Below are 54798 nucleotides of genomic sequence, written 5' to 3'. Positions count from 1 at the left end.
GCGCGCGTGGACATTCCCGCCAAGGCCACGGGCGAACTGAGCTTTGTCCACGATGTGCGCGTGCCCGGCATGCGCCATGGCCGGGTCATCCGCCCGCCGCACCCGGGCCGCGACGGCGGCGGCTTCATCGGCCGCTGCCTGGTGGCCGTGGACCGTGAGTCCGTGGCCCACCTGCCCGGCAAGGTACAGGTCGTCGTGGAAGGCGACTTCATCGGCGTGGTCGCCGACCGCGAGGAGCAGGCCATTGCCGCCATGCGCGCGCTGCGCGTGCAATGGCAGGCCGTACCGCCTGCGCCGAACCTGTCCGACCTTGCCTCGGCCATTCGCGCGAACCCGGCCGTGCACCGCCCGCTGGTGGATCAGGGCGATGTGGACGGCGCCTTCGCCGGCGCCGCCACCGAGCTGCGCCGCAGCTATGTCTGGCCCTACCAGATGCATGCCTCCATCGGCCCGTCCTGCGCCGTGGCCGATTTCAGCCAGGGCCGTCTCAAGCTCTGGGCCGGCACGCAAAACCCCCACATGCTGCGCACCGACCTGGACCGCCTGCTGCAACTGGGCGAGGAGCGCATCGAGATCGTGCGCCTGGAGGCGGCCGGCTGCTATGGCCGCAACTGCGCCGACGATGTCTGCGCCGACGCCGCCCTGCTGTCCATGGCCGTGGGCGCGCCCGTGCGCGTGCAGCTCACGCGCGAGCAGGAGCACCAGTGGGAGCCCAAGGGCACGGCCCAGCTCATGGATGTGAGCGCGGCCATCGACGCCAGTGGCGAGCTGCTGGCCTATGACTTTGCCGTGCGCTACCCCTCCAACGATGCGCCGCTGCTGGCCCTGCTGCTCACGGGCCGCATCCCCGGCGAGCCGCGCACGCTGGAGATGGGCGACCGCACGGCCGTGCCGCCCTACCGCTATGCCAGCCAGCGCATCACCTGCCACGACATGGCGCCCATCGTGCGCTCGTCCTGGCTGCGCGGCGTCTCGGCCCTGCCCAATTCCTTCGCCCACGACTGCATGATCGACGAGCTGGCCCATGCGGCCGGCGCCGATCCCGTGGACTACCGTGTTCGTCATCTGGACGACCCGCGCGCCGTCGAGCTGATCGAGGCCACGGCACGCCACGCAGGCTGGCAGCCAAATCAAGCAGGAAGCCGGGGCCGCCCCGGCGCAGACGGCCTGCTGCACGGGCGCGGCGTGGCCTATGCGCGCTATGTGCACAGCCGATTCCCCGGCTTCGGCGCAGCCTGGGCCGCCTGGGTCATCGACATCACCGTGGACCCCGCCAGCGGCCGCATCACGGTGCGCCGCGTGGTGGTGGGCCAGGACACGGGCATGGTGGTCAACCCCGACGGCGTGCGCCACCAGCTCCACGGCAATGTCATACAGACCTTGAGCCGCAGCCTGGTGGAGAAGGTCGCCTTCAACCACCAGGGCGTGGCCAGCCGCGAATGGGGCAGCTACCCCATCATCGGCTTCCGCGACCTGCCGCCCATCGAGGTGGTGCTGATGCCGCGCCAGGACGAGCCCCCCATGGGCGCGGGCGAATCGGCCTCGGTGCCCGGCCCGGCCGCGCTGGCCAATGCCCTGTTCGATGCCACGGGCCGGCGCTTCTACGCCGCGCCGTTCACGCCGGATGTGGTGCGCGCTGCGCTGCGGGCGCCGTGACCCGCGCTCTGCGCTGCAGCACATGCAGTCCCGCCTGCATGGTGCGGAAATGCGGATAGCAGGGGAGAGCACCATGTACCTCGGCGCGCGAGAGGTTCAGCGCGTTGGCGATGCGCGGCTCCGCGACCTCGGGGATATGGCCCAGCCTGTCCTGCAGCGCGTGCAGCAATTCGATCAAAGGGGTCCGGGCCTATAGCGTGCAGCACAATGGCCTGGCACACCGCTTCGGCCTGGCGGATATCCAGGGCCGTGCAATCCATCAATGGATTGCCGCAATACAGCCACCAAACCATGGCAACTTGATCTCCAATGCATATACTGAATATACAAGTTGAAAGGTATATTTCATGCTGTGCATCTGCGTCGTCAAAGGCCGCAACTCACGGATAGACAACATCTTGGCATTGCGATCCATGTGAAGCAATTCCTGGCCAGCCTGCCGGCGATTTGTACCTCATCCATGGCCGCCGGTGCGCGGAGCGCACAAGCAGGCCAGAAGTGATTGGAACTGAGTGTAGCTGCCATGCCGTATCTGCTCCATTACAACGTTTGCAGCCATCCCGCCCGGCGCCAGTGCGGCAGGTGCCGTTCTGATTTTTCGCGTGCCATGCACCCTGCTGAAGAAGTGTGAAGCACGAAACTCTCAATACAGCCATGGAGCCAACCCATGAGACTTACGCAACTGAAGGTACAGAATTTTTGCTGCTTTGAACAGGCGACTTTTGATTTCTCGCCTCAATTCAATCTCTACGCTGGCGTCAATGGCAGCGGCAAATCATCTCTGCTGAAGGCTGTTGCTGCCAGCTTGGCCACGCCTCTCAATGCTCTTGGCCAGGGCGTTGTTTGGCTGCATGAACAAGAGGCCAATGCTAGGCTGGCTTTGGTGGAATTGAAAGGTCGCGTGCGATACGAACGTTGCTATCCGGTGCGCCTGGAGGCAACCGGAAAAGTCAATGGTGAACTACGTGAGTGGTGGATGGAGCAGTCGGGCCCAGGGAACATGCAAAACCACTGGGAACACACCATATATTCCGCTTTGACGGATACAGTTGCAAGCGTTGCCCAAGGCGGGGCGGGTATCTTGCCCGTCGTGGTGTTTTACACCGCTGAACGCCAATGGAAGCTGGTGGGCGTGGACGCAGATGCCGCCGTACGCCAACAGGATTCACGGCTGGCCGGATACGCCGCCTGGGAAAACGCGGCATTGGATATGAAGGGATTGGAAAGTTGGGTGGTTGCCAAGTCGCTCGAGCGGTTGGAAGCTACGGCCCATGCCGGCCAAGCGTCCAGCGCTGCCCCACTAGATGAACTGGATTTGGTCAATCGGGCGGTAGTGGAGGCTGTGCCCGGCGCCAAAGGCTTGCGCTATGACATTAAATACCGCCGCCTGGTGCTCGACTGGAAAAACACTAAACCGTCCCCTTTCGAGACGCTGAGCGATGGACAACGCAGCATGGTTGCTTTGGTAGTTGATATTGCACGGCGCATGTGCTTGCTGAACCCACAGCTGGATGACGCCGTGTTGTCGAAGACGCCAGGCATCGTGCTGATTGATGAGCTGGACATGCACTTACACCCTGCATGGCAGCGACATCTACCGGGCCTGTTGAAAAAGGTTTTCCCAAGTGTGCAATTCATTGCCGCCAGTCACTCGCCACAAATCATCGGTGAATTGAAGGCATCTGAAGTCTGGCTCATGCGTGATTCCAAGATTCTCGGAAACCCAGAGCGCGCGTTGGGCTTGAGCAGCAGCGAAGTGCTGGAGGAATTGATGGAGGGTAAGGCCCGCAATGTGGAGGTTGCGTCCCAACTCGACGCCATTCGCGCCTTGCTCGATCAGGATGACATCGTTAGTGCCCAAAGTAAGCTGGCGGAACTGCGCCAAAAGGTAGGTGATATTCCCGATGTACTTGAACTGCAAGCAGCTGTCCACAGCTTGCAATGGCTCGAGGATGACCAGGTATGAAAGCCATCCTCAAGGGGAAGCAGCCAGAGGCACTGATTCGCTGGAGGGCCGAGAACGTGGCGTCACCTCAAAACCTGACCTACAGCGGTGGCGGCTTTCCAGGTGAGGCTGTGCGTAAGAGTCTGTTGGCTGAACAGTTTCATTTGTGCGCCTATACGATGCGGCAACTTCCAACAGCGGCGCATTGCCAAGCACAGAATTCAGACACACGGGCATCTTGCCATATTGAGCACATCTTGCCGCAGTGCCGCCAAGTGGCTGGCGAGGACATTGACTACCAGAACATGCTGGCCTGCTACCCGTCCAGCCAGGCCAAGACAGTGTGTAAATTTGGCGCCCACGCAAAGGCAGACTTTGACCCCAGCACAGGCGGATTCGTGTCACCGCTGGCGCCCAATGCACAAGACCACTTCCTATTGGATGAGCGCGGCCGCGTCCATGGCCTTACGACAGATGGCGTTTCTACTGCTAAGATTTTGAATCTGAACCATCCTGCCTTGATCGACGACCGTGCTGCGGTCATCCGTGGCTCGTTGCAGCCAAAGGGGAAGAAGCTAACGGCACAAGCAGCTCGCCGTCTAGCTCTGCAGGTACTGAAACCCGACGGACAGCTACGTTTACCAGCCTACTGCATAGCCGTTGCGCAAGCCGCTTTGCAACATGCCGAACGCGAAGAACGCAGAACCGCCAGGATGAAGAAAAAAGGAGATCGCGCATAACCACCTCCAGTGGTACAGGTCGCCTGCTCAAGCCCTCTTCCCAAGCTAACCCGCCAGCGCTCCCGCATGCCGCAGGCACTGCGCACGCCACTCGGCGTCCTCCTGCAACCGCAGCGCGGCCTGCAGCGCGCGTGTGGGCGCCACGCCCTGCTGGGCCATGAAGCCTATGGGCGTGACCAGCTCGGGCGAGCGCAGCGGCCGGGCCACCAGGCCCGGCATATGGCGCACCGTGGCCACCATGGCGCCGGGCAGCACGGTGGCCATGCCATCACCGCCTTCGGCCACGGCCATCACCAGGGTCAGCACCGAGTTGGTTTCCAGGGCGGGCTGCACCGCCGCCTGCACCGCGGCGAAGGCCTCGTCGATCACCGTGCGGTTGTGCATGTCGGGCGTGAGCAGGCACAGCGGCATGGCCGCCACCTCGCGCCAGGCCATGTCGGCGCCAAAGGCGAAAGGCCGGCCCTTGCCCTGCCCATCGCGGCACTCGCGGCGCAGCAGGTAATAGTGCTCCTGGTACTGGGGCCAGGACTGCAGGCGCGGGCCGCGCGCCGGCATGCGCTCGCTGTAGCCCAGGGCCAGGTCCAGCGACAGGTCTTCGAGCCCGCTCTCGATCTCGGCCGAGCTCATGGACAGCACCACGGGCGTGATGCCCGGGTGCCGCCCGCGCAGCAGGGCCGCGAAGCGCGTGAGCATGGGCATGGCGGTGGGCACGGCCGCCATGCGCAGCCGGCCCTTGAGCCGGCCGGCGCTGGCGCTCAGGTCCTGGCGCAGGCCTTCCTCGGCGCGCAGCATCGCCAGCGCGGTGGCCAGCACCTGCTCGCCCTCGGGCGTGAAGCCCGCGAACGCGCGGCCCCGGCGCACGATGACCGTGCCGAACTCCTCTTCCAGCGCGCGCAGCGCATTGGACAGCGCGGGCTGGGTGATATGGCAGGCCAGCGCCGCGCGGCCAAAGTGGCGGTGCTCGTTGAGCGCCGCCAGGTAGCGCAGCGAGGTCAGCAGGTTCATGCCCGGGGCGCCGCCAGGATCAGGTGTCCTGGCTGACGGTGATCGTCGGGAACTTGCTCGTGAAGTCCTTGGCCTTGAGCGCCACCTTCACGGCCACCTCGCGCGCCACGCGCTTGTAGATCTGCGCGGCCTCGCTGTCGGGCTCGGCCACCACGGTGGGCGTGCCGCTGTCGGCCTGCTCGCGGATCGCCAGCGACAGCGGCAGCGAGCCCAGGTAGTCCATCCGGTATTCCTCGGCCATGCGCTTGCCGCCGCCGGCGCCGAAGATGTGCTCCACATGGCCACACTGGCTGCACACGTGCACCGCCATGTTCTCGACGATACCCAGCACGGGCACGCCGACCTTCTCGAACATCTTGATGCCCTTCTTCGCGTCCAGCAGCGCGATGTCCTGCGGCGTGGTGACGATCACCGCGCCGGTGATGGGCACCCGCTGCGACAGCGTGAGCTGGATGTCGCCGGTGCCGGGCGGCATGTCCACCAGCAGGTAGTCCAGCTCCTGCCAGTTAGTCTGGCGCAGCATCTGCTCCAGCGCCTGCGTGGCCATGGGGCCGCGCCAGATCATGGCCTGGTCGGGCTCCACCAGCAGGCCGATGGACATCACCTGCAGGCCATGGCTGAGGACCGGCTCCATCGACTTGCCGTCGCTGCTCTCGGGCTTGTGGTTGGCGCCCAGCATCATGGGCTGGCTGGGGCCGTAGATGTCGGCATCCAGCACGCCCACGCGGGCGCCTTCGGCCGCCAGCGCCAGCGCCAGGTTGGCGCAGGTGGTGCTCTTGCCCACGCCACCCTTGCCCGAGGCCACCGCGATGATGTTCTTCACGCCCGGCAGCAGCTGCACGCCGCGCTGCACCGCGTGGGCCGCCACCTTGGTATGGATGGAGACCGACACGTTGTGCACGCCGTCCACCGTGCGCGCGGCGGCCACCAGCTGGCTGCGCAGCTGCGGCTCCAGGCTGCGGGCCGGGTAGCCCAGCTCCACGTCGAAGGAGACGTCGCCGCCGGCGATCTGCATGTTGCGCACGGCGCGCGTGCTCACGAAATCCTTGCCCGTGTGCGGGTCTTGTACGCTTGCCAGCGCGGCCAGCACGCTCTGTTCTGTCACTGCCATTCGATAACACTCCTGTGGGTGGAATAGTCTAGCGCCGCCATGTAGCCCCTGCGAAGCAACGACAATCGGGGGTTGTTCTCGCCAGCCCCGTCCGCCCGTGAAATTCAGAATCCCCCCCAACTCGCTCTTCGCCATCCTGCTGCGCTCCGCCTGGTGGATCAGCTTCGCCATCGCCGGCGCGATCATCGCGGTGTGCCTGGCGCTGCTGCCCAAGGACATCAAGATCGTCAGCGCCATGGGCAGCCTGCCCTTCATCGTGACCGGTGTGGTCGCGCTCAGGCGCCAGTGGCGCGAGCCCAGCGCGGCGCGCACCGAGCAGCTGCTGGCCGAGGCCGCGGCGCTGGGCAGCCGCGAATTCGGCCAGCGGCTGGCCGCCGCCTGGCGCGCCGAGGGCTACGAGGTGCAAGCCCTGGGCCAGGCCGCCACAGCGGGCGCGGACTGGGCGCTCACCCGGCAGGGCAGCACCACCTGGGTGCTGACCCGGCGCTACAAGGCCGGCACGCACGGCATCGAGCCGCTGCGCGCGCTGCAGCGGGCGGCGCAGGCCGCCGATGCCGGCAGCGCCTATGTGCTGCTGCAAGGCTCGCTGAGCGAGCAGGCCGAGCAGTTCGCCCGGCAGCAGGGCATCGTGCTGCTGCAGGACAAGGCGCTGGCGATGCTGCTGGCCAAGGCGGCCTAAGCCGCCCCTCATCCAGTTTCGCCCAAGTTCGGCTATTGTTGCGGCTATGGATTCGCTGCCGCACCACCATCCGACCACCGCGCGTACCGCCATCGTGCTCTCGGGCGGCGGCGCCCGCGCCGCCTACCAGGTGGGGGTGCTGCAGGCGCTGTCGCGGCTGCGCCGGGATGCCGGCGCGGGGCACCAGCCCACGCCGTTTCCCATTGCGGTGGGCACCTCGGCGGGCGCGATCAATGCCGCGGCGCTGGCCTGCGGCGCCGACCATTTCGGCACCGCGGTGCAGCGCCTGTCCAAGGTGTGGCGCAATTTCTCCACCCAGCAGGTCTACCGCGCCGATCCGTTCGGCGTGATGCGCAGCGGCGCGCGCTGGCTCACGCTGCTCACGCTGGGCTGGGCAATCACCCGCTGGCGCCGCACCCAGCCGCGTTCGCTGCTCGACAATGCGCCGCTGCACGAGCTGCTGCGCGAGGCGCTGCCGCTGGACAAGATCCCGCAGCTGCTGCACAGCGGCCAGCTGGCGGCGCTGGCGGTGACCGCGTCGAGCTACACCACCGGCGAGCACATCACCTTCTACGAGACCGGCCCGCACCTGCACCCCTGGTCGCGCTCGCAGCGCCGCGCGGTACAAGACCGCATCCGGCACGAGCACCTGATCGCCTCGTCGTCGATACCGTTCATCTTCCCGCCGACCGAGCTTTCCATCCATGGCGAGTTCGGCTACTTTGGCGACGGCGCGATGCGCCAGACCGCGCCGCTGGCGCCCGCGGTGCACCTGGGCGCGGAGCGCATCGTGGTCGTGGGCGTGGGCCGCTCGCACGAGATCAGCGCCTTGCCGCCGGGGCAGCGCGCGCCCTACCCTTCGCTGGCCCAGGTGGCGGGGCATGCGCTGTCCACCATCTTCCTGGATGCGCTGTCGGTGGACATAGAGCGCGCCCAGCGCATCAACCACACGCTGTCGCTGTTCACGCCCGAGCAGCAGCAGCGCAGCGCCCTGCACCCGGTGGACCTGCTGGTGTTCACCCCGTCGCGCTCGCTGGACCAGCTGGCGCTCAAGCACCTGAACGAGCTGCCGCTGCCGGTGCGCACCATGCTGGGCGCCGCCGGCGTGTCGGAGCACGGCAGCGCCAGCAGCGCCGCGCTGGCCAGCTACCTGCTGTTCGAGCCCGGCTATACCCGCGCGCTGATGGCGCTGGGCCGCGCGGATACGCTGGCGCGCAAGGACGAGGTGTGCCGCTTCTTCGGCTGGTGAACGCCGTGCGCGCCAGTTGTGCGCCAGCCACGCATGCCGCCCAGCCCGGCGGATATTGCAACCCGTTCTAGAATCACCGTTTCGCGGCGGCTCGGTGCCTGGTTCACCCCGGCCGCCCCACTCCAGCCGATTTCGCGCTTGCCTCGACCCTAGCCACCCATGTCCCAACGCCAGCTTTTCGTCACCACCGCGCTGCCATATGCCAATGGCAACTTCCACATCGGCCACATCCTCGAATACATCCAGGCCGACACCTGGGTGCGTTTCCAGCGCATGCAGGGCCATGTGGTGAACTTCGTGGGCGCGGACGACGCCCACGGCGCGCCGATCATGATCGCCGCCGAGAAGGCCGGCAAGACGCCGCAGCAGTTCGTGGCCGACATCGCCGCCGGGCGGCCGCAGTACCTCAAGGGCTTTCACATCGAGTTCGACAACTGGAGCAACACCGACAGCCCCGAGAACCACGAGCTGTCCAAGCAGATCTACCTCGATCTGAAGGCCGCCGGCCTGATCGAGACCCGCTCGATCGAGCAGTTCTTCGACCCCGAGAAGAACATGTTCCTGCCCGACCGCTTCATCAAGGGCGAATGCCCCAAGTGCCACGCCAAGGACCAGTACGGCGACAACTGCGAGGTCTGCGGCGCGGTGTATGCGCCCACCGAGCTGATCAACCCCTACTCGGCGCTGTCCGGCGCCAAGCCGGTGCTCAAGTCGTCGGAGCATTTCTTCTTCACGCTGTCCGATCCGCGCTGCGTGGAGTTCCTGCAGGAGTGGACGCAGAACGGCGAGCACGTGCAGCCCGAGGTGGCCAACAAGGTCAAGGAATGGTTCAGCGTGCGCACCAACCCCGACGGCACGACCAGCGAGGGCCTGGGCGACTGGGACATCTCGCGCGATGCGCCGTATTTCGGCATCGAGATTCCCGATGCGCCGGGCAAGTACTTCTACGTGTGGCTGGACGCGCCCATCGGCTACCTGGCCTCGCTGAAGAACCTGCTGGACAGGCGCGGCGAGGACTATGCCGCCTACATGGCCCGGCCCGACCTGGAGCAGTACCACTTCATCGGCAAGGACATCGTCACTTTCCACACGCTGTTCTGGCCGGCGATGCTCAAGTTCAGCGGCCGCAAGACGCCGACCCGGGTCTGCGTGCACGGCCACCTGACGGTGAACGGCGAGAAGATGAGCAAGAGCCGCGGCACGGGCCTTGATCCGCTCAAGTACCTGAGCCTGCAGATGAACCCCGAATGGCTGCGCTACTACCTGGCGGCCAAGCTCAACGGCAGGAACGAGGACATCGACTTCAACGCCGACGACTTCCTGCAGCGCGTGAACGCCGACCTGGTGGGCAAGTACATCAACATCGCCAGCCGCGCGGCGGGCTTCATCGCCAAGCGCTTCGAGGGCAGGCTCGGCACCATCAGTGCCGACGGGCAGACGCTGCTGCAGCATTTGCGCGGCCAGGGCGGCGCCATCGCCGACGCCTTCGAGGCGCGCGACACCGCCCGCGTGGTGCGCGAGGTGATGCTGCTGTGCGACCGCGTGAACGCCTATGTGGATGCCAACAAGCCCTGGGAGCTGGCCAAGCAGGAGGGCATGGATGCGCGCCTGCAGGACGTGTGCAGCACCTGCATCGAGGCCTTCCGCATCCTCACCCTCTACCTCAAGCCGGTGCTGCCGGCGCTGGCCGCGCAGGTGGAAGCCTTCCTGAAGGTGCCGCCGCAAAGCCTGGCCGATGCCCAGCAGCCGCTGGGCGCGGGCCACGCCATCGGCAAGTACGAGCACCTGATGCAGCGCGTCGATGCCAAGCAGCTCGAAGCCCTGTTCGAGGCCCCCGAGCCCGTGGCCGAGAAGGTCCTGCCCGGTGGCGAGGAGATTGCCGAAACCATCGGCATCGACGACTTCGCCAAGGTGGACCTGCGCATCGCCAAGATCGTGGAATGCGAGCCGGTCGAGGGTTCGACCAAGCTGCTGCGCCTGACGCTGGACGTGGGCGAAGGCAAGACACGCAATGTATTCAGCGGCATCGCCAGCATGTACCGGCCCGAGCAACTGAAAGGCAAGCTCACCGTGCTGGTGGCCAACCTCGCCCCGCGCAAGATGAAGTTCGGCGTGAGCGAAGGCATGGTGCTGGCCGCCAGCCATGCCGACGAGAAGGCCCAGCCCGGCATCTATGTGCTGGAGCCCTTCCCGGGTGCGCAGCCGGGCATGCGCATCCACTGATCCTGATGGCGCCCTCCTCCGTCCGCAAGCCTCTGCGCCTCCTGGCCGCAGGGGCTTTTTTCTGCGCGCTGCCGGGCTGCACGGTCGTCAGCGTCACGGCCGCGGCGGTGGGGGTAGCCGCCGATGTGGCGGTGGGCACGGTCAAGGTTGTCGGCAAGGGCGTGGGCAAGGCCTATGACGCCGTGACCGATGACAAGCCGGACAACAGCGGCATCTCCATCAAATACCGCGAAAGCGATCCCAACCATCCCTGGACGCCGCCCGAGCCGGCGCAAGAGCCTTGAAGGCAGCCAGGCATCGGCCTATAAATACATAGCTGCCAGCGCCGATATACAGGGGGTTTCAGATATATTTATATCTAAAACAACCATGTACAGTATGCAATAAGCTCCCTTTTTGATAGCCTGCATAGGCAGTGCGGCATATGCGGTGTACACTGCCCGGGCCATGCCACACGCGCCCATCCTGCCGCTGTCGCGCCGCAGGCGTTTCATCACCCGGCTGCACCATTGCGGCCCTCCGGCGAAGCACTGAATCCGTCCGAAGGCGTTTCAGTTTCACTTCTCCGGAGTCGATGGTGGACACCCTTTTCTCCTTTCGCCCGCGCCTGTTCGCGGCGCTACGCGGCTACGATCACACCCGCTTCCTGCAAGACCTGGGTGCCGGCCTCACCGTGGCGGTGGTCGCCCTGCCGCTGGCCATGGCCTTCGCCATCGCCTCGGGCCTCAAGCCCGAGGCGGGCCTGTTCACCGCCATCATCGCCGGCTTTGTGATCGCGCTGCTCGGCGGCAGCCGGGTGCAGATCGGCGGGCCGGCCGGCGCCTTCATCGTCATCGTCTACGACATCGTGCAGCAGTACGGCGTGGCCAACCTGATCATCGCCACCGCGCTGTCGGGCGTGCTGCTGTTCGCGATGGGCCTGTTCCGGCTGGGCACGCTGGTGCGCTTCATACCGGTGTCGGTCATCATCGGCTTCACCAACGGCATCGCGGTGCTGATCGCGCTGTCGCAGGTCAAGGACTTCCTGGGCCTCTCTATTGCCAAGATGCCGGGCGATTTCTTCGGCATCCTGGGCGCGCTGGGCAGCCATCTGTCCACGCTCAACCCCTGGGCCGCCGGCGTGGCCCTGGCCTCGCTGGCATTGGTGGTGGGCTGGCAGCACTGGCTGCCGGCATGGGGCCGCAGGCATGGCGGCGCAGAGCACTGGGCCATCCGGCTGGCGCGCGTGCCCGGCTCCATCGTCGCGCTGGTGCTGGCCACCGCGGCGGTGGCCGTGTTCGGGCTGCCGCTGGAGACCATAGGCAGCCGCTTCGGCGGCATACCGGCGGCACTGCCCGATTTGACGCTGCCGGCCTTCAGTTGGGAGTCGGCCCGCTTTCTGCTGATGCCCACCATCACGCTGGCGCTGCTGGGCGCCATCGAATCGCTGCTGTGCGCCCGCGTGGCCGACGGCATGATCGGCGACCGGCACGACCCCAACCAGGAGCTGATGGCGCAGGGCATCGCCAACTTCATCACACCCTTCTTCGGCGGCATGCCCGCCACCGGCACCATCGCGCGCACGGTGACCAATGTGAAAAGCGGCGCCACCAGCCCGGTCGCGGGCATGGTGCATGCGCTGGTGCTGCTGCTGGTGATTCTGGTGGCGGCGCCGCTGGCGGCCTCGATACCGCTGGCCACGCTGGCCGCCATCCTGATGTTCGTGGCCTGGAACATGGGCGAATGGCGCGAGTTCGCGCGGCTCAGGACCTACCGGCTGCCCTACCGCATCACGCTGGTGTCGGTGTTCCTGCTGACGGTGATCTTCGACCTGACGATCGCGGTGGAGTTCGGCATCTTCGCCGCCTGCGTGACCTTCATCTACCGCATCTCCAGCCTCTCGCGCGCCGAGCGCATCACCGCCGCCGAGCAGCCGGTGCTGGCCGGCCAGGAGGCGCAGGTGGCCGTCTGGCAGCTGTATGGCGCGGTATTCTTCGGCTCCACCAAGCTGCTGGAGTCGCTGGAAGACCGCCTGCCCGCCCGCGCCCTGGTGCTGGACCTGAAGCACGTGATCTACGTGGACTCGACCGGCGCCGAGGCGCTCGAAGGCCTGAGCCGGGTCTGCGACGCGCACCAGGTGCGGCTCGTCATCTCGGGCCTGAGCGGACAGCCGCTCGACATCGCGCGCCGCACCGGCCTGTACGCAAGGCTGCAGGCCGAGCTGCAGCCCGACGTGGCCAGCGCCTGCGCCGCCGCGGTGGCGGCCGCGCAGGCGGATCGCAGCGATGCGTGATCAGTGGTTCGACATGGGCTGGGTGCTGCCCTTGCGCACCACCTTGCCCTGGGCATCGAACACCACGGTGAAGAGCATCTTGGTGTTGGGCGGATCAATGTAGTTCCAGTCCCATTCGGCCTCGTTCTTGAGCGGGTAGCTCATGCGCTTGGCGGGCTGGCCCAGCAGCTTGCGGATCTGCTGCTGGTCCATGCCGGGCGCCACCTGCGCGAAGTACTCGGGCGCCAGCACCTGGCGCAGCCGGCTCATCTTGCCGTCCTTGCCGATGGTGATCATGTAGTTCTGCGCGCCGGCCGGCTGGCGGGTGTACTCCAGCGTATGCGAGCCATCGCCCTCGTCCCAGACCTGGTTGGGCTGGCCGAAGCGGTCGCGCACATCCTGCTCGGTGGAGACGAATTCCTCCAGCTCCTTGATGCGCTGCTGGTCGCAGCCAGCCAGAAACAGCAGCCCGGCGGCAGCCACAGCGGTCAATGCAAGCTTGGAAACAAAGGACATGGTAGGAATCGTTAAAATCACGGCCAAATCCAACTATACCTGCCTATGTCCTTCTTCCGCCGCCCCGACTACCAATCCGATGTAACGCAATTCATCAACCAGATGAAGGAGCAAAAGCCCACCGTGGAAGCCGGCCAGCGCTATGGCCGTTCGCTGCTGTGGGACAAGAACGTTGACCGCGACCTGCAGGGCGAATTCCGCGCCGCCCGCGTGCCGCAAAAGCCCTACGTCTACCAGACCGGCAACGAATAACGCCCCGGCGCTTGCCAGGCAAGCGCTGACTGGCACTTTCTTGAAAGCACGCCCCTGCCCATGCCCTCCGCAGCCGACACCGACGTGAGTGCGGCGGCGCTCGGCTGCGAGGGCGCGCCCATGCCCGAGGTGGTCGACCAGGTGGCGCTCGCGCGCCTGTACGGCGAGCCGCTGTTCGCGCTGCCGCAAGACCTGTACATTCCGCCGGATGCGCTGGAGGTCTTCCTCGAAGCCTTCGAGGGGCCGCTGGACCTGCTGCTGTACCTGATCCGCAAGCAGAACTTCAACATCCTCGACATCCCGATGCTCAGCGTCACGCGCCAGTACCTGGTGTACGTGGACGAGATCCGCAGCCGCAACCTGGAGCTGGCGGCCGAATACCTGCTGATGGCGGCGATGCTGATCGAGATCAAGTCGCGCATGCTGCTGCCGCCCAAGAAGCAGGAAGGCGGCGAAGAGGCCGAGGACCCGCGCGCCGAGCTGGTGCGGCGCCTGCTGGAATACGAGCAGATGAAGCTCGCCGCGCTGCAGCTGGGCAACCTGCCGCAGTACGGGCGCGATTTCGTCAAGGCGCAGGTGTTCATCGAACAGGCGCTGGCGCCGCGCTTTCCCGACGTGGCCATTGGCGACCTGCAGGAGGCCTGGCGCGACATCCTCAAGCGCGCCAAGCTGGTGCAGAACCACAAGATCACGCGCGAGGAGCTGTCGGTGCGCGAGTACATGAGCTCCATCCTCAAGCGGCTGCATGGCCGCCGCTTCGTGGAGTTCGAGGACATCTTCGACCCCAGCAAGGGCAGCACCGTGCTGGTGGTCACCTTCATCGCCCTGCTGGAGCTGGCCAAGGAAACGCTGATCGAGATCACCCAGGCCGAGGCCTTTGCGCCGATCTATGTGCGGCTGGCGTATACCCCGGCATAGGGCATGGAACCAGCTCAACTCGCCGGTTCGGATTGCGGCCCGCGCACCAAGCCGCCGGGCAAGGCTCCGGTGGGCTCGCCACCTTGCATGATGAGCTGGCCCGACTTCAGCGTGGCGATATAGCCTTCTGCGCGCTGGTTCAAGCGCCGCCCGCCAGCAGGCAAGTCGAAGGCCACATAGGGCGGTGGCAGGCGTAGATTCTCGAAGTCAATCAGGTTCACATCGGCCAGGTAGCCGGGCCGCAGTTGCCCACGGTCCCGCATGCCATAGATGCGTGCGGTTTCCATGGTCTGCTTCTTCACGATATGCTCCAGTGGCAGGCGGGGGCCGCGCCGGCGGTCCCGAACCCAGTGTGTGAGCAGATAGGTGGGCACACTCACATCGCAGATATAGCCGCAGTGTGCGCCGCCATCGGCCAGGCTCATCATGGTCTGCGGGTGCTGCAGCTGCGTGTACAGCTGGCTCAGGTCGTTGTAAGCGTAGTTGAAGCTGGGGAAGTAGATGATGCCCTTTCCGTGCTGCTCCATCAGCATGTCATAGGCGACCTCCAGCGGATTGCGCCCCTCGCGGCCGGCGATCGAAGCAATGCTCCGCTCCTGCTCAGGCTCATAGTCAGGCTCCGCCCCCAGCGCATACATTTTCTGAAAACTCTGTGTGAGATAGGCTAGGCGCGAATCAAACTCTGCCGACGCCATCAGGGCCTGCATGTCGGTAAGCTGCGCGCGCATCTGCGGATCGCGCAGGCGCTGCAGCTTCTCTTCCCACGGCAACGGCGCTATCTGCTTCCACAGATCGTGTGCCATGAATGGATGGATGGAGCCCTGCCAAGCCATCAGAATACCGGCCGGGCGCCCGCCTATGGCGCCATAGATGGGTACGCCGTCGCGGTGCGCCTGGTCCAGCTGAAGCAGCAGGCGGCGCCAGTTTTCCGCAGTCTGATCAGTCTGTACCAGTGCAAATGCCACGGGCAGCCGGCTCTCCTCGGCGATCTGGCGCAGCCACGGGAACTCCGTCTCCATCTGGTAGTGGTTGGACGTCATCTGGAACACCCCGTGCCCCACTTCCTTCATCGCACCGGCAATGCCCAGGATCTCATCCGGTGTGGCAAACGTACCGGGTGGAAATTTGCGCGTCTCGTACTTATGGATGAAGGTGCGCGAGGTGGAAAAGCCCAGGGCGCCCGCCTGCAGGCCCTGCCTGACCACCCGGATCATCTCGCGGATGTCGTTCGGCGTGGCCTCGTCGTGCGTGATGCCGCGCTCGCCCATCACATAGGTACGCAGGGCCGAATGCGGAATCTGCGCCCCCACGTCCAAGGCGCGCGGCATGCGCGCAAGCGTATCCAAGTACTCAGGAAAAGTCTCCCAATCCCAGCGGATGCCTTCTGACAGAACCGTGCCCGGAATATCTTCCACGCCCTCCATCACGCGAATCAGCCAGTCGCGCCGATCGGCCTTCACCGGCGCGAAACCCACGCCACAGTTGCCCATTACTACGCTGGTCACTCCATGGTTGGTGGAAGGGCTGAGGTAGGGATCCCAGGTGGCTTGGCCGTCAAAATGTGTGTGTACATCCACCCAGCCAGGTGCCACCAGCGCGCCATCGGCGTCAATTTCCTGTTTCGCAAGCCCAAGCTTGCCGCCCACGGCCGCGATCCTTCCGTCGCGTATTCCCACATCGCCGTGAAAGGCCGGCTGGCCCGTGCCATCCACGATTCGGCCGCCGCGAATTACCGTATCCAACATAGTGCTTGCACCTTTGATTGCCATGAAAGATAAGAGCTGCAGCCTATTCCAGATGGATGCCCGCAGTCTTGATGACTTCGCCCCACTTCGCGCTGTCGCTGGCCACGACGCGCGCAAACGCCGCCGCACCCGCGCCAGAGGCTTCATTGCCCTGCACTTCAATCAGCGAGAGCATTTCCCTGGAGCGCGACGCCTTGCTGAGCACCATGCTGACTTTCTCCACCAAGGCCGGCGACATCCGTCCCGGCCCGAAGACTCCCTGCCAACCCATGATGTTGATACCGTCGACGCCCTGCTCCTGGATCGTGGGCAGATCGGGTAGCACTGGGACACGCGTAGGCGTTGCCGCGCCTATGCCCTTGGCCTTACCGGCCTTGATGAGCCCTACTGCGCTGGCCGTGCCGTCGAAGTAGAGCTGCACCTCACCGGCCACCAGTGCGCGCGAAGCATCGGTCGCGCCTTTGTAGGGCACATGCAGCATCCGGGTGCCGGTGCGCATTTGCAAGAGCTCGGCATTCAGGTGAGAAGTGGAACCTGGCGAATAGCTGGCGTAGTTCAGCTTGCCCGGATTCGCCTTGGCATACGCGACAAGTTCCGCGAGATTGCTGAACGGAGCCTCGGGCGCTGCAATCAATACCGTGGCCGACTTCATCACCTGTGCCAGCGGTGTGAAATCCTTCACCGCGTCGTACGGCAGCTTGGCATAGAGATGCGGGTTCTGCGTATGCGTGATGACGATGGTGTAGAGCAACGTATGCCCGTCCGCCGCCGACCGCGCCACTTCCTGCGCTCCGATGATGGTGGAGGCGCCGGGCTTGTTCTCGATGATGACCGGGTGCCCCTTGAGCTCATCGCTCATCAGCTTGCCCAGCAGCCGCGCGGACACATCCGAGCCTGAGCCTGCAGGCAATGGCACCACGATGCGGATGGGCTTGCCGGGCTGCGGCCAGACCTCTTGCGCCCAGACGGACTCGTCGCCGTATAGGCCCAGCGCACACACGCCCAAGGCCAGGCAAGAGCGTCTTGAGAACTTTTGAACCATGCTTGTCTCCATTGGTTTTGACGGATGAACTGTCTTGATCCAGTTCAATGCAAGCGCTTGCATTGAATAATAAAGACATCCTCGCAGATATGATTCAGTAGTTACCATGAAGCCGCCGCCACATCCGTGGGCCACGCAGATCCGCGCCTATGAAAAAGATTGCCCCGTCGCAGCCTGCCAAGGCCGCCTCTCTTGCCGATGTAGCCGCCTTGGCAGGCGTCTCCACAGGCACCGTGTCACGTACCTTGAGCCGCCCGCAAATGATCAGCGAGGAGACCAAGGAGCGCGTCATGCAGGCAGTGCGCCAGTTGGGCTATGTTGTCAACGGCGCCGCGCGCACACTGGCGATGCGCCGCAGCAAGACCATAGGCGCGGTGATTTTGAAGCTGGGCAGCTCCAATTTCGCGCAGGTGGTCGAAGGCCTGGAGAGTGTGACTACGCAAAAGGGCTACACCCTGCTATTGTCCGCGCCGGTGCCCGACGGCACCACTGAGTTCTCGGCGCTGGCCGCCATGCTGGCGCGCGGCGTGGATGCCATTGCGCTGCTCGGATTCGAGGGTAGCCCAACCACGCAGGAAATCCTTGCACGCTACCCGATCCCCTTTGCGCATCTGTGGGGCAACCCCAAAGGCGGATGCCACTGCATCGGCCTTGATGAAACCTACAACGGCAGCATCGCTCTGAACCATGCGGCCGACCTGGGCCATTGGAACATCGGTCTCATCTGGGGCCATGTGCGCGGCCCGGCCCGGTTTCGCTCCCGCAGCCGCCTGCAGGGCGTGAGAAAGGCCGCACGGCAACGCGAGGTCAATATCATTGACGCGGCTTGCATCTTCACCGAGCACGGCTTCGAGCAGGGGTACATCGCGGCAGAGCGCATTCTCGATGCTCAAACCGGCATTTCGGCGTTGCTGTGCGCGAGCGACTACCTGGCTGTCGGCGCCATGCGCTGCCTGCTCCGGCGTGGGCTGCGCATTGGCCAGGACCTATCGGTGGTGAGCTTCAACGACAATGATTTTTCGGCCTACGTTACGCCGTCGCTCACCACCGTGCACCTGCCAATACGCGAGGTAGGCATGAAGGCTGGCCACTACCTACTCACCTCCCTGGGTGAAGACATGGGCGAGGACCGCTATGCACTGGAGGTACAGTTGCAGATCCGCGAGAGCAGTGGGCTCGCGGCCAAGGCAGCAGCTACAGGTAAAAAATAGCCACGGGCGCTGCACCCATTCGTACCTTGCCACTGGCACTTGCCGCCTGAAAAACCGCGCGAGAGAATGGCCTTGTCAGACCAGCCCTCCGGAGTCCAGAGCTTGCCCCACGCCTTCCCTGCCCAGCCCATTCCCCTGACCGTCATCGGCGGCTTTCTCGGCGCCGGCAAGACCTCGCTGCTCAACCACCTGCTGCGCACGCCCGCCATGCCGCGCTGCGCGGTGCTGGTGAACGATTTCGGCGCGATCAACATCGATGCCGGCCTGCTGGCCGAGGTGCAGGGCGACACGCTTGCGTTGACCAACGGCTGCGTGTGCTGCTCGATCGGCGACGACCTGTCGAATGCGCTGATCCAGGTACTGGCGGCCGAGCCGCCGTTCCAGAGCATCGTGATCGAGGCCAGCGGCATCTCGGACCCGTGGCGCATCGCCCAGATCGGCCTGGTCGATCCCGAGCTGCGGCTGGAGAGCGTGGTGGTGGTGGTGGACAGCGACAGCATCCTGCTGCAGGCCGCGGACCCGCTGCTGCGCGACGGCCTGCACCAGCAGCTGGCCCATGCCGACCTGCTGGTGCTCAACAAGGCCGATCTCGCCACGCCGGCGCAGATGGCCGCGGTGCTGGCCTGGTGCCAGGCGGCCTGCCCGCAGGCGGTGAGCGTGCAGGCCGTGCAGGGCGCGGTAGATCCGGCCTTGCTCGGATCGGGTTTCGGCCATGCAGGCCGCTGCAGCGGCGCCGCGGTGCCCGCGGATGCGGGGCGCTTCGCCAACCGGCCCCTGCAGCCGCCGCGCCAGCATGCGCAGGCCTTTGAAACCTGGTCCACCGCTACCGGGGCAATACCGGCGCTGCACAGCGAAACGCTGCGCGCCGGCCTGGCGCCGCTGGCCGGCCGGCTGCTGCGCCTCAAGGGCTGTGTGCAGACCCAGGAACACGGCTGGGCCGAGCTTCAGTTCGCGGGCCGGCGCGTCAACCTGCGCCGCCTCGCACAGGCGCCAGGCCCGGCCCTGCGGCATGTCGTGGCGATTGGCCTGGCCGGGCAACTGCCGCGCGAGCCGCTGGCCGAGCTGTTTTCCGCCTAACCCACCGGGTGCCGCATGCCCGCGGCCTCGAAGACCCGTCCCGACAGCATGGTGCCCCATACCCGTACATCCTTGAGCGCCATCGGCTGCACGGCCAGCGGGTCGTCCTCCAGGATGCACAGGTCGGCGCGCTTGCCGCATTCGAGGCTGCCGATTTCCGCGTCGAGCTTCAGCGTCCAGGCGGCGCCCAGGGTGATCGCATGCAGGGCCTGGGCCACCGGGATGCATTCGCTCTCGCCCAGCACCTGGCCCGACGCGGTGCGGCGGTTCACCGCGCACCAGGCGGTGAACAAGGGCCCCAGCGGCGTGACCGGCGCATCCGAGTGGATGGCCAGGGCCACGCCATGGGCCAGCGCGCTGGCGCAGCCATCCATGCGCGCGGCGCGGTCCGGCCCCATGGTCATCTGCGCGTGCTGGTCGCCCCAGTAATAGACATGGTTGGCAAACAGGTTGGCGCACAGGCCCAGCGCCGCCATGCGCTGGAACATGGCGCCGTCGATCATCTGCCCGTGCTGCAGCGTATGGCGATGGTCGGGGCGCGGCGCACGCGCCAGCACCCGTTCGATCGCGTCGATGGCCACCAGGCTGGCCTCGTCGCCATTGGTGTGCACATGGATGGTCAATCCTGCCCGGTGGTAGGTCTCGAAGTCGGCCTCGAACTGCGCGGGCGAGGTAACCCAGATGCCGTTGGGCGCGCCGTTGAAATAGCCCGGCCAGCGCAGCCGCGCCGAAAAGCCCTGGATGGAGCCGTCCAGCATCATCTTGACCACGCCGAAGCGCAGCTTGTCCATGCCGCCGTGCCGCTGCCGCAGCTGCGCGATGCGCGCCACGCCGTCCTGCGCGCCCCAGGTGCCGTGGAAGGCCTTGAAGGCCGGCACCACGCGCACGTTGTAGTCGTCGCGCTCGCAGGCCTCAAGCAGCACCTGCATGTCATGGTCGGCCAGCTGGTTGACGAGATCGGTCGCCGTGGTCACGCCGCGCATGCAGGCGATGGCGCCGAAGCCGCGCATGCCGTCGTCATCCATCGGCGCGAGCAGCCCCGAGCCCGAGGGCCCCAGGCGCCGCGCCACCGGAAACATGGCCGCCGGCTCCTGCAGTTCGCCCGTGGGCTCGCCATCGGCAAACTTGACCACGCCCTCGATATCCGTGTCGCGGCTGATGCCCGCCATGGCCATCATGCGCGAATTCACATTCATCAGGTGGCCGTTGGAATGGCAGACCACCAGCGGGCGGGTGCGGCTGGCGCGGTCCAGGTGCAGAACGCTCATGCGCTCCTGGCCGAAGTAGATCGGATCGAACCCCCAGACCACCAGCGGCGCATCCGCCGGCCTGCCCGCCGCATCCCACTCGTCGGCAATCGACTTCATGCGCTCGACCACCGCATCCATGGATTGCAGGCCCTGCCAGAGGCGGCCGTCGGGCCCCAGCCGGTCGAACCAGCCCACGTAGGGAAAGACCCACATGCCGCCTTCCTTGAGGTGGCAATGTCCTTCGACCAGGCCCGGCATGAGCACCTTGTCCGCGAAACGGGTATCGAGCCTGGATTCGCCCCAGGCCTGCATGCGCGCGAGATCGCCCACGGCCAGGATGCGGCCGTCGCGCACCGCCAGGTGGGTGGCCTGGGGCTGACGGGGGTTCATGGTGATGATTTTCTTGGCCACATAGACCGTGGTGTCAGACATGCTTGCGATTCCTCCAAAAATATCGCCTTCAGGCGGCCTGCAGCACCGGCTGCGCCACGCCGCCCTGCGTTTGCACGCGGTGGCAGCGCACCCAGTGGCCGGGCTCGACCTCGCGCAACTCAGGCATGGATTGCGAGCACTCCGGCAGCGCCACCGGGCAGCGCTGGGCAAAGCGGCAGCCGGGCGGCGGCGAGATCGGGCTGGGCGGGTCGCCCACCAGCTTGATGCGGCTGGCCGCGCGCGCCCGGCCTCCGCCCACCGTGGGCACCGCCGACATCAGCGCCACGCTGTAGGGATGCAGGGGGCGCGTGAAAAATGGCGCGCGCGCAGCCTGCTCGACGATCTGCCCCAGGTACATCACCGAGATGTCGTCGCACAGGTGCTCCACCACCGCCATGTCGTGCGAGATGAACAGATAGGTCAGGCCCAGCTCCTGCTGCAGGCGCGACAGCAGGTTGAGCGTCTGCGCGCGGATCGCCACATCCAGCGCCGAGACCGGCTCGTCGCAGACCACGAGCTGAGGCTTGGTCGCCAGCGCACGCGCGATGTTGATGCGCTGGCGTTGGCCGCCCGAGAACTGGTGCGGGAACAGCTGCTTTTGCTCGGGGCGCAGGCCCACCTGCAGGAACAGCTCGTCCACCCGGTCTTCGCGCTCGGCCTTGCTGCCGATGCGCATCAGCTCCAGCGGGCTACGCACCGCATCTCCCGCGCGCTGGCGCGGGTTGAGCGCACTGAACGGGTCCTGGAAGACGATCTGGGCATGGCGCCGCGCCTGGCGCAGCGGCTCGCCCTGCAGCGCCGTCATGTCCACGCCGCCCAGCTGCACCCGGCCCGAGGTCACCGGCGTCAGGCGCAGCACGCCCAGCGCGGTCGTGGTCTTGCCCGATCCGGACTCGCCCACGATGGCCATGGTGCGGCCGCGCCCCACGTCGAAGCTCACGCCGTCGACCGCGCGCACCAGCTCGGGCGACCTGCCCCAGCCGCCTTTGCCGACCGGGAAATGGATCTTCAGCTCGCGCACCGAGACCAGCGGCTGGCCGCGGTGCAGCCCGGAAATGGAAGCGGTATTCATGCCGGCACCTCCTCCAGCGCCTGGGCCTCGACGGCCGGGTACAGCCAGCAGGCCACGCCGTGGCCCTGCGCGCGCCTGGCCATCGGCGGCACCTGGCTGCGGCAGCGCTCCGTGGCATGGGAGCAGCGCTGGTGGAAGGCACAGTTGCTGCCCAGCTCCCAGATGGAGGGCACCATGCCGGGAATCTCGGGCAGCACGGCGCGCTCGCCGCTGGCGCTGCTGCCCAGCTCGGGCAGGCAGGCGATCAGGCCTTGCGTATAGGGGTGCAGCGGCTGCTGCAGCACCTGGCGGACCGAGCCCTCCTCGATCACCCGGCCGGCATACATCACCATCACCCGGTCGGCCATCTCGGCCACCGCGCCCATGTCGTGGGTGATCATCACGATGGCGGTGCCGCGGTCCTGCTGCAGCTGGCGCAGCAGGTCGAAGATCTGCGCCTGCACCGTCACGTCGAGCGCGGTCGTGGGCTCGTCGGCAATCAGCACCTCGGGCTCGCAGGCCAGGGCCATGGCGATCATCACGCGCTGGCGCATGCCGCCCGACAGCTGGTGCGGGTAGTCGTCGACGCGGCGCTCGGGCGCCGGAATGCCCACCTGGCGCAGCATGGCGATGGTACGCTCGCGCACCTGCCGGGCATCGAGGTCGGTGTGCAGCTGCAGCGCCTCGCCGATCTGCTGGCCCACGGTGTAGACCGGGTTGAGCGAGGTCATGGGCTCCTGGAAGATCATGGAGATGCGGTTGCCGCGGATCTCGCGCATGCGCGCCGGGCTGGCCTGCAGCAGGTCCTCGGCGCCGTACAGCACGCGGCCCGACGCGATCTTGCCCGGCGGCGTGGGTATCAGGCGCAGCAGCGCCAGCGCAGTCATGCTCTTGCCGCAGCCCGATTCGCCCACCACGCACAGCGTCTCGCGCGGGCGCACCTGGAAGCTCACGCCGTTGAGCACCGAGGCCACGCCGCGCCGGGTCTTGAATTCCACGCGCAGGTCTTCCACGCGCAACAAAGCTTGTTCAGTCATCAGCGCTCCCGCAGCTTGGGGTTGAAGGCATCGTTGAGCCCATCGCCGATCAGGCTGATCGCCAGCACCACGACGAAGATGGCCAGGCCCGGGAAGGTCACCGCCCACCAGCTCGTGAGCACATAGGCCCGGCTGGAGCCGATCATCAGGCCCCAGCTCATCTGGTTGGGATCGCTCAGCCCCAGGAAGGACAGGCCGGCCTCGAACAGGATGGCGGTGCCGATGGCCAGCGTGGCCGACACGATCAGCGGCGGCAGCGCATTGGGCAGGATCACCTGCCAGATGATGCGGCCGTTGCCGGCGCCGATGGCGCGCTCGGCGCGCACATAGTCGATGTTGCGCAGGCGCAGGAACTCCGCCCGCGTCAGCCGCGCGGTGGCCGTCCAGCTGACGATGCCGATGGCGATCGTCACGGTCACCAGCGTGGGCGAGAACAGGCTGGTGACCACCATGGCGAACAGCAGGGCCGGCAGCACCTGGAAGAACTCGGTGATGCGCGACAGCAGGCTGCTGAGCCAGGTGCCTTCATAGAAGCCGGCCAGCGCGCCGAGGGCCACGCCGATGGTGACCGACAGCAGCGCGGCCACCGCGCCCACCAAAAGCGTGACCCGCCCGCCGAAGAGCAGCATGTTCAGCACATCCCGGCCCAGGTAGTCGGTGCCCAGCCACACGTCGGGCTCGGTGAACGGCGGCGTCATGGGCGCCGCGGCGATCTCGAACGGGTCCGCCGGGTACACGTAGGGCATCAGCACCGAGGCGATCACCACCGCCAGCAGCACCAGCAGCCCAATGACGGCGGACTTGTTGCGCACGAACATGCGTGCGGCCTCCAGCCAGGGGTTCTCGACCTGGATCGCGGCCGGCGCGCAGCGCGCACCGGCTTTCACGGCTTGGGGGTTTGCAGCGCTCATGATGTCTTGATGCGTGGGTCCACCAGGCGGTAGACCATGTCGGTGAGCAGGTTCATCGCCACCACCAGGATGGACGAGAACAGCAGGATGCCCAGGATGGTGGGGTAGTCGCGCCGCAGCACCGAGTCGAACGCCAGGCGCCCGAGGCCCGGCCAGTTGAAGACCGTCTCCACCAGCACCGCGCCGGCCAGCACGTTGCCGAACTGCAGGCCCAGCACGGTGATCACGGGCAGCACCGCATTGCGCAGCGCGTGCTTGTAGAGGATGTTGCGCTCCGACACACCCTTGGCGCGGGCGGTGCGCACATAGTCCGAGCCCAGCACATCCACCATCGATGCGCGCGAGAGCCGGCTGTACTGGGCCATGTAGACGAAGGCCAGGGTCACCGAGGGCAGGATGGTGTGCAGCAGCACATCGGGCAGCGCGGCCCAGCCGGTGGCCGTCGATGCGGAATCGCTCATGTCGCCCACCGGCAGGATCGGCCATACCGAGGCAAACAGGATGATCAGCATCATCCCGGTCCAGAACACCGGCGCGGAAAAGCCGGCAATGGAAAACACCGTGGTGAACTGGGACAGCCAGCCGTTGGGGTTGCGCGACGCTCTCACCCCCAGCCAGGTGCCGATGGCGAAGGCCAGCAGCACCGACACCACGACCAGCAGCAAGGTGGGCGCCAGCCGCTCCAGGATCAGCGAGGACACCGGCATGTTGAAGTAGTAGGAATACCCCAGGTCGCCCCGCGCCACCTTGGCCAGGTAGCCGCCCAGCTGCACCACCAGGGGCTTGTCCAGGCCGTACTGGGCGCGCAGCTGGGTCTTGAGCTCATCGCTCATGCCGCCGCTTTCTCCGGCGATGGTTTCCACCGGATCGCCCGGCGCCGCATGGATCAACACGAAGTTGAGCACGACGACGGCCAGCACCAGCACCACTGCGTTGAGGATCTTGGGAATCAGGCTTTTCATGTGGGATCCGGCTCGCGCGCCCGCGCTACTTCAGGTACACCTCGTCCAGCGGGCTCACCGGCCCCCAGATGGTCGTCGGCACATTGCCCACATTGCCCTGGGTGAGCGTGTAGTACGGCACCAGGTCGAGAAAGCGGATCGGCACCTCGTCCGTCACGATCTTCTGGAACTCGGCATACAAGGCCTTGCGCTTGGCCAGGTCCATCTCCTGCCCGGCCTGCTCCAGCAATGCGTCCACCTTGGGGTTGCTGTAGTTCTGCGTGTTGGTCCACACGGCCGGCTTGATGTTGGAGCTGAGGTAGGTACGGTGCACGCCAATGACCGGATCGCCCCAGTTGAAGACCGTATCGATGCTCATGTCATAGTCGCGCTCGGCCATGCGCTTGGCCCAGCTCGGAAAATCGGCCGAGGTGCGCACCTCGATGGCGATATTGAGCTTGCGCAGCTGCGCGGCAATATATTCGGCCAGGGTCTTGGTGTTTCCCGAGCCGGGGATGAAGTCCATGACGAGCTTCATGCGCGGCTTGTCGCCTTCCACCTTGTAGCCCGCCTCGTCCAGCAGCGCGGCGGCCTTTTTCAGGTCCACCGGATAGGTCACCAGGTCCTTGGTGGCAAAAGGGCTGGATGGCACGATGGGGCCGTTGGCCGATACCGACAGGCCGGCATTCAGCGCCTTGTTGATGAAATTCATGTCGACCGCATACGCGATTGCCTTGCGCACCCGCACGTCCGAGAACTCCTTTTTCTTCAGATTGAACGCCAGCCAGTCCATCGAGCCCACGCCTTCGTAGCCCTTGGAGGTCATCGCGATCTTCTTGTTGGACTGCATGCGGCGCAGATCCACGGTGCGGCTGAAGAAGGGCATCATCTGGATCGAGCCGCGCTCGAAGGCCAGGGCGGTGGCCGTGGTATCCGGCGATACGTCGATCACGATCTTGTCGAGATAGGGCTTGCCTTTCAGGAAATACTTGTCGAAGCGCTCCAGCACCACGCGCCGCCCCGGCTCGAAATCGACGAATTTGAACGGCCCCGAACCCACCACATCCTTGCCATTGCGCGGATGGGTCTTCAAATCCTTGCCATCGCCATAAATATGCTTTGGCAAAATAGGCGCCAATGCTGGAGACATGGCCAGGATAATAGCCGGATGCGGCTTATTCATGCGAATGATTGCCGTATATTTATCCGGCGTCTCCACTTTCTCCACCGGCGCCATCATGCTTTCAAAAGGATGATTCTGCTTGATGGCCATCAGAGAAAATGCCACGTCTTCCGAGGTAATGGGTTTTCCATCATGGAAAACCGCATCCTTTCTCAAATGCAGGGTCAGGCTCTTGCCGTCTGGCGCCAGCTCCCACGCTTCGGCCAGATAAGGCTGGGGATTCCAGTGCTCGTCAAAGCGCAGCGGGCTTGCGAACAGCTGGGTCGCGGGAATCTGGGTGGCCACGCCCGATTGCACGGCGCTGTTGAGGTGGCGCGGCGTCTGCGGGAAAGCCATCACCAGGGTGCCGCCCTTCTTGGGGCTCTCCTGGGCCCAGCCGGACTGCGCCGCAATACCCATGGCCACGGCCAAGGAAGCCATGCCGGCTCGAAAGAAAATTCGCATTTCTCGCCCCAATACGCTGTGAAAACCGTGTTCATGGTAGGGAGGCAAGTTCGCATGGCATGGGTCCAGATGAAAACATTCTTTGGAGCCAGCCAGCAAAACAGGTGATATTACCTAAGGGTATTTACCTAAATAATTGCACTTGTTGAACAACATTATTTCAAATCGAGAACCGCAATATATTCATTCCATTTGATTTGCTGCAGCAGCCATATTCATGCCGCGCCTTCAGGCGAGCCCAGTCAGCGCCGCGGCTGCATCGCCACCAGCCGCGACACCTCGCCGGCGGCATCCAGCAGGTGCGGCAGCATCTGCTCGCGCATGATATCGGGCGTGGTGCGGTTGGCCTGGCCGCTGATGTTGAGCGCGGCCACCGTCTCGCCGCGCGCGTTGCGCAGCGGCGCGGCGATCGAGATCAGGCCCTCTTCCAGCTCCTGGTTCAGCAGGCACCAGCCCTGGCGGCGCACCAGGGCGATCTCGTGCAGCAGTGCCGCGTCGTCCTGCAAGGTGTAGCGGGTGAACTGCTCGCGGGTGCGCTCGGCCAGCACCTGCGCCAACTGCGGCGGCGGCAGGCCCGCGAGCAGCACGCGGCCCAGCGAGGTCCAGCAGGCCGGCAGGCGCGAGCCTATGCCCAGGTTGGTACTCATGATCTTGTGCGTGTGCAGGCGCATCACGTAGACCACGTCCTGCCCGTCGAGCACCGCGATCGAGCAGGATTCGTGCACCCGCTCCACCAGCGCGTCCATCACCGGCTGCGCCAGGTTCCACACCGGCGTCGATGACAGGTAGGCAAAGCCCAGGTCGAGGATCTTTGGCGTCAGCTCGAAGTACTTGCCATCGCTCTTCACATAGCCCAGCGTCTGCAGCGTGAGCAGGATGCGCCGCGCGCCGGCGCGCGTCATGCCGGTGGCGGTGGCCACCTCGGTCAGCGTCTGGCTCGGCGCCCGGTCGCTGAAGCTGCGTATCACCTCCAGCCCGCGGGCAAAGGACTGGACATAGCTGTCTCCGGGGCGCAATGCTTGGTTTTTTTCGGACATGTGGGTGGCCTGTCTCCCGTCGCTCCAAGGCGTGTCATTGGATAAGCCTGGCTCCCAGGCGACAGGAAAAGTGTTGACAGCCAGGATTATGGGGCTTGATAATAATTCTATTAACGAACTTTTGTTCTAAATACGAACAAAATTTTTTCTATCCAGGAGACACTCCCCATGATCAACAAAATCGCCGATTCCGTTGCCGAGGCCCTGAGCGGCATCCAGGACGGCTCCACCGTGCTGATCGGCGGCTTCGGCACGTCGGGCAACCCCAACGAGCTCATCGACGGGCTGATCGCCCAGGGCGCGCGCGAGCTCACCATCGTCAACAACAACGCGGGCAACGGCGATACGGGCCTGGCCGCGCTGCTCAAGAGCGGCCAGGTGCGCAAGATCATCTGCAGCTTCCCGCGCCAGGTCGACAGCTGGGTGTTCGACGAGCTGTACCGCGCCGGCAAGATCGAGCTGGAGCTGGTGGCCCAGGGCAACCTGGCCGAGCGCATGCGCGCCGCGGGCGCCGGCATCGGCGCCTTCTTCTGCCCCACGGCCTATGGCACGCAGCTGGCCGAGGGCAAGGAAACGCGCGAGATCAACGGCCGCCAGTACGTGCTCGAATACCCCATCTATGGCGACGTGGCGCTGATCAAGGCCGAGAAGGGCGACCGCTGGGGCAACCTCAACTACCGCATGGCGGCGCGCAACTTCGGCCCGGTGATGGCCACCGCCGCCAAGCGCACCATCGCCACGGTGCACGAGATCGTGGAGCTGGGCCAGCTCGACGCCGAGGCCGTGGTCACCCCCGGCATCTATGTGAACAAGATCGTGAAGATCGAGCGCACCGCCACGCAGGCCGGCGGCTTCAAGAAATAAAGTCAGGAGACAGCATCGTGACCAGCTATCAAAAACGCAGCAAGCAAGAACTGGCCCAGCGCGTGGCGCAGGACATTTTCGACGGCGCCTACGTGAACCTGGGCATCGGCATGCCCACCCAGGTGGCCAACTACATTCCGCAGGGCCGCGAGGTCATCCTGCAAAGCGAGAACGGCATTCTCGGCATGGGCCCGGCCCCGGCGCCCGGCCAGGAGGACTACGACCTGATCAACGCCGGCAAGCAGCCGGTGACGCTGCTGCCCGGCGGCTGCTACTTCCACCATGCCGACAGCTTCGCGATGATGCGCGGCGGCCATCTCGACATCTCGGTGCTCGGCGCCTTCCAGGTATCGACCACCGGCGACCTGGCCAACTGGAGCACCGGCGAGCCCGGCGCCATCCCCGCCGTGGGCGGCGCGATGGACCTGGCGGTGGGCGCCAAGCAGACCTGGGTGATGATGGACCTGCTGACCAAGACCGGCGAATGCAAGGTGGTTCAGGCCTGCAGCTACCCGCTCACCGGACTGGCCTGCGTCAAGCGCATCTACACCGACCTGTGCTCGCTGGAATGCACGCCGCAGGGCCTGCGCCTGATCGACACCGTGGCCGGCCTCTCGCATGCCGAGCTGGAGAAGCTGATCGGCCTGCCGATCCAGCCCGCGGCCCAGCAGTAACCCCCTGCCCGGCGCCTGCCGGGCGCCGCCGTTTTTTTCGCCATCACCCTAGGAGACACCATGACCCAAGCTTTCATCTGCGACGCCGTGCGCACCCCCTTCGGCCGCTACGGCGGCGCCCTGGCCGGCGTGCGCACCGATGACCTCGGCGCCGTGCCCATCAAGGCGCTGATCGAGCGCAACCCCAACGTGGACTGGAGCGCCGTGGCCGACGTGCTCTACGGCTGTGCCAACCAGGCCGGCGAGGACAACCGCAACGTGGCGCGCATGTCGTCGCTGCTGGCCGGCCTGCCGATCGACGTGCCCGGCGCCACCATCAACCGCCTGTGCGGCTCGGGCCTGGACGCCGTGGGCTCCGCCGCGCGCGCCATCAAGGCCGGCGAGGTCCGTTTGATGATCGCCGGCGGCGTGGAAAGCATGAGCCGCGCCCCCTTCGTCATGCCCAAGGCGGAAAGCGCCTTCAGCCGCAGCAATGCGGTGTACGACACCACCATCGGCTGGCGCTTCGTCAACAAGCTGATGAAGCAGCAGTACGGCGTGGACTCGATGCCCGAGACGGCCGAGAACGTGGCCGACGATTTCAAGATCGAGCGCGCAGCCCAGGACCGCATGGCGCTGGCTTCGCAGCAGAAGGCCGCCGCCGCGATCGCCGCCGGCTACCTGGCCAAGGAGATCGTGCCCGTGTCCATCGCCCAGAAGAAGGGCGAGCCCATCGTCGTGAGCCAGGACGAGCACCCGCGCGCCACCACCCTCGAGGCGCTGGCCAAGCTCAAGGGCGTGGTGCGGCCTGACGGCAGCGTCACCGCCGGCAACGCCAGCGGCGTGAACGACGGCGCCTGCGCGCTGCTGCTGGCCAATGAAGAGGCCGCCAAGCAGTACGGCCTCACGCCGCGCGCCCGCGTGGTCGGCATGGCCACCGCCGGCGTGGCGCCGCGCATCATGGGCTTCGGCCCCGCGCCCGCGGTGCGCAAGGTGCTGGAGCTGACCGGCCTGTCGCTCGCCCAGATGGACGTGATCGAGCTCAACGAAGCCTTCGCCGCCCAGGGCCTGGCGGTGCTGCGCGACCTCGGCATCGCCGACGACGACAAGCGCGTCAACCAGTGGGGCGGCGCGATCGCGCTCGGCCACCCGCTGGGCGCATCGGGTGCGCGCCTGGCCACCACCGCGGTGAACCAGCTGCACACGCTGGGCGGCCGCTATGCGCTGTGCACCATGTGCATCGGCGTGGGCCAGGGCATCGCCGTGATCCTCGAGAAGGTCTGACCGGAAGGCGCAGCTCCCCTGCAGGGCGACAGGCGGCAGCCTTGCCGCCTGCGCCCATTGCTCATTTCCGTGCATTTACCTGCATTTGCATGCATTTCCATTCACCGAGCCCCACCATGACCACTTCGCAGCTGACCACCGCCGCCGGCACTTTCCGCATAGCCCTGCAAGGCCCCGAGGAGGCACCCGTGCTGGTGTTCTGCAATTCGCTGGGCACCACGCTGGAGATGTGGGACGCGCAGGCGCGCAGCTTTGCCAGCCAGTACCGTGTGCTGCGCTACGACACCCGCGGCCATGGCGCCAGCGTGGCCAGCCCCGGCCCGTACAGCATCGCCCAGCTGGGCGGCGACGTGCTGGCCATCCTGGATGCGCTGCACATAGCCCGGGCGCATTTCTGCGGCATCTCGATGGGCGGCCTCACCGGCCTGTGGCTGGGCGTGCATGCCGCGCCGCGCCTGCGCAGCCTCACCGTGGCCAACAGCGCCGCCAAGATCGGCTCCGCAGCCGCGTGGAACGAGCGCGCCGCGCAGGTGCGCGCCAACGGCGCCGCCGGCATGCGGGCGCTGGCCGACTCCTCGCCCGGCCGCTGGTTCACCGAGGGCTTCATCGCCGCCCAGCCCGCCACCGTGCAGGCCGCGCAGGGCTGGATCGCCGGCATCGACCCCGAAGGCTATGCCAGCTGCTGCGAGGCCCTGGCGCAGGAAGACCTGCGGGCCGCGATCGCCGCCATCGCCACCCCCACCCTGCTGATCGCGGGCAGCGGCGATCCGGTGACCACGGTGGCCGATGCCGAGGCCATGCGCGCCGCCATCGCGGGCGCCGAGCTGGCGGTGGTGCCGGCATCGCATCTGTCCAACCTCGAGGCGCCGCAGGCCTTCGACCTGGCGCTGGCCAGCTTCCTGCAAAAGCACTGAGTCCCGGAGCCCGGCATGCCCTACATGATCGAGACCTTCGACAAGCCCGGCCACCAGGCGGTGCGCCAGGCGCACCGCGCCGCGCACCTGGAATTCCTGGCGCACAACGCCCGGCTGCTGCTGGCCTGCGGCGCCAAGCTGCACGACGACGGCAGCGACCTGGGCGGCGGCCTGTACATCGTCGACCTGGACACGCGCGAGGCGGCCCAGGCCTTCATCGAGGCCGACCCCTTCCACCTCGCGGGCCTGTTCGAGAACGTCCGCATCACGCGCTGGCGCAAGGCCTATGTGGCCGGCGAGTGCTGCCTGTAAGAACCCCGCCCTTGCGAAGAAAAGACCCCATGCCCTCCACCTCCACCCCGCGCGTGCTGATCACCGGCGGCGGCGCCGGCATCGGCGCGGCCACGGCCGCGCGCTGCCGCGCCGACGGCTATGAGCCCGTCATCATCGACCGCAACGTGGACCAGGTGCCCGGCGGCATCCAGGCCGACCTGAGCCATGCGGACGACACGGCGCGCGCGCTGCAGCAGGCGCTGGCCGGCGGCCCCATCACCCGCCTGGTGAACAACGTGGGCGTGGTGGTGCCGGCCGACGCCGCCTCGCAGACCCTGGCCGAGTTCGAGCTGGCCATGCAGCTCAACCTGCGCTGCGCCTTCCAGTGCATGCAGGCCCTGCTGCCCGGCATGAAGGAGGCTGGCTTCGGGCGCATCGTCAACATGTCCTCGCGCGCCGCGCTGGGCAAGGATCTGCGCACCGCCTACGCCGCCTCCAAGGCCGGCCTGATCGGCATGACCCGCGTGTGGGCGCTGGAGCTGGGCCAGTGGGGCATCACCGCCAACGCCATCGGTCCCGGCCCGATCCGCACCGAGCTGTTCGACAAGGCCAACCCGCCCGATGCGCCGCGCACGCACAAGATCATCCAGTCCGTGCCCGTCAAGCGCGTGGGCACGCCCGAAGACGTGGCCCACGCCGTGGCCTACATGCTCGACGAGCGCAGCGGCTTCGTGACCGGGCAGGTGCTCTACGTCTGCGGCGGCATGACGGTGGGCGTCGCCGGCGTATAAGCCACTTGCGTTGGCGTTTGCGCTTCCTTTTTCCCAATATTTCAGTTCATGTCCAAAATCACCGCGTTCTTCACCGAGCTGATGCGCAAGTATCTGCCGGACCCATTCGTCTTCGCCATCTTGCTCACCCTGCTGACCATGGTGCTGGCATTCACGGTCGAGAGCCGCCCGCTCAACCTCGTGGTGGAGGACTGGGGCAAGGGCTTCTGGAGCCTGCTGGCCTTCACCACCCAGATGGCGGTGATCCTGGTGATGGGCTATGTGCTGGCGGCCGCGCCCATCGTGGACCGCTTCCTCAACCGCATCGCGAGCCAGGTGCATACGCCGCGCGGCGCCATCATCGTGGCCACGCTGGTGGGCTGCATCGGCAGCTACCTGAACTGGGGCTTCGGCCTGGTGATCGGCGGCATCATGGCCAAGAAGCTCGCGCTCAAGGTCAAGGGCGTGCACTACCCGCTGGTCATCGCCTCGGCCTACACTGGCTTCACCATGTACAGCCTGGGCCTGTCGGGCACGATCCCGGTGCTGATCTCCACCCAGGGCCACAGCTTTGAAAAGCAGATGGGCCTGGTGCCGCTGACCGAGACCATCTTCTCGCCGCTGATCCTGCTCACCGCGCTGGCGGTGCTGATCGTGCTGCCGCTGCTCAATGCCGCCATGCATCCCAAGGCCGGCGAGCCGGTGACCGAGATCAGCCCCGAGCTCGCCGGCAACGAAGACGCCAAGACCGGCAGCGCCGCCAGCCTGCTGGGCGACGAGAAGACCCTGGCCGGCCGCCTGAACAACAGCCGCGCGCTGAGCCTGCTGATCGGCCTGGCCGGCATGGCCTACGTGGCCATGCACTTCCTCAAGGGCGGCTCGCTCGACCTGAACATGATCAACTTCTTCATCCTGTTCCTCGGCGTGCTGCTGCTGGGCACACCGATGAAGTACGTGGAGAAGGTGAACGAGGGCGTCAAGACCATCGGCGGCATCATCCTGCAGTTTCCGTTCTACGCCGGCATCATGGCCATCATGCATGCCTCGGGCCTGGTCGAGTCGATCGCCCACGGCTTCGTGAATTTCTCCAGCGCCCAGACCCTGCCGCTGTGGGGCCTGGTGAGCTCGTTCTTCATCAACTTCTTCGCGCCGTCGGGCGGCGGCCACTGGGTTCTGCAGGGCCCGTTCATGATCGAGGCCGCCAAGGCCCTCGGCGCCTCGCAGGCGCATACCGCCATGTCGGTGATGCTGGGCAACGGCTGGAACGACCTGGTGCAGCCGTTCTGGATCCTGCCGGCGCTGGCGCTGTCGCGCCTCAAGCTCAAGGACATCATGGGCTACACCGTGGTTTCCATGCTGGTCGTCGGCGCCATCTACGCCGGCGCCATGCTCATCTGGCCGCATCTGTGATGCGGCCGCCCCCCAACTTTCACTCAGGAGACCCCCATGCTGTACATGGTTGAAATGACCGTCAACATCCCCCACTCCGTGGCGCCGGAGCAAGCGGCAAAGATCAAGCAGGAAGAGAAGGAATACTCGCAGCAGCTGCAGCGCGAAGGCAAGTGGCGCCACCTGTGGCGCGTGGTCGGCGAGTACGCCAACGTCAGCATCTTCGACGTGCAGAGCAACGACGAGCTGCACAGCCTGCTCAGCGCGCTGCCGCTGTTCCCCTACATGCAGGTCAAGGTCACGCCGCTGGCCAACCACCCTTCGTCCATCGTCCAGGAATGACGGCCGCGGGCGCCGGCCCTGCCCGCGCGCCCCGCCGCCACCAACAGAAAGCATCCATGCCCCACTCCACCACCTTCACCCGCCGCCAGGGCCTCAGGGCGCTGGGCGCCGCCGCGCTGGCCATCGCCGGCGCCGCACCGGCGCTGGCTGCAGACAGCTTCCCCGGCAAGCCCATCACCATCGTCGTGCCCTTCGTGGCCGGCGGCACCACCGACATCCTGGCCCGCATCGTGGGCCAGGCCATGGGCGAGAGCCTGGGCCAGTCGGTGATCATCGACAACCGCGCCGGCGCGGGCGGCAACATCGGCGGCCAGTACGCCGCGCGCGCGGCGGCCGACGGCTATACCCTCTTCATGGGCACCGTGGGCACGCACGCCATCAACGAATGGCTGTACGCCAAGATGCCGTTCAAGCCCAACCAGGACTTCGCGCCGCTGACCCGCGTGGCCAACGTGCCCAACCTGCTGGTGGCCAATCCGCAGCAGCCCTTCAAGACCGTGAAGGAGCTGATCGCCTACGCCAAGGCCAACCCCGGCAAGGTGAACTTCGGCTCTTCGGGCAGCGGCAGCTCGGTGCACCTGTCGGGCGAGCTGTTCAAGATGATGACCAAGACGGACATCGTGCACATTCCCTACAAGGGCAGCGCACCGGCGATGACCGACCTGCTGGGCAACCAGATCGCCATCATGTTCGACAACATGCCCTCGGCCATCCAGCATGTGCGCTCGGGCAAGCTGCGCCCCATCGCGGTAACCACGGCCAAGCGCTCGCCCGAGCTGCCCGACGTGCCCACCGTGGCCGAGGCCGGCGTGCCGGGCTACGAGGCCATGTCGTGGTTCGGCCTGTTCGTGCCCGCCAAGACGCCGGCCGCGGTGCAGGCCAAGCTGCACGAGGCCGTCGCCCAGGCCCTGAAGAACCCGGCCGTGGCCAAGAAGATCCAGGAGCAAGGCGGCGAGGTGGTGATCGAGACGCCCGCCCAGTTCGGCGCCTTCATCAAGGCCGAGAACGAGAAATGGAAGAAGGTGGTGAAGGAGTCGGGCGCGACCGCCGGCTGACCCCCTGAGGCGCTGCGGGGCGGCCCTTGCTCGGTGTCCGCGGCTGGGCTGCGCGAGTTTCCTACGCGGCGCCATAAGCGATTGCTGTACCAGACTATCAAATCAGGAGCTGCCAGCGCCTTATCCATCTTGGTTTCATAATCAATTGCATCTAAAATCAATAATGGACAGGCGCTGACAGCTCTTATTTTTGCAATGGCTCGGGCAGGTTCGGATAGCGGTGCGCCAGCGCCTCGGCCAGCCCGAACTCATCGAGTATGGCGCGCAGCCGCTCGGCCGCGCTGCGCTTTTTCTGGCCGCTGTGGCGCGCCAGGATCAGCTCGTTCTTCATGCTGTGCTCCCAGCCGACCAGCTCGGTCACCGTCACCTGGTAGCCCTGGCTCTCCAGGTACAGGCAGCGCAGCACATTGGTGATCTGGCTACCCATCTCACGCGTGTGGATGGGGTGGCGCCACAATTCGGCCAGCGGCGTGCGCGCCAGCGACAGCGCCTTGCCCTGGCGCAGGCAGGCGGCCACCTCGGCCTGGCAGCAGGGCACCAGCACCATGGCCCGGGCCTGCTTTTGCAGGCCGAACGCGATGGCATCGTCGGTGGCGGTGTCGCAGGCGTGCAGCGCCGTCACCACGTCGAAGCGCGCGGGCATGAAGTCGGCGCGCGTGGAGTCGGCCACCGACATGTTCAAAAATTCCATGCGCTCGAAGCCCAGCTCGGCCGCCAGCTGCTGCGAGCTTTCCACCAGCGGCGCGCGGGTCTCGATGCCGTAGATATGGCCGCGCCCGAGCTGCCTGAAATACAGGTCGTAGAGGATGAAACCCAGGTAGGACTTGCCCGCGCCGTGGTCGGCCAGCGTGGCCGCATGCCCGTTGGCGGACAGCTCCTGCAGCAGCGGCTCGATGAACTGGTACAGATGGTAGACCTGCTTGAGCTTGCGGCGCGAGTCCTGGTTGAGCTTGCCATCGCGCGTGAGAATGTGCAGCGCCTTCAGCAGCTCGATCGACTGGCCGGGCCGCAGCTCCAGCTGCTGGGCCGCATCGGAGGGTGCGGCGGCTGCGGCAGGTACGGCGGCCTTGGCCTTGCCGCGGCTCATTCGGCCGCGCCCGGCGAGGGTGGCGCCGGCGGATGCGGAAACGGGCAGCGCGCGCCCACGCCCAGGTCCAGCCAGCCTTCGATGCCCAGCTGCTCCAGCACCTCCATGTTGCGCTCGTAGATGGTCTCGGCCTCGGGGAAGGCCTCCACCGCCTTGTCGATGCTGTCCTCGCGCAGCAGGTGCAGCGTGGGGTACGGCGAGCGGTTGGTGCAGTTGGTGACGTCGTCGACCTCGGTGCCCTCGAACTGGAACAGCGGATGGAAGGACGCGACCTGCAGGATGCCGCCCAGCTCCAGCTCCTCGATCATGCTGTCGGCCAGGTCGAGGAAGTCGTTGAAGTCCAGGAAATCGTGCAGCGCATACGGCAGGATCAGCAGCGTGGTGTCGCGCAGCTCGGCATTGGCCTCGGCCAGCGCCTCCAGCTCGCGGTGCAGCTCGTGCGCCACGCCTTCGGCGTCCACCGCCTCGCTCACCGCGTAGTGGATCTGCCCCTTGGCATGCACACCCTTGGCGAAGGGGCACAGGTTGAGGCCGATCACGGCCTTCTCCAGCCAGGCGACCGTGTCGGCAATGGCAATCTCGCGCAGCTCGGCATGCGACTGCGGATGCAGGATGGGTGGTGGGGTCATGGCCCCTATTTTACGGGGCCATGCCCAGCAGCTGCAGCCCGGTGAGCCGCGCGTGCTCGCGGGCGGCGTAGCGGTCGGTCATGCCGGCGATGAAATCCGCCACCACGCGGGCGCGCTCCGCCTGGCCCGCCACCTCGCCCGCGCGGGCGGCAAAGCGCGGCTTCATCTCGTGCGGCGACTGCAGGTAGATGCCGAACAGCTCGCGCACCACCCGCTTGGCCAGGCCCGTGGTCTCCATCACCTGCGGATGGCGGTACAGGTTGGCGAACAAAAAGCGCTTGAGCTGCAGCGACTGCTCGCGCATCGCCGGGCTGAAGCCCACCAGTGGCGACTGGGCCGGCAGCGCCCGCACCGCATCCACGTCGGCCGGCCGGGCCTCGGCCAGCGCCGCGCCGGTGTGGCGGATCACGTCGTAGACCTGTTCGCTGAGCATGCGGCGTATGGTCTCGTGCAGCAGGTAGCGTTCGCGCCGGTGGTGGCCCCCATCGGCCAGCTGCGGGTGCTCGCGCAGCGTCTCGCCGGCATAGCGGGCAAACAGCGGCACCTGCATCAGCTGCTCCAGCGTGATGAGGCCGGAGCGCACGCCGTCGTCCACATCGTGCGCGTTGTAGGCGATCTCGTCGGCCAGGTTGGCCAGCTGCGCCTCGAGGCTGGGCAGCCGCCCGTGCAGGAAGCGCCAGCCCACGCCACCCGGCTCGCGCGCCTCGATGCGGCGGGCATTGGCGGCCGAGCAGTGCTTGAGGATGCCCTCGCGCGTCTCGAAGCACAGGTTCAGGCCGCTGTGGCCGGGGTAGCGCTCCTCCAGCGTATCGACCACGCGCAGGCTCTGCAGGTTGTGCTCGAAGCCGCCGTAGCCGCGCATGCAGTCGTTGAGCTCGTCCTGCCCCGCATGGCCGAAGGGCGTGTGCCCCAGGTCGTGCGCCAGGCAGACGGCCTCGATCAGGTCTTCGTTCAGGCGCAGCATCCGGCCGATCGAGCGGCCGAGCTGCGCCACCTCCAGCGAATGCGTAAGCCGCGTGCGAAACAGGTCGCCCTCGTGGTTGAGGAACACCTGCGTCTTGTAGACCAGCCGCCGGAACGCGGTGGAATGTACGATGCGGTCGCGGTCGCGCTGGAATTCGCTGCGCGTGGGCGCCGCTGGCTGCGCATGCAGCCGGCCCCGGCTCGCGGCCGAATGGCAGGCGTAAGGGGCGAGGCCAGCCTCCGAGAGCATCATGCGCAGCAAACGTCGATCACTTCGCGCACCAGCGCATCGGGCGCTTCGCGCACCACCGCCTTGCCCGGCCCGTCGATGAGCACGAAGCGGATCGCGCCAGCCTGCGATTTCTTGTCCAGCTGCATCAGCTCCAGGTAGCGGCCGGCGTTGTCTTGCGCATCGAGCAGCGCGCCCCTCACAGGCAGGCCGGCGCGCTGCACCAGGCTGCGCAGCCGCGCCACAAAGGCGGCATCGACCAGCCCCAGGCGCTGCGACAGCTCGGCCGCCATCACCATGCCGGCGGCCACGCCCTCGCCGTGCAGCCATACGCCATAACCCATGCCAGCCTCGATCGCATGGCCGAAGGTATGGCCAAAATTCAGAATCGCCCGCAGATCGGACTCGCGCTCGTCCTGCGCCACCACATCGGCCTTGATCTCGCAGCTGCGGCGCACCGCGTGCGCCAGCGCCGCCTTGTCGCGGGCCACCAGCGCATCGATGTTCTGCTCCAGCCAGCCGAACAGCGCCATGTCGGCGATCGGCCCGTACTTGATGACCTCGGCCAGGCCCGCGCTCAGCTCGCGCGCGGGCAGCGTGTCGAGCGTGTCCAGGTCGCAGACCACGAGGCGCGGCTGGTAGAAGGCGCCGATCATGTTCTTGCCCAGCGGATGGTTGATGCCGGTCTTGCCGCCCACCGATGAATCCACCTGCGACAGCAAGGTGGTGGGCACCTGCACGAAAGGCACGCCGCGCATGTAGCAGGCGGCGGCAAAGCCGCTCATGTCGCCCACCACGCCGCCGCCCAGCGCGAACAGCACGGTCTTGCGGTCGGCGCCATGCGTGAGCAGCGTGTCGAAGATGCTCTGCAGCGTCTGCCAGTTCTTGTGCTCCTCGCCGTCGGGCAGCACCACCAGCTGCACCTGCGCATACTGGCCCTGCAATGCGGCCTGCAGCCGCGCAGCATACAGCGGCTGCACGGTGGTGTTGGTGACGATCAGCGCGGCGCGCGCCTGGGGCAGCTTGGCCAGCGCGGTCACCTGGTCGAGAAGGCCTGAGCCGATGCAGATCGGGTAGCTGCGCTCGCCCAGGGCGATAGTGAGGGTGTGTGTGGACATAGAGATCAATCAAGGAAAAGAGCTACCCAGCCAGCACGTGCAGTAGCGGAGCTTACGCCCTCCCCCGCTAGAGGAGGGCTGGTGTGAGAGCCAGCTGCGTTCAATCACTTCTTACAAGGCGCAGTCATCCACGGGGAATATCAGGCATTTCGGGACTGCTCCCGCCCAGGCCTGCCAAACGCTTTGCAGCTTGCAACCGTACAAAAGTCTCCAATGCCACCGAGAACAAATCGGCTTCATCCATGGCAGAGTCTGCCAACTCAAGTGCATGCGAATACAGCGCGTCATCGATATCGATGGTGACAATCACAGGGGCCTCCGACGGAATCAATTCGCCATTATTCCTTAGCTCAGCTACACGCCCCGGTTGCGCATCCAGTCCGCCGTCTGGGAAAAGCTCTGCTTCAGCCGCTCGCGCAGCTCGGCGGGCACCTCCACATCGCCCATGGCCTGGTCCATGCAGGCCAGCCACTGGTCGCGCTCCAGGATGCCGATGGAAAACGGCATGTGCCGCATGCGCAGCCGCGGGTGGCCGAAGCGGCTGATGTAGTGGTCGGGCCCGCCCAGCCAGCCACACAGGAACCAGAACAGCTTGTCGCGCGCGCTGTCGAGCGACGGCCCATGCGCCGCGCGCAGCGCGGCATAGCCGGGCTCCAGGTCCATCAGGTCGTAGAAGCGGTCGACCAGCGCGCGCACGCGCGCTTCGCCTCCGATCCAGTCAAAGGGGCTGCGGGTGGGGGTGGACGGGTCTTGCGGCATGGCACGAGCGAGGGCAAAACCCCGCATTGTCAGGCATGCGGCATGTCCGCACCGGCGCGCAGGGACACGAACACGCCGGCCGCCGTGGCCACGGTAATGCCCTCGCCCGCCATGCGCACCGTGCTGAAGATGCCCGTGGCCATGCCGGCGCGCTCGCGCGGCATGCAGCGTGTGCCAGCCGATCTGGCGCGGCGCCCCAGCCTGCGCTACCGCTTCCTGGCCAGCTCCTGGCCGAGCGCCTCACGCACAGCGGCCAGTTCTCGGCGCTGTGGCCGTCGAGCCGGCAGCTCTTGCCCAAGGTACGCGCCTTTGTGGCCTTTGCCGGCGAACGGCTGTTCAACGCGACCACGCCGGGCGAGCACCTATCGCAAACCCCAGCAAACCACCTGGTCCTGTTGATCGGCACGGCCCAAGCGCCGACCATCACGGCACAAGCTCGATACACAAGAATCCACGGAGACCCCCATGTACCGCAAGCATTTTTTGCTGGGCAGCCTGGCGCTCATACTTGAGGCCATGGCGCTGCCGGCAGCCGCGCAGGCAGGCCATCCCATCACCATCGTGGTCGGCGCCACGCCCGGCGGCTCCACGGATACGCTGGCGCGCGTCATCGGCCAGAGCATCAGCGCCACGCTCAAGCGAACCGTCGTCGTGGAAAACAAGCCCGGCGCAGGAGGCAATATCGCTGCGCAATATGTGGCCAAAAGCACGCCCGACGGCAACACTTTGCTGATGAGCTTCACCAGCCATACCATCAATGCCACGCTGTTCAAGAATCTGCCATTCGATCCCGTGGCCGACTTCACGCCGATCACGATGGTGGCGCAGGTGCCCAGCGTGCTGGTGGCGCGCAAGAACGCTCCTTTCGACGATTTGAAGGGCTTGATCAGCTACGCCCGCAAGAACCCGCACAAACTCTCCTTCGCCATAGGAGGACAGGGCTCATCGCTGCACCTGGCGAGCGAGCAGTTCAAGTTCGCAACCCAAACCGACATCGTCAATATTCCCTACAAGGGCACGGGTCCGGCGCTCACCGACCTGCTTGCAGCGACCACCGTGGACCTGATGTTTGCCAGCACCCTCAATGTGCTGCCGCACTACAGGCAGGGCACGCTCAAGTTCCTTGGCGTCAGCAGCCAAAAAGCACTGCCGCAGTTTCCCGGCTTGCCCGCCATCGCCGATACGGTTGCGGGCTACCACTCCGAGGCCTGGTTCGGCCTATTCGGCCCCGCCAGGCTACCCCGTGATGTAACGGAAACCTTGTACGCGGCCGTGCGGCAGGCACTGGACGCGCCGGCCTACCGCCGGCGCATGGACGCGGAGGCGGCGTCCGTCCCCACGATGACGCCCGGCGAGTTTTCCGACTTCATCAAGAAGGACGTGGCGTTCTGGGGAGACATCGTCAAGAAATCCGGAGCCATGGTGGAATGATGCCTCGTACATTGGCCCAGAAGCTCATCGGCAGGGCATGCGGCAACCCGCAAGTCCGCCCCGGCGACATCGTCACCTGCAAGGTGGACCTGGCGATGATGCACGACTCGGGCGGCCCGCGCCGCCTCAAGCCCCATCTGGATGCCCTGGGCGCGCGTGTCTGGGCCCCCGAGCGCATCGTCGTCGTCACCGATCACTATGTGCCCGCCATGGACGAAAGCAGCGCGCAGATCGTTCGCATCGCCCGCGATTGGGTGAAGGAGCAAGGCATTGCGCACTTCTATGACGAGCAAGGCATCTGCCACGTAGTCATGCCCCGCCACGGCCATCTGCACCCGGGCATGTTTGCCGTGGGAGGCGACAGCCACTCCTGTACGGGCGGCGCCTTCGGGGCCTACATGTTCGGCATAGGCGCCACCGAGATGCTGGGGGTGGCCGTGACCGGAGAAATCTGGCTGCGCGTGCCGGAGACCATCGCGATGGAATGGCGAGGCCGGCTGCCCACCGGCGTATGCGCCAAGGACATGATGCTGCACATGTGCACGCGATTCGGCATGAACGGCGGCCAGTACGAAGCCATCGAATACCGCGGAGAGGCTGTGCAGGCCCTGTCGATGAACGAGCGCATGACTCTGAGCAACATGGCCACCGAAATGGGCGCTCAAACAGGGCTGGTGGCGCCGGACAGCACCACCGTGGACTGGTTGCGCGCAGCCGGCGTCGGCGCACAAGCGCTCCAGGACGTGGAGCAATGGCACAGCGACGAAGGTGCTTCATTTCTGCAGTACCACCCCATGGACGCCGCGGCTTTGGCGCCCCAGGTTTCTGCGCCGGGCTCTCCCGCGCAGGCCGCCGATGCTGGCGCATTTGCACATGAGCGCCTGGACATTGCCTACATCGGCGCCTGCACCGGAGCCAAGCTGGACGATCTGCGCATGGCTGCCCAGGTATTTCGCGGCGGCCGCAAGGCCGCGGCCGGGGTACGGCTCATGGTTGCGCCAGCCAGCGCACAAGACCAGCGCCAGGCCGTACGCGAAGGCGTGCTGCAGGTGCTGCTGGATGCGGGCGCCGAACTGCTCCCGAATACCTGCGGTGCGTGCGCGGGCTATGGCGCCAATACATTCGCCGATGGAGCGAATGCCATCAGCACCACCGCACGGAACTTCAAGGGCCGCATGGGCGCAGCATCGTCGCGCGTATTCCTCGGTTCGCCCTACACGGTTGCCGCATCGGCCATTACCGGCCATGTCACCGATCCGCGGGAGTTCCTCGCATGACGAACACCTTCACCACAGGCAACAGCTGGATCTTGGGCGACGACATCAACACAGACTACCTGGCGCCTGGCAAGTACATGAAATACGGCATCGACACCATTGCCCAGCACTGCCTGGAAGATGTCGAGCCACGCTTCGCACGCGAGGTACGCCCAGGCGACATCATCTTCTGCGGCAACAATTTCGGCGCCGGTTCATCGCGCGAGCAAGCCGTGGAAGTGCTGCGCTTTCTCGGCGTGCGCTGCGTCATCGCGCGCTCGTTCGCGGGCCTGTTCTACCGCAATGGATTCAACCTGGGCCTGCCTTTGCTGCAGGGCCCGCCGGACGATCCCGCGCCGGCCTGGGGAATCGCCCACGGCGCCCACGTGCAGCTGGACCTGCCTCGCGCCCGGATCGAACTTCCTGAAAGCGGACGCGCCCTTGCGTGCCAGCCCATTCCCGGGCACCTCCTGGCCCTGGTTGAAGACGGGGGTCTGATTCCCCACCTGAGAAAGCGTCTCGAACGTGAAAACCAATCCCGACGGCCTTGATGCCGAGCACATGAATCTTCAGCGGCGCATTCACCAGCCCGGAATCATCCTTGCCCCTGGCGTGTACGACGCATTGAGCGCACTGCTGGTGCAGCAGGCCGGCATGCAGGCTGCGTACCTGTCGGGAGCCAGCATCGCCTATACCCGGTTCGGCCGGTCCGACATCGGGCTGCTCAGCCTGGACGACGTGGCCAATGTCACTACCAACATCCGCGAGCGCGTCGGCCTGCCCCTCATCGTGGATGCCGACACCGGCTTCGGCAACGCACTCAATGTGATGCGAACGGTACGCCTGCTGGAGCGCGCCGGTGCCTCGGCGATCCAGATCGAGGACCAGACCAGCCCCAAGCGCTGCGGCCATCTGCAGGGCAAGTCCGTCATACCCACGCATGAGATGTGCGGCAAGATCCGCGCGGCCGTGGACGCGCGCCGCAGTGCCGCCACGCTCATCATTGCGCGCACCGATGCCGTGGCGGTCGAAGGCTTTGCCGCAGCGCTGGAGCGCGCGGCGCGCTATGCCGACGCGGGCGCCGACATGCTGTTCGTCGAAGCCGTGCGCAGCCGCGAGCACATGGAGGCAGCCAATGCCCAGCTCGGCCCCTTGCGCCCCCTGATGGTGAACATGGTGGAAGGCGGGATGACACCTGTGTCGTCGGCCCGGGCCCTGCAAGATATCGGCTATCGACTGGCGATCTTCCCCGGAGGAACCGTGCGTGCCCTCACCCACGCGCTGCAAGGCTACCTGGCCAGCCTGCAAGCCCATGGGACCACCCAGCCTTGGCGCGATCGCATGCTGGACTTCGACACGCTCAACGCGGTCATCGGCACCCCCGAATTGCTGGCTCTTGGCCAGCGCTATGATTGACCGGGCAGCACCCCGAAGCCGACACTCCTATCCGGTCCCTTCTGCGCCCATAGAGGAGAGTGCATGAGACCGCCCGCCAGCACCGTCCCGCTGTTCCAGCAAGTCGCAGAGATCCTGCGCCAACGCCTGCGGGATGGCATCTACCCGCTGGGGATTCCCCTGCCTGGCGAACGCGAACTTACACGAGAGTTCGGCGTGGCGCGTACCACCGTGCGATCGGCGCTGTCGCGGCTGCAGGAGGAAGGGAAAATCATCCGATTGCGCGGCCAGGGCACCATGCCCCTGGAGCAAGCCAGTACCGACGCACACGCCAAGATCCGCAACGGACTGCTGGAAAACATACTTCGCTTCGGCCAGCGCACGCGCATCACCTTGCAGTCCGCGCACTACGTGGCGGCAGACGCAAAAATAGCCGAGGCCCTGCAGCTGCAGCCCGAAAGCCGCGTCATGCGTATCGTGCGAGTACGCAAGTCAAGGCATATTCCCTTGCAATGCACCGAGGTCTATCTGCCTGCGGCCATTGCCGAGCTGATCGATCTGCGGGCGCTGGAAGATCTGCCGCTGCTCGAAGCCATCGAACGCGCAGGCCATCCATTTGCCCAAGGCGAGCAGGAACTCATTGCGGTGAATGCCACGCCCGAAGTGGCCCAGATGCTGCAAATCCCCACCGGGGCACCGCTGCTGCGCATCCACCGGGTGGTATCAGACGCCCAAGGCGTGCCCCTCCAGTACCTCATCGGCCACTACGCCCCTGCCCGCTACCATTACCGCATGCGCCTGTCGCGCACCGGCGGATCGACGAAGGTCTGGATCACCGATTGAGCACGCATGCGGTGCATGCGGCAGTGGCGCATCAAGGCTTGTATCGGCGGCGGCAGCACGTCACTCCACCGCCGCCTCGCGCAGCGTGGCCATCACCGGGCGGGTCAGCACCTCGCGCAGGCCCCACCAGCCGGCGGCCAGCGCCAGCGCCGCGCCCACGGCACCGCCGGCCAGCGGCACCCAGGGCGACGGCAGCCAGGCAAACTCGAACACATAGCGCGCCAGCGCCCAGCCAATCGCCATCGCCACCACGCTGGCCAGCACTCCGGCCAGCAGGCCCACGCCTGCCAGCTCGGCGCGCTGCACCTGGCGCAGCAGGCCCGAGCCAGCGCCCACGGCACGCATGATGGCGAATTCGCGCGCGCGCTCTTCGCGCGTGGCGGTGATGGCGCCGAACAGCACCACCAGCCCGGCCGCCAGCGTGAAGCCGAACAGGTACTCCACCGCGCGGATCACCTGGTCGAGCACCCGCTGCAGCTGTGCGATGGTGGCGCGCAGGTCCACATTGGTGATGTTCGGAAACTCGCGCACCAGCGCATTGTCGAAGCCCGGCACATCGGGGGCGCGGTAGGCGGCCAGGTAGGTCACGGCCACATCGTCCATGCGCTCCACCGGGTAGATCACGAAGAAATTCGCCCGCATCCTGCCCCAGTCCACCTTGCGCAGGCTGGTGATGGTGCTCTCGCGCTGCACGCCGCCCATGTCGAAGCGCAGCCGGTCGCCAAGCTTGAGGCCCAGCGTCTCGGCGATGCCCGACTCCACGCTGACGCCCTGCGCATCGCCCGCTGTCCAGCGGCCCGCGACGATCTGGTTGTTCTCCGGCGGCGCGGCGGTGTACGAGATATTGAACTCGCGGTCCACCAGCCGCTGCGCGCGCTCTTCGGTGTAGTCCTGCGGGCTCACGTCGCGGCCGTTGACCTGCAGCAGCCGCCCGCGCACCATCGGGTACCAGTCGAGCTTGTCCACCCCGGCCCGCGCCACCGCCTGCCTGAAGGGCTGCGCCTGGTCGGGCATGATGTTGATGACGAAGCGGTTCATCGCATCGGGCGGCGTGGTCTGGCGCCAGCTCTGGATCAGGTCGGTGCGCAGCAGCACCAGCAGCACCAGCGCCATCAGGCCCACGGCCAGGCCGCTGACCTGCACCACGGTGAACCACGGCCGCGCCGCCACCTGGCGCGTGGCCAGCACCAGCCAGCGCGGCGCGGTGTTCTCGTTGACGGCGCGGCGCAGCAAGGCAATGGCCGCCGCGCCCAGTGCGGCGAACAGCAGCGCCGCCGCCGCGAAGCCGCCCACGGCTATGCCGCCGAGCTTGAGATCGCCGCTCACCAGCACCAGCAGCGCGGCAAACCCCGCCACGCCCAGCGCCAGCACCGAGGCCGACGCCGGCTTGATCGCGCCCAGTTCGCGCCGCAGCACATGCAGCGGCGGCACCCGCGCCAGCTGCAGCACCGGCGGCAGGCCGAAGGCCGCCAGCAGCGTCAGCCCCATGCCCATGCCCAGCGCCGCGGGCCACCAGCTCGGCGGCGGCAAGGCGGTGTCGACCAGATCGGCCAGCAGCCGCACGAACACCTCGTGCACCGCAAAGCCCAGCGCCACGCCCAGCACGCTGGCCGCCAGGCCCGCCGCGGCAAACTCCACCACATAGGCGCCGGCGATGCGGCGCTGCGCCAGCCCCAGCACGCGCAGCAGCGCGGCGCCCTGCAGATGGGCCTCGGCGAAGCTGCGCGCCGCCAGCGCCACCGCCACCGCCGACAGCAGGGCCGCCAGCAGCGCCACCAGGTTGAGGAACTTCTGCGCGCGCTCGATCGTCTGCTGCATCTCGGGGCGGCCGCTGTCCAGCGACTCTATGCGCACGCCGCGGCTGGCGGCAGCGCCATCCACGCCCTTGAGCTGCTGCTCGGCCCATTGCGCAAAGGCCTTCACCTGGCGGGGCTCGCCCGCCACCGCGAAGCGGTAGACCAGGCGGCTGGCCGGCTGCACCAGGCCGGTGGCGGCCAGGTCGGCCTCGCGCATCATCACCCGCGGCGCAAAGTTCAGAAAGCCGGCGCCGCGGTCCGGCTCCACCGTGATCACGCGGGCGATGCGCAGCTGCCTGTCGCCCAGCCACAGCTTCTGCCCGGGCCGCAGGTTCAGCGCTTCGAGCAGCCCCTCGTCCACCCAGACCTCGCCGCTGCCGGGTATGCCGGCAGCCACCGCGTCGGGCAGGCCCGGCGCATCGGCCACGCGCAGGCTGCCGCGCAGCGGATAGCCCGGCTGCACCGCCTTCAGCGCCACCAGCCGGCTCTCGCCGCCATCGGCGTCGTCGGCCCGGGCCATGGTCGGAAAGCTCGCCGAAACCGCGCCGGCGAGCTGCAGCGCGGCTGCCCGCTGCACATAGGCGGCCGGCGTGGGCTGGTCGCTGACCACCACCACATCGCCGCCGAGCAGCTGGCCGGCATCGCGCTTGAGCCCGGCCTGCAGCCGGTCCGAAAAGAAACCCACCGACGCCAGCGCCGCCACCGCCAGCGCCACGGCCACCAGCAATAGCCGCAGCTCGCCCGCCCGCCAGTCGCGCCACAGCTGGCGCAGCCCCAAGGAAAAAATGCTCTGACCCATGGAGCGATACGGTAGCGGAGTTGGGGAAACCCTCTGCGAACGCCCGGCTTCACGCGGCCGCCCCACCGCGCAAGCCGCTCATCGCGCCACCACGACCGTTCGTCCTGGTTTCTGCCCCAAGACGCGGTGCCGCCGCTAGCATCCGCGCCCATGCAGCTACGGTATTTGCCCCTCCCGCGCCTGCCGGCTGGCTTCAGCGCCGCCGAGCTGCTGGCGGTGCTCGCCGTCATGGCGATCGTGGTGGCGCTGGCGGCACCCAGCTTCAGCGGGCTGATCGACCGCTGGCGCGTACGCCAGGCGGCCGAGGGGCTGCAGTCCACGCTGTACTACGCGCGCTCGGAGGCCATCCGGCGCGGCGGCCGCGTGGCCATGCGCAAGCATCCGCAAAACACCGAGGGCTGCAGGCAGGCCGCCACCACGCAGGCCTGGGGCTGCGGCTGGTTCGTGTTCGTGGACAGCAACCGCAACGGCACGCGCCAAGCCAATGAGGCGCTGCTGCAGACCGTGGCGCCGCCCACCGGGCTCGACATCATGCGCCGGCCTGGCGGCCCGGTCATCCAGTTCGACCGCTACGGCATGGCCAACGGCGCGAACATCTTCAGCTTCACCATCTCGCCGGCCGCCTCGGGCATCGCATCGCCCGCGACCCGCACGCTGTGCCTGGCCAGCGGCGGCCGCATACGGATACTGGAAGGAGAGGCCTCATGCCAATAGCGGCAACCCGCTGCAGCCGCCAGCGCGGCTTCAGCCTGATCGAGGCGCTGGTGGCCCTTTTGGTCACCGCGCTGGGCCTGCTGGGCATCGTGGGCCTGCAGCTGCGCGCCCTGGCCGACACCCAGACCGCGGTGCGCCGCGCGCAGGCGCTGCGGCTGATCGAGGACCTGGGCGAGCGCATGAGGACCAACCCGAATGCGCTGCTGAACATCGCGCAGTACCTGTCCAGCTACGGGCAAAAAGGCGGCGACATCCACGCCACCGACTGCGCCGCCACCGCCTGCAGCCCGGCGCAGCTGGCCCGGTACGACCTGCGGCAATGGAAGACCACGGTACAGCACAGCCTTCCCGCCGGGCAGGCCAGCGTGTTCTTCGCGCCCGGCGAAGCCGCCGGCGGCGACCGCCGCCAGCTCGGCGTGATGATCGCCTGGCGCGAGAACGAGCGCCGCATCGACGACCCGCACGACCGGCAGGCCTACCGCGACCCCATCGACGCCAGCCAGCTGCGCCAGGCAGACGGCAGCTTCACCCCGGGCGCGGGCGGCGCCAACGCCTGCCCCGCGGGGTTCAGCTGCCATCTGCAATGCCTGGGGGTTTCGGCCCGTTGCGCACCCTACGCGCCCGGCGGCAGCCAGGTGTACTGCCCATGACGCGGCCGCGCCGGCCATTGCGCATGCGCGGCCTGCAGCGCGGCACCACGCTGGTCGAGCTGCTGCTTGGCCTGGCCACCGGGTTGCTGGTGGTTGCGGTGGCCATCGGTGCGCTGATGCTCGTGCGTGGCAGCTCCGCCAGCATCGGCGATGCCAGCGGCATTCAGCAGCAAGCGGCCTACATCATGCGGGTGCTAGGCCTGCAGCTGCGCCAGGCCGGCTCGCTGTACCTGAACCCCGATGCAGCGGGCGGCGCCGGCACCGACGCGCTGGGCGCGGTGGTGTTCGAGACCCGAGCCCAGGCGCACGGCGGCGGCAACGGCTTCGCGCCCGAAGACCGGCTCGTGGGCGGCGCCCAGGCCATGGCGATTGGCTTTCGGCGCTATGCGGAGCGGGTATTCCTGACCGGCAGTGCCACCGGCAGCGACTACCTGATGCGCAACTGCACCGGCGGCCCGGGCAGCAAAAGAGCCAATGGCAGCCCCAACAGCGACGCGCGCATCGAAAGCATCTTCAACTTCGCCGACGGCAGGCTGCTGTGCGCCGGCAACGGCGCGGCGCCGCAGCCCATCGCCCACAACCTCGCGCAGTTCGAGCTGGCCTACCTGGTGCAGACCGTGGCCGGCAATGGCGGCGCCCAGCTGCAGTACCGCAAGGGCAGCGACATGCCGCACTCCGATCCCGGCGACCCCGTCTGGCGCCAGGTGCAGGGCGTGCAGGTCTGCCTGGTGCTGCACGGCAGCGAGCCGGTCGACATGCCCGCCGGCAGCGGCTACATCGACTGCGGCGGCAGGCATGTGGACATCACCGGCCTGGCCGACCCTGGGCGCAGGAATCGCATGCACCTGCTGTTTCGCAACACCTTCCAGCTGCGCAGCCAGGGGCTGCCCTAGCCAGCGACCGCCATGCCGCAGCCCGCACATGCCGCCATCGCCAGCATCGCCGCACGCCAGCACGGCGTGGCGCTGTTCATCGTCATCGTCTTCGTCATGCTCGCGCTGCTGCTGGCGCTGTGGGCATCGCGCACAGCGCTGTTCAACGAAATGGTGGTGGGCAACGATGCGGACTACCAGCGCGCCTTCGAGGCCGCCCAGGCGCTGCTGCAAGACGCCGAACTCGATATCCGCGGCGAGCGGGCCGATGGCAGCCGCTGCGACGCCGCCCCCTGCCGTGCCCATGCCGGCGCGCTGCAGTTTCCGGGCGATGCGGCGCAAATCACGCCCTTGCTCACCCTGCTGGCTGACGTGCAGCGCAACCCCACCCGCTGCAGGGATGCCCTGTGCGCACGGCGCGTGGGGCGGCAGGATTTCTGGAACCACACCGCCCAGGCCCCCGCCAAGCCACCGGCCAATGCGGCCCTGGGCGAAAGGCCGCTGCCCGAGATGCTGGCCGTGGGCGCGCGCTACGGCCAATACACCGGCGCGGCCAACTCCAGCGGCGCCGGCCAGCGCAACCCCATCCTGGCCGAGCGCGCCGCCGAACAGGGCGGCTGGTACTGGATCGAGATCATGCGCTACAGCGACCAGGCCCGCAACGCCAGCCTGATCGTGGATGCGCCCGCCGGCCAGCTGGCGCTGGACCTCGATGTGCCCGTGGTCTTTCGCATCACGGCCCTGGCCCAAGGGCTCAAGCCCGGCACCACCGCCGTGCTGCAGCAAACCTATGCCCGAGCGCGGCTCAAGGACTGACATGCCCCCTACCCAGCAACTGCCCAAGATCCTGGCCCTGGGCGCCAGCCTGGCTTTCGCCGCCCCCCAGGCGCGGGGCCTGGAGCCGGCGGCGCCGGGCCAAGCCTACGCCGCCCAGGCCACGCAGCTGAACAACGGCCGCCGGGCGATGGTGACGGGCAATGGCCGGCACGGCGCCCGCCAGCAAGCCCAGCTGCTGCTGCAGTACCTCGACGGCGACCGGGCGCTCAAGCGCATCCCGGCCGGCACCGATGCCTCGGGCAGCGGCCTGGCCGCGCCCGCGCTGGTGGATATCGACGGCGACGGCAGGGCCGACGTGGCCTATGCCGGCGACAGCCTGGGAAACCTCTGGAAGTTCGACCTCACCGGCAGCAACGACCAGGCCTGGGCCACCGCCTTCGGCCCCAACCGCCCGCTGTTCAGCGCGCGCGGCCCGCGGGCGCAGGGCAGCGGCCCGCGCAACCAGGCGCAGCCCATCAGCACTTCCCCCATCGTGCGGCCCAACGAGCGCCTGATGAGCCTGGGCACCGGCGGGCATGCCAGGGCCGCTCCGGTCGGCGGCATGATGGTCTTCTTCGGCACTGGCAGCCGCTTCAGCCCATGCGAGCGCCAGCAGGTACAGACCCTGTATGCGGTGCTGGACAACAGCCGCTACCGCAAACCAGCCGGCAAGCCCCTGCAAATTCACCCCGGCAGCAGCGCCAGCGGCTGCGCCGCCAGGCCCGGCGGCTGCATTCCCAGGCCTGCCCCTATTGGCACGCTCGCCGGCAACGGCGCGCCGCTGGCCCGGCAGCAAATCGCCGCGCTGGACCACGGCTTCGCCACCATCATGCCCATCCAGGAGCTGACGCCGGCCAGCTGGCAGAACTACCAGGGCTGGTACCTGGACCTGCCGGCCAGCGGCGAACGCCTGCTACAGCCCGCGCGGTTCCTGGCTGGCAGCAACATCCTGGTGGTCCATACCGAGACACCACCGCCCGGGCTGGGCAGCCAGCCAGGCTGCGTGCCCGCCAAGGCGGCCGCCGGCACCGCCAGCCGGTTCCGCACGCTGCTCAACATCATGGACGGCAGGCGCCCATCGGTGCCGCTCATGGACTACAACGGCGACGGCAGCTACGACGCCGCCGACCGCAACGCGGCCCGCGCGGCGCTGCAGGCCGGCCGCCCGGATACGCTGGCCCGCATGCCCGAGCAAGCCATCCGCCCGAGCTGGCGGCAGCTGCAATGAAAGGACCCAGGCCATGCAAGCCAAGCCGCCACGGGGCTTCAGCCTGATCGAGCTGGTTATCGTGCTGGCCATCGCCGCCATCCTCAGCGCCATCGCCCTGCCGAGCTACCACGAGTACATCCGCCGCGGGCACCGCGCACAAGCCCGCGCCGCTCTGCTGCAGGCGCAGCAATGGCTGGAGCGGGCCGCCACCGCCACCGGCAGCTACCCCGCAGCCCTGCCCACCGCGCTGAGCTGGGAAGGCGATGCCGGCAAGCGCTACCACATCGCCTACGCCCCCAGCGGCGAGCCCGTCAGCGGCTATACGCTGAGCGCCACGCCCCAGGGCGCGCAGGCCGGCGATCCATGCGGCAGCTACACGCTGGCCCACAACGGGCTGCGCGGCGCCGGCAACGCCACCTCCGGCGCCATCGTGGCCGAGTGCTGGGACCGATGATGGCCGCCACCGGCGGTAGTACCATCCCTGCTCTACCGATCGTCGCTACCCCCCTCTTGCATGGACAACTTGATGGACCTCGCGCTGGCCACCGCCCGGCAGGCGCTTTTCATAACCTCGCCCAACCCGCGCGTGGGCTGCGTCATCGCCGCGCCCGATGGGCAGGTGCTCGGCGTGGGGCATACCCAGCAGGCCGGCGGGCCGCATGCCGAGATCATGGCCATGCGCGATACGGCCGCGCGCGGGCACGATGTGCGCGGCGCCACCGCCTACGTCACGCTGGAGCCCTGCTCGCACCAGGGCCGCACCGGGCCCTGCTGCGATGCGCTGGCGGCAGCGGGCATCGCGCGGGTGGTGGCCTCGCTGGCCGATCCGAACCCGCTGGTCGCGGGCCAGGGCTTTGCGCGGCTGCGGGCCGCGGGCGTCGCGGTCGAGGTGGGGCCGGGCGCCGCGCAGGCGCGCGCACTCAACCTGGGCTTCTTCAGCCGCATGGTGCGCCGCCAGCCCTGGGTGCGGCTCAAGGCCGCGATGTCGCTCGACGGCGGCACCGCGCTGCCCGACGGCAGCAGCCAGTGGATCACCTCGGAGGCGGCGCGCGCCGACGGCCACCAGTGGCGGGCGCGGGCCTGCGCCATCCTCACCGGCGTGGGCACGGTGCTGGCCGACGATCCAGCGCTCGATGTGCGCTATGTGGACACGCCGCGCCAGCCGCGCCTGGTGGTGCTGGACAGCCAGCTGCGCACGCCGCCCACCGCGCGCTTGTTCGCCGCGCCGCGCCAGGTGCTGGTCTACTGCGCCAGCGCGCCGGCGCAGCAGCGCGCCGCGCTGCAGGCCGCGGGCGCCCAGGTGGTGGAGCTGCCCGATGGGCGGGGCCGGGTCGACCTGGCCCGCCTGCTGCACGAGCTGGCCGCGCGCGAGGTGAACGAGCTGCATGTGGAGGCTGGCGGCCAGCTCAACGGCGCACTGCTGGCCGCCGGGCTGGTGGACGAATGCCTGCTGTACCTGGCGCCCAAGCTGCTCGGGCAGGCGCAGACCGCCTTCAACGGCCTGCAGCTACCGAGCCTGTCGGCCGCTGCCGCCCTGGAAGTACGGCATATCGACAGCGTGGGGCCGGACATCCGCATCCAGGCCATGGTGCAGGGGCGCGACGGGTTCTGAAATGCCGCCCCCGGAATGCCGCATACAGAGCCGCCATGTATGCTGCAGAAATCTGTATGCATATATGGCAGGGGGATTCACCGTGAAAACCACGCTCAACCTGAACGATGCCTTGCTGAAGGAAGCGAAAACGCTGGCCGCGCAGCAGCGCACCAGCCTGACCCACCTGATCGAAGAAGGCCTGCAGTTGCGCCTGCGCATGCAGCAAAACCGCCTCCAGCCGCCATCGCTGCCCGTCCACCACGGACAGTGCGGGCTTGCCTCCGGGCTGGATGGCCTGAGCAACAAGGCACTGCTGGAGGCCGCAGACGGTGGCGCCTGATGTCGACGTGCTGGTGGCGGCCTCGCGCAGCGACCACCCCCATCACCTGCCGGCACGGCGCTGGCAGGAACAGGCATTGGCCGACGCGGGCCGGGGCGCCACTTTCACGCTGCAACCCATGGTCACCGCCAGCTTTCTCCGGCTGGTGACACATCCGAAGATATTCGTCCAGCCTACCCCCATGGCCGAAGCGCTGCGCTTCATCGAGGCGATCTTGGACTTTCCCGGCGTGACGGTGCCTGCGCTGGGGCCGGAATGGCCGCAGCTGCAGTCGCTATGTGCCGGCAAGGAGCTCAGCGGCAACGATGTTCCGGAGGCCTGGCTGGCGGCGGCAGCCCTGCACCAGGGCGGGCATGTGGTCAGCTTTGACGGCGACTTCAAGCGCCTGCTGCCCAGGTCTTGGTTCACGCGACTTGGCGCTCAGCTGGCATAGCCCAGGCAGGCCCCCGCATCGGGCATGCCGCGGCATTCGCGCAGCAGGCGGCGTTCGCGCTCGGTGGTGGTTTCGCCGCTGCCGCCGCTGTCGTGCTTGCTGCTCCTGCGGCTCCGCTGAGGCGCCTTGGTGCGCTGGCGCGGCTCCTTGGCCGCAGCCGCGGGCCGCTCGGCCTGCGCGGACGGCGGGCGCTTGGTGGCCTGCGCGGACGGCGGGCGCTTGGTGGCCTGCGCGGCGCTGCCGGCGCCCAGCGCCCATGCCAGCAGCAGGCCGGCCAGGCACAGTGATGTTCTTGCCATGTTTTCCTCCCCCTTCGGGCGCCAGCGTAGCAAAGAAATGGCCCCCACGCTTGCCCACTTCGTGTGGCCGCTGCCCCCCGAGGGGGCGCTTTTTGCCTTGGGGCGGCCCGGCGGC

General features: G+C 67.3%; 57 protein-coding genes and 1 pseudogene (1 of these 58 only partly in view). 36 read left to right on the top strand and 22 right to left on the bottom strand.

From position 1 onward, the window contains the following. A protein-coding gene (locus tag ACODRX_RS19795) for a xanthine dehydrogenase family protein molybdopterin-binding subunit (protein ID WP_488873248.1) crosses the window boundary here: on the top strand, nt 1-1656 show its 3' portion. Its footprint begins 624 nt before the window's first position; only the last 1656 of its 2280 coding nucleotides appear in the window; its start codon lies off the left edge, out of view; it ends in the stop codon at nt 1654-1656. On the opposite strand, the gene ACODRX_RS19790 is transcribed toward ACODRX_RS19795, so the two are convergent. Beyond that, a complete protein-coding gene (locus ACODRX_RS19790) occupies nt 1616-1834 on the bottom strand; it encodes an NAD(P)H-dependent oxidoreductase subunit E (RefSeq protein WP_488873247.1) in 219 nt (72 codons plus the stop codon). The two genes, ACODRX_RS19795 and ACODRX_RS19790, sit on opposite strands and share 41 nt — an antisense overlap. Before the next feature lie 489 nt (nt 1835-2323). On the opposite strand from ACODRX_RS19790, the gene ACODRX_RS19785 reads away from it, so the two are divergent. Together ACODRX_RS19785 and ACODRX_RS19780 are read left to right on the top strand one after the other, a co-directional pair. Further along, the gene (locus tag ACODRX_RS19785; protein WP_488873246.1) at nt 2324-3622 is read left to right on the top strand and encodes an AAA family ATPase; all 1299 of its coding nucleotides are present in this window, start codon (nt 2324-2326) and stop codon (nt 3620-3622) included. Beyond that, a complete protein-coding gene (locus tag ACODRX_RS19780) occupies nt 3619-4341 on the top strand; it encodes a hypothetical protein (RefSeq protein WP_488873245.1) in 723 nt (240 codons plus the stop codon). The genes ACODRX_RS19785 and ACODRX_RS19780 overlap by 4 nt, the downstream gene beginning before the upstream one ends. Before the next feature lie 45 nt (nt 4342-4386). On the opposite strand, the gene ACODRX_RS19775 is transcribed toward ACODRX_RS19780, so the two are convergent. Continuing rightward, nucleotides 4387-5346 carry a LysR family transcriptional regulator gene (locus tag ACODRX_RS19775; protein WP_488873244.1) on the bottom strand — a complete coding sequence of 320 codons (960 nt, stop codon included), beginning with the start codon at nt 5344-5346 and terminating at the stop codon, nt 4387-4389. Nucleotides 5347-5365: 19 nt separating this feature from the next. Then, on the bottom strand, nt 5366-6457 hold the full coding sequence (gene apbC / locus ACODRX_RS19770; RefSeq protein ID WP_488873243.1) for an iron-sulfur cluster carrier protein ApbC: 1092 nt from the start codon (nt 6455-6457) through the stop codon (nt 5366-5368). Nucleotides 6458-6554: 97 nt separating this feature from the next. Here apbC and ACODRX_RS19765 point away from each other — a divergent pair, with 97 nt between their 5' ends. From ACODRX_RS19765 to ACODRX_RS19745, 5 genes are all read left to right on the top strand, one after another. Beyond that, on the top strand, nt 6555-7136 hold the full coding sequence (locus ACODRX_RS19765) for a restriction endonuclease (protein ID WP_488873242.1): 582 nt from the start codon (nt 6555-6557) through the stop codon (nt 7134-7136). A gap of 46 nt (nt 7137-7182) precedes the next feature. After that, entirely contained in the window at nt 7183-8385 is a 1203-nt protein-coding gene (locus tag ACODRX_RS19760; RefSeq protein ID WP_488873241.1) for a patatin-like phospholipase family protein, read from the top strand. A 159-nt stretch (nt 8386-8544) separates the two neighbouring features. After that, complete coding sequence (metG, locus tag ACODRX_RS19755; protein ID WP_488873240.1) at nt 8545-10608, top strand: methionine--tRNA ligase; 2064 nt, start codon at nt 8545-8547, stop codon at nt 10606-10608. Nucleotides 10609-10613: 5 nt separating this feature from the next. After that, a complete protein-coding gene (locus ACODRX_RS19750) occupies nt 10614-10892 on the top strand; it encodes a hypothetical protein (RefSeq protein ID WP_488873239.1) in 279 nt (92 codons plus the stop codon). A 290-nt stretch (nt 10893-11182) separates the two neighbouring features. Further along, nucleotides 11183-12880, top strand: coding sequence for a SulP family inorganic anion transporter (locus ACODRX_RS19745; protein ID WP_488873238.1), 1698 nt, complete (start codon nt 11183-11185; stop codon nt 12878-12880). Here the strand turns inward: ACODRX_RS19745 and bamE are convergent, their stop codons facing one another. Then, nucleotides 12881-13375 (bottom strand): outer membrane protein assembly factor BamE domain-containing protein, encoded by a 495-nt coding sequence (gene bamE / locus ACODRX_RS19740; RefSeq protein ID WP_488873237.1) that lies wholly within the window; start codon nt 13373-13375, stop codon nt 12881-12883. It abuts the gene before it with no gap. Between the two features lie 45 nt (nt 13376-13420). On the opposite strand from bamE, the gene ACODRX_RS19735 reads away from it, so the two are divergent. Together ACODRX_RS19735 and ACODRX_RS19730 are read left to right on the top strand one after the other, a co-directional pair. Continuing rightward, the gene (locus ACODRX_RS19735; RefSeq protein WP_488873236.1) at nt 13421-13627 is read left to right on the top strand and encodes a DUF3460 family protein; all 207 of its coding nucleotides are present in this window, start codon (nt 13421-13423) and stop codon (nt 13625-13627) included. Between the two features lie 60 nt (nt 13628-13687). Further along, nucleotides 13688-14545, top strand: coding sequence for a segregation and condensation protein A (locus ACODRX_RS19730; RefSeq protein ID WP_488873235.1), 858 nt, complete (start codon nt 13688-13690; stop codon nt 14543-14545). Nucleotides 14546-14559: 14 nt separating this feature from the next. Here ACODRX_RS19730 and ACODRX_RS19725 read toward each other — a convergent pair whose 3' ends face one another. Next, the gene (locus ACODRX_RS19725; RefSeq protein ID WP_488873234.1) at nt 14560-16314 is read right to left on the bottom strand and encodes an N-acyl-D-amino-acid deacylase family protein; all 1755 of its coding nucleotides are present in this window, start codon (nt 16312-16314) and stop codon (nt 14560-14562) included. Between the two features lie 19 nt (nt 16315-16333). Beyond that, nucleotides 16334-17332, bottom strand: coding sequence for a Bug family tripartite tricarboxylate transporter substrate binding protein (locus ACODRX_RS19720; protein WP_488873233.1), 999 nt, complete (start codon nt 17330-17332; stop codon nt 16334-16336). A 149-nt stretch (nt 17333-17481) separates the two neighbouring features. Here ACODRX_RS19720 and ACODRX_RS19715 point away from each other — a divergent pair, with 149 nt between their 5' ends. Both ACODRX_RS19715 and ACODRX_RS19710 read left to right on the top strand, forming a co-directional pair. Continuing rightward, nucleotides 17482-18543, top strand: coding sequence for a LacI family DNA-binding transcriptional regulator (locus tag ACODRX_RS19715; RefSeq protein ID WP_488873232.1), 1062 nt, complete (start codon nt 17482-17484; stop codon nt 18541-18543). A gap of 102 nt (nt 18544-18645) precedes the next feature. Beyond that, nucleotides 18646-19620, top strand: coding sequence for a CobW family GTP-binding protein (locus ACODRX_RS19710; protein WP_488873231.1), 975 nt, complete (start codon nt 18646-18648; stop codon nt 19618-19620). On the opposite strand, the gene ACODRX_RS19705 is transcribed toward ACODRX_RS19710, so the two are convergent. The 7 genes from ACODRX_RS19705 to ACODRX_RS19675 all read right to left on the bottom strand — a co-directional run bounded on the left by ACODRX_RS19705 (nt 19617) and on the right by ACODRX_RS19675 (nt 27906). Continuing rightward, the gene (locus tag ACODRX_RS19705; protein WP_488873230.1) at nt 19617-21302 is read right to left on the bottom strand and encodes an amidohydrolase; all 1686 of its coding nucleotides are present in this window, start codon (nt 21300-21302) and stop codon (nt 19617-19619) included. The two genes, ACODRX_RS19710 and ACODRX_RS19705, sit on opposite strands and share 4 nt — an antisense overlap. A gap of 28 nt (nt 21303-21330) precedes the next feature. Next, nucleotides 21331-22374, bottom strand: coding sequence for an ABC transporter ATP-binding protein (locus ACODRX_RS19700; RefSeq protein WP_488873229.1), 1044 nt, complete (start codon nt 22372-22374; stop codon nt 21331-21333). Continuing rightward, nucleotides 22371-23393 (bottom strand): ABC transporter ATP-binding protein, encoded by a 1023-nt coding sequence (locus ACODRX_RS19695; protein WP_488873254.1) that lies wholly within the window; start codon nt 23391-23393, stop codon nt 22371-22373. Before ACODRX_RS19695 ends, ACODRX_RS19700 begins: the two co-directional genes overlap by 4 nt. Then, nucleotides 23390-24301 carry an ABC transporter permease gene (locus ACODRX_RS19690; RefSeq protein ID WP_488873228.1) on the bottom strand — a complete coding sequence of 304 codons (912 nt, stop codon included), beginning with the start codon at nt 24299-24301 and terminating at the stop codon, nt 23390-23392. Before ACODRX_RS19690 ends, ACODRX_RS19695 begins: the two co-directional genes overlap by 4 nt. After that, the gene (locus ACODRX_RS19685; protein WP_488873227.1) at nt 24298-25263 is read right to left on the bottom strand and encodes an ABC transporter permease; all 966 of its coding nucleotides are present in this window, start codon (nt 25261-25263) and stop codon (nt 24298-24300) included. The genes ACODRX_RS19690 and ACODRX_RS19685 overlap by 4 nt, the downstream gene beginning before the upstream one ends. Nucleotides 25264-25288: 25 nt before the next feature. Then, complete coding sequence (locus ACODRX_RS19680) at nt 25289-26845, bottom strand: ABC transporter substrate-binding protein (protein ID WP_488873226.1); 1557 nt, start codon at nt 26843-26845, stop codon at nt 25289-25291. A gap of 266 nt (nt 26846-27111) precedes the next feature. Beyond that, nucleotides 27112-27906, bottom strand: coding sequence for an IclR family transcriptional regulator domain-containing protein (locus tag ACODRX_RS19675; RefSeq protein ID WP_488873225.1), 795 nt, complete (start codon nt 27904-27906; stop codon nt 27112-27114). Between the two features lie 168 nt (nt 27907-28074). Between ACODRX_RS19675 and ACODRX_RS19670 the strand changes: the two genes are divergently transcribed. The 9 genes from ACODRX_RS19670 (at nt 28075) to ACODRX_RS19630 (ending at nt 35450) form a co-directional block, all read left to right on the top strand. Beyond that, nucleotides 28075-28770, top strand: coding sequence for a 3-oxoacid CoA-transferase subunit A (locus ACODRX_RS19670; RefSeq protein WP_488873224.1), 696 nt, complete (start codon nt 28075-28077; stop codon nt 28768-28770). Nucleotides 28771-28787: 17 nt separating this feature from the next. After that, entirely contained in the window at nt 28788-29444 is a 657-nt protein-coding gene (locus ACODRX_RS19665; protein ID WP_488873223.1) for a 3-oxoacid CoA-transferase subunit B, read from the top strand. 60 nt (nt 29445-29504) lie between these two features. Beyond that, on the top strand, nt 29505-30707 hold the full coding sequence (gene pcaF, locus ACODRX_RS19660) for a 3-oxoadipyl-CoA thiolase (RefSeq protein ID WP_488873222.1): 1203 nt from the start codon (nt 29505-29507) through the stop codon (nt 30705-30707). 116 nt (nt 30708-30823) lie between these two features. After that, nucleotides 30824-31621, top strand: coding sequence for a 3-oxoadipate enol-lactonase (gene pcaD, locus ACODRX_RS19655; protein ID WP_488873221.1), 798 nt, complete (start codon nt 30824-30826; stop codon nt 31619-31621). 15 nt (nt 31622-31636) lie between these two features. Beyond that, entirely contained in the window at nt 31637-31933 is a 297-nt protein-coding gene (locus tag ACODRX_RS19650; RefSeq protein ID WP_488873220.1) for a YciI family protein, read from the top strand. A gap of 29 nt (nt 31934-31962) precedes the next feature. After that, nucleotides 31963-32685 (top strand): SDR family oxidoreductase, encoded by a 723-nt coding sequence (locus ACODRX_RS19645; protein WP_488873219.1) that lies wholly within the window; start codon nt 31963-31965, stop codon nt 32683-32685. Between the two features lie 48 nt (nt 32686-32733). Continuing rightward, nucleotides 32734-34074 carry a short-chain fatty acid transporter gene (locus ACODRX_RS19640; protein WP_488873218.1) on the top strand — a complete coding sequence of 447 codons (1341 nt, stop codon included), beginning with the start codon at nt 32734-32736 and terminating at the stop codon, nt 34072-34074. Nucleotides 34075-34110: 36 nt separating this feature from the next. Beyond that, the gene (gene catC / locus ACODRX_RS19635) at nt 34111-34395 is read left to right on the top strand and encodes a muconolactone Delta-isomerase (RefSeq protein ID WP_488873217.1); all 285 of its coding nucleotides are present in this window, start codon (nt 34111-34113) and stop codon (nt 34393-34395) included. A gap of 56 nt (nt 34396-34451) precedes the next feature. Further along, a complete protein-coding gene (locus tag ACODRX_RS19630) occupies nt 34452-35450 on the top strand; it encodes a Bug family tripartite tricarboxylate transporter substrate binding protein (RefSeq protein WP_488873216.1) in 999 nt (332 codons plus the stop codon). Between the two features lie 184 nt (nt 35451-35634). Here the strand turns inward: ACODRX_RS19630 and ACODRX_RS19625 are convergent, their stop codons facing one another. From ACODRX_RS19625 to ACODRX_RS19595, 7 genes are all read right to left on the bottom strand, one after another. Continuing rightward, nucleotides 35635-36537 carry a class I SAM-dependent methyltransferase gene (locus ACODRX_RS19625; protein ID WP_488873215.1) on the bottom strand — a complete coding sequence of 301 codons (903 nt, stop codon included), beginning with the start codon at nt 36535-36537 and terminating at the stop codon, nt 35635-35637. Further along, complete coding sequence (locus ACODRX_RS19620; protein WP_488873214.1) at nt 36534-37166, bottom strand: DUF1415 domain-containing protein; 633 nt, start codon at nt 37164-37166, stop codon at nt 36534-36536. Before ACODRX_RS19620 ends, ACODRX_RS19625 begins: the two co-directional genes overlap by 4 nt. 10 nt (nt 37167-37176) lie before the next feature. Then, complete coding sequence (locus ACODRX_RS19615) at nt 37177-38379, bottom strand: deoxyguanosinetriphosphate triphosphohydrolase (protein WP_488873253.1); 1203 nt, start codon at nt 38377-38379, stop codon at nt 37177-37179. Then, the gene (aroB, locus tag ACODRX_RS19610) at nt 38379-39476 is read right to left on the bottom strand and encodes a 3-dehydroquinate synthase (protein ID WP_488873213.1); all 1098 of its coding nucleotides are present in this window, start codon (nt 39474-39476) and stop codon (nt 38379-38381) included. Before aroB ends, ACODRX_RS19615 begins: the two co-directional genes overlap by 1 nt. Before the next feature lie 124 nt (nt 39477-39600). Then, complete coding sequence (locus ACODRX_RS19605; protein WP_488873212.1) at nt 39601-39786, bottom strand: type II toxin-antitoxin system VapB family antitoxin; 186 nt, start codon at nt 39784-39786, stop codon at nt 39601-39603. Nucleotides 39787-39830: 44 nt separating this feature from the next. Continuing rightward, complete coding sequence (locus ACODRX_RS19600) at nt 39831-40235, bottom strand: group II truncated hemoglobin (protein ID WP_488873211.1); 405 nt, start codon at nt 40233-40235, stop codon at nt 39831-39833. Nucleotides 40236-40264: 29 nt separating this feature from the next. After that, complete coding sequence (locus tag ACODRX_RS19595; protein ID WP_488873255.1) at nt 40265-40399, bottom strand: hypothetical protein; 135 nt, start codon at nt 40397-40399, stop codon at nt 40265-40267. Nucleotides 40400-40456: 57 nt separating this feature from the next. Between ACODRX_RS19595 and ACODRX_RS19590 the strand changes: the two are divergent. The 6 genes and pseudogenes from ACODRX_RS19590 to ACODRX_RS19565 form a co-directional block, all read left to right on the top strand. Continuing rightward, nucleotides 40457-40573 (top strand): annotated as a pseudogene (locus tag ACODRX_RS19590) (LysR family transcriptional regulator); the annotation flags it as partial. A gap of 127 nt (nt 40574-40700) precedes the next feature. Then, nucleotides 40701-41666: a tripartite tricarboxylate transporter substrate binding protein gene (locus ACODRX_RS19585; RefSeq protein WP_488873210.1), complete on the top strand. Its 966-nt coding sequence runs from the start codon at nt 40701-40703 to the stop codon at nt 41664-41666. After that, nucleotides 41663-42943, top strand: a complete 1281-nt coding sequence (locus ACODRX_RS19580; RefSeq protein WP_488873209.1) for a 3-isopropylmalate dehydratase large subunit — start codon at nt 41663-41665, stop codon at nt 42941-42943. Before ACODRX_RS19585 ends, ACODRX_RS19580 begins: the two co-directional genes overlap by 4 nt. Beyond that, on the top strand, nt 42940-43473 hold the full coding sequence (locus tag ACODRX_RS19575; protein WP_488873208.1) for a LeuD/DmdB family oxidoreductase small subunit: 534 nt from the start codon (nt 42940-42942) through the stop codon (nt 43471-43473). The genes ACODRX_RS19580 and ACODRX_RS19575 overlap by 4 nt, the downstream gene beginning before the upstream one ends. Nucleotides 43474-43483: 10 nt before the next feature. Next, nucleotides 43484-44338: an isocitrate lyase/PEP mutase family protein gene (locus tag ACODRX_RS19570; RefSeq protein WP_488873252.1), complete on the top strand. Its 855-nt coding sequence runs from the start codon at nt 43484-43486 to the stop codon at nt 44336-44338. A gap of 63 nt (nt 44339-44401) precedes the next feature. Beyond that, nucleotides 44402-45160 (top strand): GntR family transcriptional regulator, encoded by a 759-nt coding sequence (locus ACODRX_RS19565; RefSeq protein ID WP_488873207.1) that lies wholly within the window; start codon nt 44402-44404, stop codon nt 45158-45160. 60 nt (nt 45161-45220) lie between these two features. Here the strand turns inward: ACODRX_RS19565 and ACODRX_RS19560 are convergent, their stop codons facing one another. After that, a complete protein-coding gene (locus ACODRX_RS19560; RefSeq protein WP_488873206.1) occupies nt 45221-47755 on the bottom strand; it encodes an ABC transporter permease in 2535 nt (844 codons plus the stop codon). A gap of 165 nt (nt 47756-47920) precedes the next feature. Here ACODRX_RS19560 and ACODRX_RS19555 point away from each other — a divergent pair, with 165 nt between their 5' ends. The 9 genes from ACODRX_RS19555 to ACODRX_RS19515 all read left to right on the top strand — a co-directional run bounded on the left by ACODRX_RS19555 (nt 47921) and on the right by ACODRX_RS19515 (nt 54384). Beyond that, nucleotides 47921-48469 carry a GspH/FimT family pseudopilin gene (locus ACODRX_RS19555; protein ID WP_488873205.1) on the top strand — a complete coding sequence of 183 codons (549 nt, stop codon included), beginning with the start codon at nt 47921-47923 and terminating at the stop codon, nt 48467-48469. Next, on the top strand, nt 48460-49119 hold the full coding sequence (pilV, locus tag ACODRX_RS19550) for a type IV pilus modification protein PilV (RefSeq protein ID WP_488873204.1): 660 nt from the start codon (nt 48460-48462) through the stop codon (nt 49117-49119). The genes ACODRX_RS19555 and pilV overlap by 10 nt, the downstream gene beginning before the upstream one ends. Then, nucleotides 49116-50012, top strand: coding sequence for a PilW family protein (locus ACODRX_RS19545; RefSeq protein WP_488873203.1), 897 nt, complete (start codon nt 49116-49118; stop codon nt 50010-50012). The genes pilV and ACODRX_RS19545 overlap by 4 nt, the downstream gene beginning before the upstream one ends. A gap of 12 nt (nt 50013-50024) precedes the next feature. Further along, complete coding sequence (locus ACODRX_RS19540) at nt 50025-50807, top strand: pilus assembly PilX family protein (RefSeq protein ID WP_488873202.1); 783 nt, start codon at nt 50025-50027, stop codon at nt 50805-50807. Nucleotide 50808: 1 nt separating this feature from the next. Next, nucleotides 50809-52035: a PilC/PilY family type IV pilus protein gene (locus ACODRX_RS19535; RefSeq protein ID WP_488873201.1), complete on the top strand. Its 1227-nt coding sequence runs from the start codon at nt 50809-50811 to the stop codon at nt 52033-52035. Nucleotides 52036-52048: 13 nt separating this feature from the next. Continuing rightward, nucleotides 52049-52471 carry a type IV pilin protein gene (locus ACODRX_RS19530; RefSeq protein WP_488873200.1) on the top strand — a complete coding sequence of 141 codons (423 nt, stop codon included), beginning with the start codon at nt 52049-52051 and terminating at the stop codon, nt 52469-52471. Nucleotides 52472-52543: 72 nt separating this feature from the next. Beyond that, nucleotides 52544-53629, top strand: a complete 1086-nt coding sequence (ribD, locus tag ACODRX_RS19525) for a bifunctional diaminohydroxyphosphoribosylaminopyrimidine deaminase/5-amino-6-(5-phosphoribosylamino)uracil reductase RibD (protein ID WP_488873199.1) — start codon at nt 52544-52546, stop codon at nt 53627-53629. A gap of 82 nt (nt 53630-53711) precedes the next feature. Then, nucleotides 53712-53951, top strand: a complete 240-nt coding sequence (locus ACODRX_RS19520) for a DUF6364 family protein (RefSeq protein ID WP_488873198.1) — start codon at nt 53712-53714, stop codon at nt 53949-53951. Beyond that, nucleotides 53941-54384, top strand: a complete 444-nt coding sequence (locus ACODRX_RS19515) for a TA system VapC family ribonuclease toxin (protein ID WP_488873197.1) — start codon at nt 53941-53943, stop codon at nt 54382-54384. The genes ACODRX_RS19520 and ACODRX_RS19515 overlap by 11 nt, the downstream gene beginning before the upstream one ends. Here the strand turns inward: ACODRX_RS19515 and ACODRX_RS19510 are convergent. Next, a complete protein-coding gene (locus ACODRX_RS19510; protein WP_488873196.1) occupies nt 54372-54683 on the bottom strand; it encodes a hypothetical protein in 312 nt (103 codons plus the stop codon). The two genes, ACODRX_RS19515 and ACODRX_RS19510, sit on opposite strands and share 13 nt — an antisense overlap. Nucleotides 54684-54798 lie beyond the last annotated feature (115 nt).

The organism is Comamonas sp. FG99 (genome assembly GCF_057808605.1).
This window is presented reverse-complemented; position numbering and strand designations above follow the sequence as displayed.

What these genes read in the sequence shown, in the direction of transcription:
- catC (WP_488873217.1), top strand. Translation starts at nt 34,111, where the DNA reads ATGCTGTACATGGTTGAAATGACCGTCAACATCCCCCACTCCGTGGCG.
- ACODRX_RS19690 (WP_488873228.1), bottom strand. Translation starts at nt 24,301, where the DNA reads ATGAGCGCTGCAAACCCCCAAGCCGTGAAAGCCGGTGCGCGCTGCGCG.
- ACODRX_RS19615 (WP_488873253.1), bottom strand. Translation starts at nt 38,379, where the DNA reads ATGCTCTCGGAGGCTGGCCTCGCCCCTTACGCCTGCCATTCGGCCGCG.
- ribD (WP_488873199.1), top strand. Translation starts at nt 52,544, where the DNA reads ATGGACCTCGCGCTGGCCACCGCCCGGCAGGCGCTTTTCATAACCTCG.
- ACODRX_RS19510 (WP_488873196.1), bottom strand. Translation starts at nt 54,683, where the DNA reads ATGGCAAGAACATCACTGTGCCTGGCCGGCCTGCTGCTGGCATGGGCG.
- ACODRX_RS19570 (WP_488873252.1), top strand. Translation starts at nt 43,484, where the DNA reads ATGAATCTTCAGCGGCGCATTCACCAGCCCGGAATCATCCTTGCCCCT.
- aroB (WP_488873213.1), bottom strand. Translation starts at nt 39,476, where the DNA reads ATGTCCACACACACCCTCACTATCGCCCTGGGCGAGCGCAGCTACCCG.
- ACODRX_RS19540 (WP_488873202.1), top strand. Translation starts at nt 50,025, where the DNA reads ATGCCGCAGCCCGCACATGCCGCCATCGCCAGCATCGCCGCACGCCAG.
- ACODRX_RS19620 (WP_488873214.1), bottom strand. Translation starts at nt 37,166, where the DNA reads ATGACCCCACCACCCATCCTGCATCCGCAGTCGCATGCCGAGCTGCGC.
- pcaD (WP_488873221.1), top strand. Translation starts at nt 30,824, where the DNA reads ATGACCACTTCGCAGCTGACCACCGCCGCCGGCACTTTCCGCATAGCC.
- ACODRX_RS19650 (WP_488873220.1), top strand. Translation starts at nt 31,637, where the DNA reads ATGCCCTACATGATCGAGACCTTCGACAAGCCCGGCCACCAGGCGGTG.
- ACODRX_RS19595 (WP_488873255.1), bottom strand. Translation starts at nt 40,399, where the DNA reads ATGCCGCGCGAGCGCGCCGGCATGGCCACGGGCATCTTCAGCACGGTG.
- ACODRX_RS19720 (WP_488873233.1), bottom strand. Translation starts at nt 17,332, where the DNA reads ATGGTTCAAAAGTTCTCAAGACGCTCTTGCCTGGCCTTGGGCGTGTGT.
- ACODRX_RS19760 (WP_488873241.1), top strand. Translation starts at nt 7,183, where the DNA reads ATGGATTCGCTGCCGCACCACCATCCGACCACCGCGCGTACCGCCATC.
- ACODRX_RS19585 (WP_488873210.1), top strand. Translation starts at nt 40,701, where the DNA reads ATGTACCGCAAGCATTTTTTGCTGGGCAGCCTGGCGCTCATACTTGAG.
- ACODRX_RS19745 (WP_488873238.1), top strand. Translation starts at nt 11,183, where the DNA reads ATGGTGGACACCCTTTTCTCCTTTCGCCCGCGCCTGTTCGCGGCGCTA.
- ACODRX_RS19645 (WP_488873219.1), top strand. Translation starts at nt 31,963, where the DNA reads ATGCCCTCCACCTCCACCCCGCGCGTGCTGATCACCGGCGGCGGCGCC.
- ACODRX_RS19705 (WP_488873230.1), bottom strand. Translation starts at nt 21,302, where the DNA reads ATGTCTGACACCACGGTCTATGTGGCCAAGAAAATCATCACCATGAAC.
- ACODRX_RS19675 (WP_488873225.1), bottom strand. Translation starts at nt 27,906, where the DNA reads ATGTCCGAAAAAAACCAAGCATTGCGCCCCGGAGACAGCTATGTCCAG.
- pcaF (WP_488873222.1), top strand. Translation starts at nt 29,505, where the DNA reads ATGACCCAAGCTTTCATCTGCGACGCCGTGCGCACCCCCTTCGGCCGC.
- ACODRX_RS19725 (WP_488873234.1), bottom strand. Translation starts at nt 16,314, where the DNA reads ATGGCAATCAAAGGTGCAAGCACTATGTTGGATACGGTAATTCGCGGC.
- ACODRX_RS19575 (WP_488873208.1), top strand. Translation starts at nt 42,940, where the DNA reads ATGACGAACACCTTCACCACAGGCAACAGCTGGATCTTGGGCGACGAC.
- ACODRX_RS19750 (WP_488873239.1), top strand. Translation starts at nt 10,614, where the DNA reads ATGGCGCCCTCCTCCGTCCGCAAGCCTCTGCGCCTCCTGGCCGCAGGG.
- ACODRX_RS19775 (WP_488873244.1), bottom strand. Translation starts at nt 5,346, where the DNA reads ATGAACCTGCTGACCTCGCTGCGCTACCTGGCGGCGCTCAACGAGCAC.
- ACODRX_RS19700 (WP_488873229.1), bottom strand. Translation starts at nt 22,374, where the DNA reads ATGAATACCGCTTCCATTTCCGGGCTGCACCGCGGCCAGCCGCTGGTC.
- ACODRX_RS19730 (WP_488873235.1), top strand. Translation starts at nt 13,688, where the DNA reads ATGCCCTCCGCAGCCGACACCGACGTGAGTGCGGCGGCGCTCGGCTGC.
- ACODRX_RS19600 (WP_488873211.1), bottom strand. Translation starts at nt 40,235, where the DNA reads ATGCCGCAAGACCCGTCCACCCCCACCCGCAGCCCCTTTGACTGGATC.
- ACODRX_RS19545 (WP_488873203.1), top strand. Translation starts at nt 49,116, where the DNA reads ATGACGCGGCCGCGCCGGCCATTGCGCATGCGCGGCCTGCAGCGCGGC.
- apbC (WP_488873243.1), bottom strand. Translation starts at nt 6,457, where the DNA reads ATGGCAGTGACAGAACAGAGCGTGCTGGCCGCGCTGGCAAGCGTACAA.
- ACODRX_RS19670 (WP_488873224.1), top strand. Translation starts at nt 28,075, where the DNA reads ATGATCAACAAAATCGCCGATTCCGTTGCCGAGGCCCTGAGCGGCATC.
- ACODRX_RS19580 (WP_488873209.1), top strand. Translation starts at nt 41,663, where the DNA reads ATGATGCCTCGTACATTGGCCCAGAAGCTCATCGGCAGGGCATGCGGC.
- ACODRX_RS19640 (WP_488873218.1), top strand. Translation starts at nt 32,734, where the DNA reads ATGTCCAAAATCACCGCGTTCTTCACCGAGCTGATGCGCAAGTATCTG.
- ACODRX_RS19715 (WP_488873232.1), top strand. Translation starts at nt 17,482, where the DNA reads ATGAAAAAGATTGCCCCGTCGCAGCCTGCCAAGGCCGCCTCTCTTGCC.
- ACODRX_RS19530 (WP_488873200.1), top strand. Translation starts at nt 52,049, where the DNA reads ATGCAAGCCAAGCCGCCACGGGGCTTCAGCCTGATCGAGCTGGTTATC.
- ACODRX_RS19560 (WP_488873206.1), bottom strand. Translation starts at nt 47,755, where the DNA reads ATGGGTCAGAGCATTTTTTCCTTGGGGCTGCGCCAGCTGTGGCGCGAC.
- ACODRX_RS19535 (WP_488873201.1), top strand. Translation starts at nt 50,809, where the DNA reads ATGCCCCCTACCCAGCAACTGCCCAAGATCCTGGCCCTGGGCGCCAGC.
- bamE (WP_488873237.1), bottom strand. Translation starts at nt 13,375, where the DNA reads ATGTCCTTTGTTTCCAAGCTTGCATTGACCGCTGTGGCTGCCGCCGGG.
- ACODRX_RS19780 (WP_488873245.1), top strand. Translation starts at nt 3,619, where the DNA reads ATGAAAGCCATCCTCAAGGGGAAGCAGCCAGAGGCACTGATTCGCTGG.
- ACODRX_RS19565 (WP_488873207.1), top strand. Translation starts at nt 44,402, where the DNA reads ATGAGACCGCCCGCCAGCACCGTCCCGCTGTTCCAGCAAGTCGCAGAG.
- pilV (WP_488873204.1), top strand. Translation starts at nt 48,460, where the DNA reads ATGCCAATAGCGGCAACCCGCTGCAGCCGCCAGCGCGGCTTCAGCCTG.
- ACODRX_RS19630 (WP_488873216.1), top strand. Translation starts at nt 34,452, where the DNA reads ATGCCCCACTCCACCACCTTCACCCGCCGCCAGGGCCTCAGGGCGCTG.
- ACODRX_RS19685 (WP_488873227.1), bottom strand. Translation starts at nt 25,263, where the DNA reads ATGAAAAGCCTGATTCCCAAGATCCTCAACGCAGTGGTGCTGGTGCTG.
- ACODRX_RS19625 (WP_488873215.1), bottom strand. Translation starts at nt 36,537, where the DNA reads ATGAGCCGCGGCAAGGCCAAGGCCGCCGTACCTGCCGCAGCCGCCGCA.
- ACODRX_RS19785 (WP_488873246.1), top strand. Translation starts at nt 2,324, where the DNA reads ATGAGACTTACGCAACTGAAGGTACAGAATTTTTGCTGCTTTGAACAG.
- ACODRX_RS19735 (WP_488873236.1), top strand. Translation starts at nt 13,421, where the DNA reads ATGTCCTTCTTCCGCCGCCCCGACTACCAATCCGATGTAACGCAATTC.
- metG (WP_488873240.1), top strand. Translation starts at nt 8,545, where the DNA reads ATGTCCCAACGCCAGCTTTTCGTCACCACCGCGCTGCCATATGCCAAT.
- ACODRX_RS19680 (WP_488873226.1), bottom strand. Translation starts at nt 26,845, where the DNA reads ATGGCTTCCTTGGCCGTGGCCATGGGTATTGCGGCGCAGTCCGGCTGG.